This window comes from Streptomyces sp. NPDC058576 (genome assembly GCF_042718715.1).
In the GTDB taxonomy this organism is placed as follows: Bacteria; Actinomycetota; Actinomycetes; order Streptomycetales; family Streptomycetaceae; genus Streptomyces.
This window is the reverse complement of record NZ_JBHXPF010000001.1, coordinates 1-56,538: the sequence shown is the minus strand read 5'-3', so window position 1 is coordinate 56,538 and position 56,538 is coordinate 1. Positions and strand designations below refer to the sequence as shown.

The window sequence follows — 56,538 nt, the reverse complement described above, 5'->3', positions numbered from 1 at the left end:
CGGCCTGCCCGCGCGACGCGGGAACAGGCCAACCTGCTCGGCATCTCCATCGGCGACCTGGTCATCGAGATCGAGCGCACGTACTTCGACCGCGAGGGCCGCCCCGTGGAGACCGCCGACATCGTCGTGCCGGACATCCGCTGGGAGATCGCCTACGAGATCCGCGTCGACCAGCCGGATTCCTGAGGCGGGCGCCGAGAGGGCTGGGCTCCCGCCGGACCTGGCCCTTCGGCCCTCGCTCTCCGCGGAGCGGATCAGGCCGTGATGACCGACGGCCCGGTGAACTCCGATGCCAGCGCGTCCATCAGGACCTCGTCGCAGACCCCGCCGAGCCAATAGCCCGCCTCCCGGAGGGTCCCCGCGGCCCGGAAGCCGGCCTTCTCGTAGGAGCGCACCGCCGCCTTGTTGGGTGCGAGAACCTTGAGCCAGACCATCCGCAGGTTGGTGACGTGGAACGCGTAGTCCAGGGCCAGTCGGGTGGCGCTCGTGCCCACTCCGCGTCCGCGCGCGTCCGGGGCGAGCATCACGACGTACTCCGCCGTGCGTACCGACGAATCGGGTAGCAGCGTGGCCACGCCCGCCGGGACCGGCGTGCCGGTCGCGAGGTCGTACACCGTGAAGCGGATGTTGTCCCCGCGCAGTTGATGGGCCATGCCCTCCGTGCGCGCCTCCAGAGACACCGGCTGCTGGCGCCCGTAGCCGACCAGGAGCGCCGGGTCCTGCTCCCAGCGCCAGTACGTCTCCACCAGGTCCGCCCGGTAGGGGCCCAGCGCGCAGGTGTCGGTGCCGATCCAGAGGACGGGTTCAGGGGTGGTGCTGATGGCGGGCTCCGATGGTCAGCGCTGGGGTGTACGCACGAGTCGAGGGCGGCTCGGCGACCAATCCGCCGTCCACAGTCTGTACCCAAGCGTGCAGCCGGACAGGGTCTGCGGCGATTCCGTGACACCAGACCACGGAAAGCCGTCGGGTCGAGAGCAGGAAGGTGGCAGCAGCTGATTCTTCCAGGCAGGCAGTTCGTACGGGCGCGTGCCACGCGGCACGGCGAACGGCGAGGACGGCCTCCGATGCCTCAGCGGGCGAAGCCGGTCGGCAGGTTGCGGAAGTGGATGCCTGAAGAGCCGTGATGAGCCGGTTCATCGCCCGTCCCTTCCCGCCGACGCGCGTGACGCTCCACGTCGCAGCGAGAGCGACTGCCGCCGTCGCGCTGAAGGGGCCGGTCGCCCGTATGAGCCCGGCAGAATGCTCCGCCCCACCCCAACTTGCCGAGGGAGTTGGGGCCGGGAGCGGAGCGCCCCATGGCGCGGGCTCCCGCGCAGGGGACAGGGCGCCTGTGCGGATCAGGCGTGCTGCGAGTGGCGGCGGCATTGCGGTCAGCCGACCGGATCGGGCGGCCTCCTGCCAGTGAGCCGCACTCTTGGGCAACAGACATTGCACATAGCCGGTCCGGTAGTCGACGAGGACCAGGACGTGAGGGAAGGCGACGGCACGAACATGCCGGGAGGCTTGAGCGAAAGGTGGGATGTCAGGCATGGCTCGGCCCCGCAGGAGAGGAGGAGGTCCAGGCCGGCTCAGGTTCTCGTGCGTGCGCCGCTAGCCAAGCTTCGGATCCGAGGGCCTGTTCGAGAGTGGCCAGAGGCATGGGTACGCCAGCAGCAGCTTGCCCGAGGGACTGCACCAGGCGTGTGGCATCAATCAGCCCCATTTCTGCCAAGCGGCCGTGGGCCAGTCCAAGCAGATCGGGCATGTTCGCACGAAGACCTGCGTAGTGGTCGGCGTCGAAGCTGCCTTTCGTTTGTCGGTTCACGACGGCATGAGGCAAGAGTCCGGTCATCGCGCTACGCAGAAGCGGCTTGTACGAGTGGAGTGGGGGACGCCGATCCAAGGGCGTCCGGAGCACAGCGTTCACAACCAACGGGTCGAGGAAAGGGTTGCAGAGATCGATCCCAGAGGCCGCAGCCAGTTCGACGTCCGCGACAGCGGTGCGCGCGACTTCACGAACCTCGTCCACCAGGGTGCGCACCGAGGCGTCGAGGCCAGGTAGCTGATCCGAGGCCGAGGCGGCTCTATGTGCACTGGCCCTCAGTAGGGCAGCTGCGGACACACCGGCCCACGAGGGATAGGGCAGCAGGGGAAACCAACAGACACTTCCATGGCCGCTGTGCCGTCTGCCGCCGACGGCATCGGCGAGGTCTGCGATGGCACTTGTGCGGGGCGTCTGCGATACGAGGATCGCGTCGCGGAGGAAGGGCAGAGGAGACGCGCGGCGCAATCTGGCCCAGCCGAACCCCTCGCTCACGGCGCGTCGGATGCGGCCGTGGCGGACGAGGTCGGCCAGATGGACGGGGGGCTGGAAGAGCAGGCTGTCGCCACCGTCGCCGGTCATGTGGGTGCGGGTTCCGAACTCCTCCCGCAGCCAGCGGAACTGCCCCGTGAGCCGGGCTTGTGTGATCGTTGAAGGAGCCGGTTCGTCAGTTGCCGGGACGGTCGGCATCGCCGTGTACGGCAGGTGCTTGGCCGACATGGCCAGGAGGCGGTGGTTGATCCGCCCTGAGTACGCAGCGGCTGCCTGCCGCGCGTATCCGAGGTCCGCGCCCGCTGTATCGCCCTCAGGATGGATGGTGACGGCGTTGAGCCGAGTGTTGTACGGCAGAGCGACGGTCGCGAGCGCCGCGATTGAGGTGGAGTCGAGTCCGCCCGAGAGGTCGCAGGAGGCCGTGGGATCTGACATGACTCTTTCGGCTACGGATTCGAAGAGCGCCGTACGCAAACGTTCCGCGGGGGGCAGTGTCTCGCACGGATCCGGTCTCCACACCGCCGTGGTGTGAGGGGCGCTTCCGTCCAGCGGAAGAACGATCCGGCACCCGGGTGGGAGTTGCTCGACGCCGGAGAAGAAGGTTCGTCCCGCGGAGAGTGCGGGGACCGATGGCAGGAAGATCGAGCAGGCGAGCCGTTCGACGTCCACCGTGGCATGAGTGAGCGAGGCCAGTGCACGGGCGGAGCTGCACCACACCCACCCGCCGTCGTGGCGGACGAGGTAGATGGGGCGAGCCGAGGCCGGGTCGGTATGGATCACGACAGCCTCTTCGGATTCTTCGACGACCGTGTAGGTGCCGGGCCACTTCCAGGTGACGTCTTGGGGCAGTGTCGAGCTCAGGTGAGGCAGGTCGGAGCCCTCCGCTCCGCACCGTCCGAGGATGAGCACCTGCCGCTGGCCGTCCGGGCAAGCCACTGAGCGGGCGGGAACGGCACCGAGAGCCCAAGTGTGAAGCCGCGAAGTGAGATGGCGTGAGCCCACAGGCTGGTACCCCGGCCTGGAAGGGCAACCGCTACCACCGAAGATCATGATCAGAGCTCCAGAGTTGAGGGGACTTCTGCTGGGTGCGGACGCCGGGGTCCGCACCCACGGAGCAGGAATCAGCTGTTGTAGGCGCGGCGCTTGTCCTCGCTCTGGCCGCCGCCCTGGCCCTCGGTGAGCACGGTTGCTTCACCGATCTCGATGGGGAGCAGGTCGTTCTCTTCGGTGTTCTCCTCGATCTGAAGCGGGTTCATGACGTCTCTCCTTCTGGTGGGTGATGAGGACTTGATACGGATCGAACACACTGGGCCGGGCCCGGGGTAGGCGGTCCGTCAGAGGCCGCTGACGGCTGTCGGTTCCCCGGACCTCGTACGGAAGGGGAGCCGGAAGGCGTTGAGGAACCGCTGGACGATGGCGCGCGACGGGCCGAGGCGGTCGAAGGATCGCCGCAGGCCCGCCGGCTTTTGGGGCAAGGCCAGCTCTGCCCAGACCCGTTTTCCCCGCACGGTGTTCTCGGCTCCGCAGGCGACCGACAGATGCTCGATGAGCACCATGCCCCGGCCGCTTTCGGAGTCAGGACTCGGGCGGCGGAGCCGGGGCAGAGCCCGGGAGCTGTCGTGGACTTCGAGTAGGAGCCTGCTCCTGCGGATGTCCGCGCGCACGGTCACGTTGAGCATGTCGCCGGCTCCGTGGGAGACGGCATTGGTGACCAGTTCCGAGACCACGGTGGTCATGGCCATGTGGCTGTCCTCGTCCTCGGGCAGGCGCCACCTGCTGACGAGTTCGACCAGCCGCCGACGACTGATCGCCGCCGAAGCGGGGGCGCGGACCAAGAGGAAGCTTTCGCTGCTCACATGCCTCACAGAAAACCCTTCGTCTGAACGTGCGACCTGGACTCGAATGGGATGCCCGTCCTTGGGAAAGGCTTGTTCCATCCGGTCGCTACGCCTGCTGGTGTTTACTCAACTCCGTTACTGGCTGCCGGTCGTGGGCCATCCGGTGGTGCAAATTTCTGCCGGGGGGCCGCTTTGGGGGGCCAGAATTCGACGGCGAATTTCCAGAGGTTTGGGGGACGGGCATGATGGAACCGGAAGGCATCGGGGCACTGCTGAGGGGAAGCCGCGAAGCGGCTGGTCTGACGCGTGAAGAACAAGCGTCGGTGTTACAGGCCGCTCAGGGCGGAAAGTGGTTCGACCCGGAGAACCTGAAGCGCTGGGAGACCGAACGGCGCCTGCCCACGCCGATGTGGCATGCGCTGCTGGCCGAGTGCTACGGCAGGTCCACGGAGGAAATCGGTCGCGCTGTCGTGGCCAGCCGACGTCATCGAAGGCTCCACCGGCTGATTGATCAAGAAAAGAGGGAGGAGGGCTCGGCAGTGGACCGACGGAAGTTCCTCGGGGTGGCAGCGGCGGCTACGGGAATGACGGGGGTGCCGGACATCGCGGAGGCGCGGCATGGCATCAATGCGGGCCTGTCCGCCCCGGACGGCAGTGATCTCGCCTATCTGAACGGGGCATTCGAACGTCATCGCGGTGGATATCGAGGGCGTCCACCCCATGAAGTGCTGGACCAGATGAAAGTCGATCTAGACCTGCTGCGGGAGCTTCTCGGTCGCCCTCACCCGGCTGCGGTGCGCAAAGACCTGGCGCGCACGGCAGCGGGCATCACCGGGTTGGTGGCTGTCATCCAGCATGATCGAGGCGAGCAACGGGACGCGGTCGGCTGGTTCGCCACGGCTGAAAAGGCCGCTCGCGAATCCGGCGATCGGCACATGCTCGCCTGGGTGCTCAGTCGGCACGCGATGGTGCCGCTGAACTACGGAGCCCCGAATGCCGCCGCAGCGATGGCCATGCGAGCCCGAGCCGAAGCCGGCCGCTCGCCGAGTGCTGCCGCCGCCCTGGCCGCAGCCGTGACCGCGCGGTCACTCGCCTGCGTCGGAGACCGGGAGGGAGCGCTGCGGGCGGTCGGTGACGCCCGCGCCACCGCCGCGCAACTCGATTCGGCACAGGAGGCCGATACCTGGTTCGGCTACCCGCCGCAGAAGCACCACGTACACCTCTCCCAGGCGTTCACGCTCATGGGGCAGACCCGTGAGGCGTATGCCGAGCAGGAGTCCGCACTCGCTCTCACCAAGGCCCCGTCCGTCATGACCCGCGCGCTGGTCGCCGTCGACCGTGCCGTCTGTGTCCGGGCGGACGGCGATCCGACTGCCGCTGCGGATCTCGCCGTCGATGTCTGGCGTCAGCTTCCGCCCGCCTACCGGGACGGCTTGGTTCGCTCCCGGGTCGAGTCGTTGTGCCAGTCGCTTCCCGGGCGTACGGGGAGCACCCTGCGCGAGGCGCTGGCCGGCCGCTGAAGCACCAAGGGGAAGATTGGAGCCCCCCCTCACACGAACCCCCGCCCCATCTCGTCCAGGATCTCGTCGATCACCGCCGCCGGCTCCCGGGCCAGGTCCTCCTCGATCCACATGCGCATCGCGATCCGGAGCGAGGCGAGGAAGCCCGCCGCCAGGACGATCGGGCGGACCGGGGCCGAGGACGGGCCCGGGCGGGCGGCGACCGCTTCGGCCAGGTCGCGTTCCAGGGCCGCGTGGTTGGCCAACTGACGTGCCAGCAGCGAGGGGTGGCGCATCGCCAGGCGCGTGCGCACCGCCCACTCGCGCTCCGGGGGCGCCACCCGGTCCGCGAACTGGGCCACCGCCGCGCGCAGCGCCGGCCAGGCGGGTTCGTCGGCGGGGCGGTCCCGCACCGTGCGGACCAGGGCCCTGATCTGCTGCTCCTCGCCGTAGAGGAGGGCGTCTTCCTTGTTGGTGAAGTAGTTGGAGAACGTTCTGCGGGAGATCCCCGCCGCGTCCGCCACCGCCTCGACCGTCACCTGGTCGAAGCCGTGCTCCACCGTCAGGCGCAGGGTCGCTTCGTGCACGGCCTGCCGGGTGGCTTCCTTCTTGCGTTCCCGGAGTCCCGGTCCCGCGGTGCTGCTGTCCATGGGGGCATTATCCCCCGGGTCCGAGATTCTTGCGCAGTGGGCAAAATTGCGCAGTGTGCATGTATGGTGAAGTCTTCTCCCTCCCGTACGGGCTCGCGCACGGATGCCCGGTGCCGACGCCTCGTACGGGCCTCTCGTACGAACTTTCCGGAGGTTGCGCGTGAGCGCAGCAGCAGACACCGCCGCCGCCCCGGCCGGGGCCCCCGCCACCCCACCCATGGACCACCGTCACGTCCTGCGCGCCCTGAGCGGGCTGCTCATCGTCCTGTTCGTGGCGATGATCAGCAGTACCGTGGTCTCGGTCGCGCTCCCGCAGATCATCGGGTCCCTCGACGGCACGCAGTCGCAGTACACCTGGGTCGTCACCTCGACCCTGCTCGCCTCCACGGCCTCCACCCCGATCTGGGGCAAGCTCGCCGACCTGTTCAGCAAGAAGCTGCTGCTCCAGATAGCCATCGGGCTCTTCGTCGTCTCGTCGGTCGCCTGCGGGTTCGCCCAGTCCACCGAGCAGCTGATCGCCTTCCGCGCCGTGCAGGGACTCGGCATGGGCGCGCTCCAGGTGCTCGTGCAGGTGATCATCGCCGCGATGATCAGCCCGAAGGAGCGCGGCCGCTACAACGGTTACCTCGGCGGCGTCATGGCCGTCGCCACCGTCGGCGGGCCGCTGCTCGGCGGGTTCATCACCGACACCTCCTGGCTCGGCTGGCGCTGGTGCTTCTTCATCGCCGTGCCCTTCACGCTCCTCGCCTCCGTGATGCTCGCCCGCACCCTGCACCTCGCCGAGGTCCGTCGGCCCGACACCAAGGTCGACTACCTCGGCGCCTCGCTGATCGCCGCCGGGGTCAGCCTGCTGCTCCTCTGGGTCACCTTCGTCGGCGACGACTTCGACTGGATCTCCTGGCAGTCCGGCCTCATGGTCGGCGGAAGCGTGATCGTCCTCGGGGCAGCCGTTCTCGTCGAGGCCCGGGTCAAGGAGCCCGTCGTTCCCCTCCACGTCGTCCGCCGCCGCGACCCCGCCCTCGCCATCGTCGCCAGCCTCGCCGTCGGCATGGCCATGTTCGGCGGCGCGGTCTTCCTCGGCCAGTACTTCCAGATCGGCCGCGGGTACTCGCCGACCGAGGCGGGGCTCCTCACCATCCCGCTGATGGCGGGCGTCCTCGTCTCCTCCACCGTCGCCGGCCGCCTCGTGTCCAGGACCGGCAAGGTCAAGCCGTTCATCGTCGCCGGTGTGGTCGTCCTCGCCCTCGGATTCCTCGGGCTGTCCTTCGTCGATCACGAGACCTCGCTCGTGCTGGTGTCGCTGGGGATGCTCGGTGTGGGCGTCGGGGTCGGCATGTCGATGCAGAATCTGGTGCTCGTCCTCCAGAACACCGTCCCGCTCAGCGAGATCGGCGCGGCCAGCGGGGCGATCACCTTCTTCCGCTCCCTCGGCGGGACCATGGGCGTCTCCGTCCTCGGCGCGGTCCTCGCCCACCAGGTGTCCACGAAGATCACGGACGGGCTGACGAAGCTCGGCATCGACCCGGCCGCGTCCGGTTCCAGCGGCTCCACCCTCAACGTCGCCGCCATGCCGCCCCAGGTCCAGGACGTCGTCCGGGCCGCGTACGGGGACGCCACCGGCCACATCTTCCTCATCTCGGCCTGCATCGCCGTGATCGGAGTGATCGCCTCGCTGTTCCTGACGCCCACCAAGCTGCGGGACAGCGTGGATCTGTAGCGCGGACGACCTGCGGACCGAACAGCCCGCTTCCGCGCCCAGCACGGGCGTGGAAGCGGGCTGTTGTACTGTTACGACCCCCGTACGCCACGGGGGCCGACGAGATCGACCGAGGAGGTGGGACCCATTACCGCTGGATCAGGCTGGGTGCTCACCCCGCGCGATCACGTCGTACGACCGGCAGCAGTGACGGCAGCAACAGCAGCCGACCGGACGGACTAGGACGATCGCCGAGCGCCCATCGGTTTTCCCGAAAGGCTTCGCTCGTATGCCGGTTCACTCCTTCCGTTCCGTTTCTTCCGCTTCCGCCTCCGCTTCTTCTTCCTCATTCTTCGCCGACACCGTCGTCGCCCTCCGCCGCGCCGGCTGCGTCTTCGCCGAGGACGAGGCCCGCCTCCTCCACCAGGCCGCCGCGTCCCCCGGCGAACTGTCCTCCCTCGTCGAGCGCCGCGCCGCCGGGCTGCCGCTCGAACACGTCCTGGGCTGGGCGGATTTCCACGGTCGCCGCTTCGCCGTGGACACCGGCGTCTTCGTGCCCCGCCGCCGTACGGAGTTCCTGGTGGCGCAGGCCGCCGCCCTCGCGCCACGCCGGGCCGTCGTCGTCGACCTCTGCTGCGGTTCCGGCGCGCTCGGCGTCGCCCTCGCCGCCGCGGCGGAGGCGGCCGAACTGCACGCCTGCGACGTCGAACCCGCCGCCGTGCGCTGCGCCCGGCGCAATGTCGGCGATCTGGGGCGGGTCTACGAGGGAGATCTCTTCGGTCCCCTTCCCGTCGGCCTGCGCGGTCGGGTCGACGTGCTGCTGGCCAACGTCCCGTACGTCCCCACCGAGGATGTCGAGCTGCTGCCCGCCGAGGCCCGCATCCACGAACCCCGCGTCGCCCTGGACGGCGGAGGCGACGGGCTCGACGTCATGCGCCGCGTCGCCGCCGAAGCCCCGCGGTGGCTCGCGCCCGGCGGCAGCCTGCTCGTGGAGGCGAGCGAGCGCCAGCGGGACACGGCGGTCGAGGTCCTGCGCGCCGCCGGGCTGCTCCCCCGGGTCCTGGTCTGCGAGGAGCTGTACGCCACGGTCCTCGTCGGGACCGCGAAGGCCGGCGCCGGACGCGTGAGGGCCGCTGCCGCCGGAACGGGCGAAACCGTCGTCGCGACCGCGACCGCCGCCGCCGCGAATGCACCGGTACAGGACTAGGCTCGAAGAGCTGTGACGCGGCGACGTGGCCGTGCCGTGGCGAGGCAACGTACGCAGTTCGGTTCGGCTGGCAGGAGAGCACGGGATGACGACCGCGCCGGGGCGCAGAAGCAGTACGTTCACCAGGCTGCTGCGGCACGGATTCACCGACCCGTCCGCCGCCGAGCAGCTCCTCGACCTGGACGCGCTGGCCTCCGTACGGTCGGATCCGGTCCTCCTGGAGGCGCTCGGGGCCACCGCCGACCCGGATCTGGCCCTGCGCGGGCTGGTCCGGATCGTGGAGGCGGGGGAGGAGAGCGAGCGGCAGGTGCTGCTCGACACCCTCGTCACCGCCAAGCCCCTGCGCGACCGGCTCCTCGGGGTCCTCGGCGCGTCGGAGGCGCTCGGCGACCATCTGGCCCGGCACCCGCGCGACTGGCAGGCGCTCGTCACGTACGAGGCGATCGACCTGCACCCCGGCGTCGCCGAGTTCGAGCGCGGGCTCGCCGACGCCGTCGACCCGGACTCGCTGCGGGTCGCCTACCGCCGGTGCCTGCTCACCCTCGCCGCCCGGGACGTGTGCGGGACGACCGATCTCGCCCAGACCGCCGCCGAACTGGCCGACCTCGCCACCGCCACCCTCCGCGCCGCTCTCGCCATCGCCCGCACGGCGGCCCCCGAGGACGCCGCGCAGTGCCGGCTCGCCGTCGTCGCGATGGGCAAGTGCGGCGGGCGGGAGCTGAACTACGTCTCCGACGTCGACGTGATCTTCGTCGGGGAGGCGCGCGAGGGGGTCGACGAGACCAAGGCCATGCAGGCCGCCACCCGGCTGGCCGCCCACATGATGCGGATCTGCTCCGAGACCACCGTCGAGGGCACCATCTGGGAGGTCGACGCCAACCTCCGCCCCGAGGGCCGCAACGGGCCGCTGGTCCGCACCCTCAGCTCGCACCTCGCCTACTACCAGCGCTGGGCCAAGACCTGGGAGTTCCAGGCCCTGTTGAAGGCCCGCGCGGTGGCCGGCGACCCCGAGCTGGGCGCGGAGTACGTCGATGCGGTGTCGCCGCTCGTCTGGGGAGCCGCCGACCGGGAGAACTTCGTCCCCGACGTGCAGAAGATGCGCCGCCGGGTCGTCGACAACATCCCCGCCGACCGCATCGAACGGGAGCTGAAGCTCGGCCCCGGCGGCCTGCGGGACGTCGAATTCGCCGTCCAGCTGCTCCAGTTGGTGCACGGGCGCAGTGACGCCTCGCTGCACAGCGGCTCCACCCTGGAGGCGCTGCGGGCGCTCGCCGAGGGCGGGTACGTGGGACGTGCGGACGCCGCCCAGCTCGATGAGGCGTACCGCTTCCTGCGCGCCATGGAGCACCGCATCCAGCTCTACCGGCTCCGCCGCACCCACCTGGTCCCCGCGGACGAGGCGGACCTGCGGCGGCTCGGCCGGTCGCTCGGGATGCGCACCGATCCGGTGGCGGAGCTGAACAAGGCCTGGCGACGGCACGCCTCCGTGGTACGGCGGCTGCACGAGAAGATCTTCTACCGGCCGCTCCTGGACGCCGTCGCCCAGCTGGCTCCCGGCGAGTCCCGGCTCAGCGCGAAGGCCGCCGCGATCCGCCTGGAGGCCCTCGGGTACGCCGATCCGTCCGCCGCCCTGCGGCACCTGGAGGCCCTCTCCTCCGGGGTGACCCGCAAGGCCGCCATCCAGCGCACCCTGCTGCCGGTGCTCCTCGGCTGGTTCGCGGACTCCGCCGACCCGGACGCCGGGCTCCTCGGCTTCCGCAAGGTGTCCGACGCGCTCGGGAAGACCCCGTGGTATCTGCGGCTCCTGCGCGACGAGGGCGCCGCAGCGGAGAACCTCGCCCGGGTCCTGTCCGCCGGCCGCCTCGCCCCGGACCTGCTGATGCGGGCCCCGGAGGCAGTGGCGATCCTCGGCGACCCGGAGGGGCTCACACCCCGCAGCCGGGGCCACCTGGAGCAGGAGGTGCTGGCCGCGGTGGGGCGGGCCGGGGACGCGGAGTCGGCCGTCGCCGTGGTGCGCGGGGTGCGTCGCCGGGAGCTGTTCCGTACGACGGCCGCCGACCTCATCGGCTCGTACGGGACCGAGGACAGCCCCGCCGAGCAGGATCACGGGGCCCTCGTCGACCGGGTCGGCTCGGCCGTCACCGACCTCAACGCCGCCACGATCGCGGGGGCGCTGCGGGCCGCCGTCCGCGAGCGGTGGGGCGACACCCTGCCGACCCGGTTCGCCGTGATCGGCATGGGCCGCTTCGGCGGGCACGAGCTGAGTTACGGCTCCGACGCCGACGTCCTCTTCGTCCACCGGCCACGCGAGGGCGTGAGCGACGAGGAGGCGGGGCGGGCGGCCAACGCGGTCGTCTCCGAGATGCGACGACTGCTCCAGCTGCCCACCGCCGACCCGCCGTTGCTCATCGACGCCGATCTGCGCCCCGAGGGCAAGACCGGGCCGATGGTCCGCACGCTGAAGTCGTACGAGGCCTACTACCGGCGCTGGGCGCTGGTCTGGGAGAGCCAGGCCCTGCTGCGGGCCGAACACATGGCGGGCGACGAGGAGTTGGGGCGTGATTTCGTCGAGCTGGTCGATCCGTTGCGGTATCCGATGGAAGGGCTCGGCGAGGACGCCGTACGCGAGATCCGCCGGCTCAAGGCGCGGATGGAGTCCGAACGGATGCCGCGCGGCGCGGACCCCACGCTCCACGCGAAGCTGGGGCGGGGCGGGCTGAGCGACGTCGAGTGGACCGTGCAGCTGATGCAGATGCAGCACGGGTGGGCGGAGCCGGGCCTGCGCACGACGCGTACGCGCGAGGCGCTGGCCGCCGCGTGCGCGGCGGAGCTGATCCCGGCGGAGGACGCGCAGACGCTGGACGAGGCGTGGGTGCTGGCGGCGCGGGTGCGCAACGCGGTGATGCTGGTGCGGGGGCGGCCGGGCGACACGTTCCCGTCCGATCCGCGGGAGCTGGCGGCGGTGGGACGGTATCTGGGCTACGAGCCGGGGCATGTCGGGGACATGTTGGACGACTACCGGCGGATCACGCGCAGGGCTCGGGCGGTGGTGGAGGAGCGGTTCTACGGGGCGGCGACCTAGCGAGGAAGGGCCGGCGGCCGGGCCAGGAGCGAAGTGCCCCCGCACGCGCCGGTCCGCACCCGGCTGAGGGAACCGTGGCGCGCGGGCCCACCGCCTCCTGCGGCGTCGGCGTGGTCTCCCGCGGGTGGTTCGCCCGCTCGCCCATGAACGTGCCGTACTCGTACTCCGCCGCCTCGGAGTCGGTCCCGCCGTCCGACAGCTCCTCGGCGCGTCGGGGAAGTCCCGCTCGTCGATGTCGATGTCGATGTCGATGGGCGTGGCGCGCGGGCTGCCCGCGCGCTGCACGGTGGGTTGCTCGGCCGACCCGGAGCGACCCGGGCGAGCCCGCCGCGGAGCGACCCGGGCGAGACCGCCAGGCGCTACGCCCGTCGCGCCCCGGCCGTCTCCGGCTCGGGCTTCGACCCTGCCTCCGGCTCCGGCTCCGAGGACGGGCGTGGCAGGCGGGCGGCGCGCAGTCCGGTCAGCCGGCCCTTCCTCGCCCCGGGCACCCACCTCGGCAAGCGGTGCGGCAGCGAGCCGTACCAGACGCGGGACACCGCGTAACCGAACGCGAGGCAGGCCATGCCGCCCACCGCGTCCAGCCAGAAGTGGTTGGCGGTGGCCACGATGACGACCAGGGTGAGCGTCGGGTAGAGCAGGCCCAGGATGCGGGCCCAGGGCACCGAGGCCAGGGCGAAGATCGTCAGGCCGCACCAGAGGGACCAGCCGATGTGCATCGACGGCATCGCCGCGTACTGGTTCGACATGTTCTTGAAGTTGCCCGACGCCATCGAGCCCCACGTCTCGTGGACGAGCACCGTGTCGATGAAGTTCGCCCCGTTCATCAGACGGGGCGGCGCCAGGGGGTAGAGGTAGTAGCCGAGCAGGGCCACACCCGTCGTCGCGAAGAGGACCAGCCGGGTCGCCGCGTAACGGCCCGGGTGGCGGCGGAACAGCCAGACGAGGACGCCGATGGTCACGACGAAGTGCAACGTCGCGTAGTAGTAGTTCATCGACACGATCAGCCATGTCACGGAATTGACCGCGTGATTGACCGTTTCCTCGAAGGCGAGGCCCAGGGACTTCTCCGCCGACCAGATCCAGTCGGCGTTGCTCAGCGCCGCCGCCTTCTGCTCCGGGACCGCATTGCGCACAAGCGAATACAGCCAGTAACTGACCGCGATGAGCAGGATCTCGAACCAGAGCCGGGGGCGGCCGGGCGTCCGCAGCGAGCGGAGCCGGGCCCGCCAACCGCTCTTCCCGGAGGCCGGGGAAGCAGTCGCCGGGGAAGTGGTGGACGACGCGGCGGCGGTCTCGGAGGCCGCCTCGGCCGCGATGGGTGAAGAACCGGCCGTCGACCGGCCTTCCTGTGCTGTCACCTGTGTTTCACCCATAGGCAGAGAGTCTTCCATAGAGATTCCTCTGCCCCCGATCATCCTCCGGTCGGGTTCCGGTCGCACGTCCTGCGCCTCAAGGACGAGAAGGGGACCCTGAGCCGCCTGCGGGTCCGGCGGCCGTCGAGCCGCGAACCACCAGCTCGGGCATGAAGACGAACTCACTGTGCGGGGCCGGGGTTCCGCCGATCTCCTCCAGGAGCGTGCGGACGGCGGCCTGGCCCATCGCCGTCACCGGCTGCCGGATCGTCGTCAGCGGCGGGTCCGTGAACGCTATGAGCGGCGAGTCGTCGTAGCCCACGACCGACAGGTCGCGCGGCACGTCCTTGGAGAGCCTGCGGGCCGCCCGGATCGCCCCGAGTGCCATCATGTCGCTCGCGCACACCACCGCCGTGCAGCCGCGCTCCATCAGCGCGGAGGCGGCGGCCTGACCGCCCTCCAAGGTGTACAGAGAGTGCTGGATCAACTCCTCCGCCTCGTCCGGGGCGAGACCCAGCTGCTCCCGCATCGTCGCGTGGAAGCCCTCGATCTTGCGGAGCACCGGCACGAAGCGCTTGGGGCCGACCGCCAGGCCGATCCGGGTGTGGCCGAGCGCCGCCAGGTGCGTCACCGCGAGCCGCATCGCCGCCCGGTCGTCCGGGGAGATGAACGGCGCCTGCACCTTCGCGGAGAAGCCGTTCACCAGGACGAAGGGGACACCCTGGCCGCGCAGTTGTTCGTAGCGCTGCATGTCGGCCGAGGTGTCCGCGTGCAGCCCGGAGACGAAGATGATGCCCGAGACGCCCCGGTCCACCAGCATTTCGGTGAGTTCGTCCTCGGTGGAGCCGCCGGGGGTCTGGGTCGCCAGTACCGGGGTGTATCCCTGCCGGGTCAGCGCCTGGCCGATGACCTGTGCCAGCGCCGGGAAGATCGGGTTCTCCAGCTCCGGGGTGATCAGGCCGACCAGCCCCGCGCTGCGCCTGCGCAGCCGCACCGGCCGTTCGTAGCCGAGGACGTCGAGCGCCGCGAGGACGGATTCGCGGGTGGTCGCCGCGACTCCGGGCTTGCCGTTCAGGACTCGGCTGACCGTCGCTTCGCTGACCCCCGCCTGAGTTGCGATATCGGCAAGCCGTGCGGTCATGGGATGGGACTGTACCGGGCCCGTGTCGGATTGCCCACCGTGCGTGGGGTGGTGCGGGGGAGCCCTTCTGCATGCTTTCCGGCAACGTCTTGCAAGGACTTGCGGACCCGGTTCGCGTACGGGGGTCGGATCGTCGCATTGCGGGTCCGCCCTGTCCCGCCTGCCCCTGCCAGGGATCCACGACTGTCGTCAAGGGGCTTGACGGCAACCTTGAGGACACGCGAATGTAACGATCACCAGGGCTTGCAGAAATCTTCCGCAAGGTCTTTCGGTCGTCTTTCATCCTTGTTACGTTCACGTCGACCCGGCGCCGCGACGGAGCGGTACGGCAGTTGAAGGAGTTCAGATGCGACGTGGCATAACGGCCACCGCCCTGGTCGCGGCCCTGGCGCTCGCGGCGACCGCCTGCGGCAGCGACGACGAGACCGGCAGCAAGAGCTCGGGCGAGCTCTCCGGCACCGTGACCTGGTGGGACACCTCCAGTGTCGGCAGCGAGGACAAGGTCTTCAAGAAGCTGGCCGAAGGCTTCGAGAAGAAGCACCCGAAGGTCGACGTCAAGTACGTCAACGTGCCCTTCGGCGAGGCGCAGAACAAGTTCAAGAACGCCGCCCAGGCCGGCGACGGTGCGCCCGACGTGATCCGCTCCGAGGTCGCGTGGACGCCGGACTTCGCCAACCTCGGCTACCTGGCCCCGCTGGACGGCACCGCCGCCCTGAAGAACCAGGACGACTTCCTCAAGCAGGCCGTCGCGTCCACCAAGTACGAGGACAAGACCTACGCCGTCCCGCAGGTCATCGACTCCATGGGCGTCTTCTACAACAAGAAGCTGTTCAAGGAGGCCGGTGTCGAGGCGCCCGCGAACCTGGACGACCTCAAGACCGTCGCCAAGAAGATCAAGGACAAGACCGGCAAGACCGGCCTCTACCTCCGCGGCGACGACCCGTACTACTTCCTCTCCTTCCTGTACGGCGAGGGCGGCGACATGGTCGACGCCGGCGCCAAGACCGTCACCGTGGACAAGCCCGAGGGCGTCAAGGCGTTCAAGGCGGTCAAGGCCCTGGTCGACGACGGCACCGCGAAGACGGATGCCTCGGACGGCTGGGAGAACATGATGCAGTCGTTCAAGAACGGCGACGTCGCGATGATGATCAACGGCCCCTGGGCCGTCGCCGACACCCTGACCGGCAAAGAGTTCACCGACAAGGACAACCTGGGCGTCGCCCCGGTCCCGGCCGGCTCCGCCGCCCAGGGCGCCCCGCAGGGCGGCCACAACCTCGCCGTCTACGCGGGCTCCAAGAACCTCGACGCCTCCTACGCCTTCGTCGAGTACATGACGTCCGTGGACAGCCAGGCCACCGCCGCCGGCGAGCTGAACCTGCTGCCGACCCGCACCTCCGCGTACGCCAAGAAGGAAGCGGTCGACAGCGAGATCGTCGGCTTCTTCAAGCCGGTCGTCGAGACCGCCGTCGAGCGCCCCTGGATCCCGGAGGGCGGCAGCCTCTTCGAGCCCCTGCGTGTCGAGTACACCAAGGTCCTCACCGGCCAGACCACGCCGGAGAAGGCCGCCAAGGCCACCGGTGACTCCTACCGCAAGCTCCTCGAGGGCTGGAAGTAACAGGAAGGTTGGCCGACTGATGGCTGTCCACACCAGCCAGTCGGTGGTGAAGGCCGCGGGCGAGCACACCGCCCGCGGCCGGAGCCGCGGTACTGGCACCCCACCGCCGACCCCCGGCCGTCTGAGGCGGGCCCTGTCGGTCCACTGGTACGCCTGGACCATGGTCGCCCCGGTCGTCGTCGTGATCGGCGTGATCATCGGCTATCCGCTGGTCCGCGGCATCTACCTCTCGATGACCGACGCCGACGAGCGGAACGTCGCCCGCTCCATCGGGGTCAACGAGATCCCCGCCACCTACGAGTTCGTCGGCGCGGACAACTACGTCGACGCGCTGACCGGCTCGCAGTTCCTCGGCACGCTGGGCTGGACGCTGGTGTGGACCGTCTCCTGCGTGAGCATCACGTTCGTCCTCGGCATGTCCCTGGCGAACATCCTCAACCGCCGCATCGCCGGCCGCTCCGCCTACCGCATGGCCCTCATCCTGCCCTGGGCCATCCCCGGCTTCGTCTCCGTCTTCGCCTGGCGCTTCCTCTACAACGAGGAGCGCGGTCTGCTCAACAAAGTCCTCGGCGGTGCGGGCATCGACGCCGTCCCGTGGCTGAACGACCCGACCTGGGCCAAGTTCGCGGTCATCGCCGTCAACGTCTGGCTCGGCATCCCGTTCATGATGGTCGCCCTCCTCGGCGGGCTCCAGTCCATCCCCTCCGAGCAGTACGAGGCGGCCGAGATGGACGGCGCGACCGCCTGGCAGCGCTTCCGCCACATCACGCTGCCCGGACTGCGCCCGGTCTCCACCACGGTGGTCCTGCTCTCCACCATCTGGACCTTCAACATGTTCCCGGTGATCTTCCTGCTGACCCGCGGCGGACCCGGTGAGGCGACCCAGATCCTGGTGACCCAGGCGTACAAGTTCTCCTTCGAGATCAGCCCGCGCGACTACGCGCAGTCCTCCACCTGGGGCGTGCTGATCCTCGTACTCCTGATGCTCTTCGCCGTGGTCTACCGGCGAGTCCTGCGCTCCCAGGGAGACAACTGGTGACCACCGCGACCGACACCCCCGCCCGGCACGGAGCCGTACGCAAGGTCCGGCTGCGCGGCGAGCGCTCCCCGCTCGCCTCCGTGGCCCTTCACTTCACCCTGATCGTCGCCTCGGTGATCGCGGTCTTCCCGGTGCTGTGGGTCCTGCTGACCTCGCTCAAGCCCGCGAAGTACGCGACCACCACGGACTTCTTCCGCGAGACGACGTTCGTCAACTACACGAACCTGATCCGCGACACCGAGTTCCTCAACTGGTTCGCCAACTCCGTCATCATCTCCGCACTCTCCACGGTGATCGGCGTCTTCGTCGCCGCCACCACCGGATACGCGGTCAGCCGCTTCCGCTTCCCGGGCAAGCGCGGGCTGATGTGGACGCTGCTGATCACCCAGATGTTCCCGGTCGCCGTCCTCATCGTGCCGATCTACAACATCATGTCGACCCTGGGGCTGCTCAACCAGCCCACCGGACTCGTCATCACCTACCTCACCATCTCGGTGCCGTTCTGCGCCTGGATGATGAAGGGCTTCTTCGACACCATCCCGCGCGAGATCGACGAGTCGGGCGAGGTCGACGGCCTCACCCCGTTCGGCACCTTCTTCCGCCTCATCCTGCCGCTGGCCAAGCCGGGCCTCGCGGTCACCGCGTTCTACTCCTTCATCACCGCCTGGGGCGAAGTGGCCTACGCCTCCGCCTTCCTGGTCGGCGACGAGAACCTCACGCTGGCCGGCGGACTCCAGAAGTTCGTCAACCAGTACGGAGCCCAGTGGGGCCCGATGACCGCCGCCTCCGTCCTCATCGCCATCCCGGCCGCCCTGGTCTTCCTCTTCGCCCAGAAGCACCTGGTCACCGGAATGTCCGCCGGAGCCGTCAAGGGCTGACACCGCAGGACACCAGCACCCGCCCGCACCACCGCACCCGTCACGGCGGCGCCGGAAACCCCGACCCGGTCACCGGCGCCGCTCCCCACCCAGACACCCCAGGGACGACATGACCCAGCACCTCGCTGCCCCCTCCACCGGCACGTCCGACGACGCCCCGGGCCACCGCACCGGCTGGTGGCAGGACGCGGTGATCTACCAGGTCTATCCGCGGAGCTTCGCCGACGGCGACGGCGACGGCATGGGCGACCTCCCCGGCGTCACCGCCCGCCTGCCCCACCTCAAGGACCTGGGCGTCGACGCGGTCTGGCTCTCCCCCTTCTACGCCTCCCCGCAGGCCGACGCGGGCTACGACGTCGCCGACTACCGGGCCATCGACCCGATGTTCGGCAACCTGCTGGACGCCGACGCGCTGATCCGCGAGGCGCACGGCCTGGGCCTGCGCGTCATCGTCGACCTGGTCCCCAACCACTCATCCGACCAGCACGAGTGGTTCAAGCGCGCCCTGGCCGAAGGCCCCGGCTCCGCCCTGCGCGAGCGCTACCACTTCCTCCCGGGCAAGGGCGCCGACGGCCAACTCCCGCCCAACGACTGGGAGTCCATCTTCGGCGGCCCCGCCTGGACCCGTACGGTCGACCCGGACGGCACCCCCGGCGACTGGTACCTCCACCTCTTCGCCCCCGAGCAGCCCGACTTCAACTGGGAGCACCCGGCGGTCGCCGACGAGTTCCGCTCCATCCTGCGCTTCTGGCTCGACATGGGCGTCGACGGCTTCCGCGTCGACGTCGCCCACGGCCTCGTCAAGGCCGAGGGCCTGCCCGACCTCGGCGCCCACGACCAGCTCAAGCTGCTCGGCAACGACGTCATGCCCTTCTTCGACCAGGACGGCGTGCACGCGATCTACCGCAGCTGGCGCACCATCCTCGACGAGTACCCGGGCGAGAGGATCGCGGTGGCCGAGGCGTGGACCCCGACCGTCGAGCGCACCGCCAACTACGTGCGCCCCGACGAGATGCACCAGGCGTTCAACTTCCAGTACCTCTCCACCGCCTGGGACGCCGCCGAACTGCGCAAAGTCATCGACTCCTCGCTCGACGCCATGCGCCCGGTCGGCGCCCCCACCACCTGGGTGCTCTCCAACCACGACGTCACCCGGCACACCACCCGGTTCGCCAACCCGGCGGGCCTCGGCACCCAGATCCGTACCCCCGGCGACCGCGAGCTGGGCCTGCGCCGCGCCCGCGCCGCCACCCTCCTGATGCTCGCCCTGCCCGGCTCCGCTTACGTCTACCAGGGCGAGGAGCTCGGCCTGCCCGACGTCACCGACCTGCCCGACGAGGCCCGCCAGGACCCGTCGTTCTTCCGCGCCGAGGGCCAGGACGGCTTCCGCGACGGCTGCCGCGTCCCGATCCCGTGGACCCGCGAGGGCACGTCGTACGGCTTCGGCGACGGCGGCAGCTGGCTCCCGCAGCCCGCCGGCTGGGGCGAGCTGTCCGTCGAGGCGCAGACCGGCGTGGAGGGCTCCACCCTGGAGCTGTACCGGGCCGCCATCGCCGCCCGCCGGGACCACCCGGGCCTCGGCGCGGGCACGGACGTCGAGTGGCTGGACGGTCCCGAAGGCGTCCTCGTCTTCGCCCGCCCCGGCTTCGTCTGCACCGTCAACACCACCGGCGCCCCGGTGCGCATCGCCGCCCGCGGCCGGGCGCTGCTCGCCAGCTCCCCGGTCACCGTGGACGGCGCCGAGGCCGAGCTGCCCGCCGACACCACGGTGTGGTGGACGGTGTGACACTGCCCGCACCCAGGACCACGGCAGCGCCCCGCCTCTCCGACATCGCCGGACAGGCGGCGGTCAGCGAGGCGACGGTCAGCCGGGTCCTGAACGGGAAGCAGGGCGTCGCGGACTCCACGCGTCAGCGGGTGCTCGCGGCGCTCGACATCCTGGGCTACGAACGCCCCGTACGGCTGCGGCAGCGCAGCGCCGGACTGATCGGCCTGGTGACGCCCGAACTCACCAACCCGATCTTCCCGGCGTTCGCGCAGTCCGTCGAACAGGTGCTGGCCGGGCACGGCTACACGCCCGTGCTCTGCACCCAACTCCCGGGCGGGGCGACCGAGGACGAACTCGTCGAGCAGCTCGTGGAGCGCGGCGTCGGCGGCATCGTCTTCCTGTCCGGGCTGCACGCGGACACCTCCGCCGACCCCGGCCGGTACGCCGCGCTCACCGAGCGCGGGGTGCCGTTCGTCCTGATCAACGGCTACAACGAGCGCATCAGCGCCCCGTTCGTCTCGCCCGATGACAACGCTGCCGTGACGATGGCCCTCCAGCACCTCGCCGACCTCGGCCACCGACGGATCGGCCTGGCCATCGGCCCGCAGCGCTACGTCCCCTCGCGCCGCAAGCGCGAGGGGTTCGTGGAGGCGGCGGTGTCCCTGCTCGGCATGGACCGCTCCGAGGCCGAACTGCTCGTCTGCTCCACCCTGTTCAGCGTGGAGGGCGGCCAGGTCGCGGCGGGCGCCCTGCTGGACGCGGGCTGCACGGGCATCGTCTGCGGCAGCGACCTGATGGCGCTGGGCGTGGTGCGTGCCGCCCGGGGGAGGGGCCTGGAGGTCCCGCGCGACGTCTCGGTCGTCGGCTTCGACGACTCGCAGCTCATCGCGTTCACCGACCCGCCGCTGACCACGGTGCGCCAGCCCGTCCACGCGATGGCGGCGGCAGCGGTGGGCGCGCTCCTGGAGGAGATCGGCGGGAGTCCGGTGCAGCGCACCGAGTACGTCTTCCAGCCGGAGCTGGTGGTGCGGGGCTCGACGGCGGCGGTCCGCAACGGCTGACCGCCAGGGCGTGAGCGGACACGTACAGGAGAGGCACCAGGAGTCGGCCCAGGAAGGGCCGGCGGGGAGTTGTGGCGACTCCGGGTGCTTCTCTCTGTCGTGACCGGCCCGGCCGGCCGGGCGCGTGGGGTCCGACGCCGTGAGGCGGTACCGGAACCCTCGGCCGACCGGACCGGAGTCGGATGAAACGTAACAGGCCCGCAATATCTTGCGAAAGACCTTGCAGGAAGAAAACCGCTTCGTTTCGTGGATGTGAGCGGGGGGTGTCCAAAGGGTTGACCGGTGACGGGAGGGCTCGTACGGTCTGCTCCGCGGCAAGGTTTGCATTCTTGCAGCAAGAACCTTCAGGAGCCTTGAGGGCACGGCGCGTTGCCGGACGAGGCTGCACCGTCACCCGCTTTTCCCCCACCCGCAGGAGGAAAGACATGGCACGCAGGCCCCTGTCTGCCGCGCTCGCCCTCGTGGCCGGCGCCGCCGCCCTCGTCGTCCCCACCGGATTCGGCGCCGCGTCCCCCGCGCAGGCCGCCGCTCCGGGCGACAAGGACGTCACCGCCGTGATGTTCGAGTGGAAGTTCGCCTCCATAGCCAAGGCCTGCACGGACACCCTCGGTCCGGCGGGCTACGGCTATGTCCAGGTCTCGCCGCCCCAGGAGCACATCCAGGGCGGCCAGTGGTGGACCTCCTACCAGCCCGTCAGCTATAAGATCGCCGGCCGGCTCGGTGACCGGGCCGCCTTCTCCGCCATGGTCAACACCTGCCACTCGGCGGGCGTGAAGGTCGTCGCGGACTCCGTCATCAACCACATGTCGGCGGGCAGCGGCACCGGCACCGGCGGCTCCGCGTACAGCAAGTACGACTACCCGGGCCTCTACTCCGGCAACGACCTCGACGACTGCCGGGCCCAGATCACCAACTACAACGACCGCGGCAACGTCCAGAACTGCGAACTGGTCGGCCTCGCCGACCTGGACACCGGCGAGGACTACGTACGCGGCAGGATCGCCGGGTACCTCAACGACCTGCTCTCGCTCGGCGTCGACGGCTTCCGGATCGACGCGGCCAAGCACATGCCCGCCGCCGACCTGGCCAACATCAAGTCCCGGCTGACAAACCCGAACGTCTACTGGAAGCACGAGGCGATCTTCGGGGCGGGCGAGGCCGTCTCGCCCTCCGAATACCTCGGCTCCGGCGACGTCCAGGAGTTCCGGTACGGGCGGAGCCTCAAGCAGGTCTTCCTCAACGAGAACCTCGCCCACCTGAAGAACTTCGGCGCGGGCTGGGGCTTCATGGAGTCCGGCAAGTCCGGCGTCTTCGTCGACAACCACGACACCGAGCGCAACGGCGAGACCCTCAACTACAAGTCCGGCTCCGCCTACACGCTCGCCGGCGTCTTCATGCTGGCCTACCCCTACGGCTCCCCGGACGTCCACTCCGGCTACGAGTTCAGCGACCACGACGCCGGACCGCCGAACGGCGGCCAGGTCAACGCCTGCTACAGCGACGGCTGGAAGTGCCAGCACGCCTGGCGCGAGATCTCCTCCATGGTCGGCTTCCGCAACGCCGCACGCGGTCAGGCCGTCACCGACTGGTGGGACAACGGCGGCGACCAGATCGCCTTCGGACGGGGGACCAAGGCGTACGTCGCCATCAACCACGAGGGCTCCGCGCTGAACCGGACCTTCCAGACCTCGCTGCCGGCCGGCGACTACTGCGACGTCCAGTCCGGCAAGGGCGTCACCGTCAACGGCTCCGGCCAGTTCACCGCCACCGTCCCGGCCGGCACCGCCGTCGCCCTGCACGCAGGCGCCCGTACGTGTTCCGGGGGCGGCGGCACGAACCCCGACCCGGGCCCCGGCAACGGCTCATCCGGCGCGTCCTTCGGCGTCAACGCCACCACCCAGCCCGGTCAGAACATCCACGTCACCGGCGACCAGGCCACCCTCGGCAACTGGAACCCGGCGAGCGCGCCCAAGCTCGACCCGGCCGCGTACCCCGTGTGGAAGCTGGACGTGGCCCTGCCCGCCGGGACCGCGTTCGCCTACAAGTACGTCCGCAAGGACGCGGCCGGCAACGTCACCTGGGAGAGCGGCGCCAACCGCACCGCCACCGTCCCGGCCTCCGGGAAGGTCACGCTCACCGCCGACGTCTGGCGCGGCTGACCCGTACCCCCTCCAGCGGGCCGGTGGCAGCGCCACCGGCCCGCAGCCCACCCTCCTGACACCAGCCGAGGAGCACCCTCCGTGTCCCGAACCACCCTCAGGCGAGGGGCGGTGGCCGCCCTGTGCGCGGTGCTGCTGCCCGTCGTCCCGGCGGCCACCGCCGCCGCGTCACCCCGGCCGCCGGCCCCGCCCTCGGACGCCGAGCTGGCCCGTGAGCCGGCCCGGCACGACCTCACGCGTGAGCAGTTCTACTTCGTGCTGCCCGACCGCTTCGCCAACGGCGACACCTCCAACGACCGGGGCGGGCTGACCGGTTCACGCCTCGACCACGGCCACGACCCCACCGACAAGGGGTTCTACCAGGGCGGCGACCTCAAGGGCCTGACGTCGAAGCTCGACTACATCAAGGGCCTCGGCACCACCGCCATCTGGATGGCCCCGATCTTCAAGAACCGGCCGGTCCAGGGCGCCGGCAAGGACGCCTCGGCCGGCTACCACGGCTACTGGATCACCGACTTCACCCAGGTCGACCCGCACTTCGGCACCAACGCCGACCTGGAGAAGCTGATCGACAAGGCCCACGCCAAGGGCATGAAGGTCTTCTTCGACGTCATCACCAACCACACCGCCGACACCGTCGACTACGCGGAGAAGGCCTACGGCTACAAGCCCAAGGGAGCCTTCCCCTACCTCGACGAGGACGGCCGCCCCTTCGACGACCGCCAGGGGGTCAAGAAGGTCGACGAGGACTCCTTCCCGTACACCCCGGTGAAGACCCCGAACACCGGCAAGAAGGTCCCCTCCTGGCTCAACGACCCGACCATGTACCACAATCGGGGCGACTCGACGTGGGCCGGCGAGTCCAACGAGTACGGTGACTTCGCGGGCCTCGACGACCTGTGGACCGAGCGTCCCGAGGTCGTGAAGGGTATGGAGAAGATCTACCAGAAGTGGGTCCGCGACTTCGACATCGACGGCTTCCGCATCGACACCGTCAAACACGTCGACCTGGACTTCTGGACCCAGTGGGCCACCGCGCTCGACGACTACGCGGCGAAGCGCGGCCGGGACGACTTCTTCATGTTCGGCGAGGTCTACTCCGCCGACACCGAGGTCACCTCGCCGTACGTCACCCGGGGCCGCCTGGACTCCACGCTGGACTTCCCGTTCCAGGACGCCGCCCGGCAGTTCGCCTCCCAGGGCGCGCCCGCCGACAAGCTCGCCTCGGTGTACGGGAACGACTACCGCTACACCACCGAAAAGGCCAACGCCTACGAGCAGGTCACCTTCCTCGGCAACCACGACATGGGCCGCATCGGGACCTTCCTCAAGCAGGACAACCCGAAGGCCGACGACGCGGAGCTGCTGAAGCGGGCCCGGCTGGCCAACGAGCTGATGTTCCTGGGCCGGGGCAACCCGGTGATCTACTACGGCGACGAGCAGGGCTTCACCGGCGCGGGCGGCGACAAGGACTCCCGCCAGACCCTCTTCGCCTCGAAGACCGCCGACTACCTCGACGACGACCAGCTCGGCACCGACCGCACGCACGCCTCGGACGCGTACGACACGAAGCACCCGGTCTACCGCTCCATCGCCGCGCTCTCGAAGCTCACCGAGGCGCACCCGGCGCTGCGCGACGGCACGCAGACCGAGCGGCTCGCGGAGGGCTCGGTGTACGCCACCTCGCGCATCGACGCCGAGCGTCGTGACGAGTACCTCGTCGCCTCCAACAACGGCACGAGCCCGAAGAAGGTCCAGCTCGCCACCGAGTCGGCCGACATGAACTTCCGCACGCTGTACGGCCGTTCCGGTGCTGTCCGCAGCGGCAAGGACAAGAAGGTCACCGTCACCGTGCCCGCCCTCTCCAGCGTCGTGCTGAAGGCGGACCGGACCGTGGGCGCTCCCGCCGCCAAGCCCGCGATCTCGCTGAAGGCCCCGGCCGCCGGCGCGACCGGCACCGTCGAGATCACCGCCGACGTGGACGGCGGCCGGCTCAACCGGGTCGTCTTCGCCGCGCAGGCCGGTAACGGGAAGTGGCGGACGCTCGGCACCGCCGACCACGCCCCGTACAAGGTCACCCAGTATCTCGACGAGACGGTGAAGGCGGGGACGCCGCTGCGCTACAAGGCCGTCGTCGTCGACCGGTCCGGCCGCACCTCCCGTGCGCTCGCCTCGACCACCGCCGGCCAGACCCCGCCGCCCGGGAAGCCCGTCGCCGTCGAGCGCGACCGGGCCGTCGTCCACTACCAGCGCCCCGACGGCGAGTACGAGGGCTGGCAGCTGAAGTCCGGTGAGAAGACCGCCGAGTTCATCGGGCGGGACGCCTACGGTGCGTTCGCCTGGATCGACCTGGAGAAGGGCGCGACCTCGGTCCCGTACACCGTCGAGAAGAACGGCACGGCGGACGGACCGGAGCGGACCATCGACCTCGGCGCGACCGGTCAGGTCTGGATCGAGCAGGGCAAGGACGAGCAGACGGCCGTAGCCCCCGAGACCCCGCCGCAGGACACCACGAAGGCCGTCCTCAACTACCACCGCGCGGACGGCGACTACGAGGGCTGGGGCCTGCACACCTGGGCGGGGGCCAAGGAGCCCACCGACTGGTCCAAGCCGCTGATGCCGGTGAAGAAGGACGCCTACGGGGTCACCTTCGAGGTGCCGCTCGTGGAGGGGGCCACCAGCCTGAGCTACATCCTGCACAAGGGCGACGAGAAGGACCTCCCCAGCGACCAGTCCCTCGACCTCGCCACCTACGGCCACGAGGTCTGGATGCTCGGCGGCAAGCCCGGCTACCTCCTCCCGCAGACCGGCGGCGGGGCTGCCCCCGACCTGTCCAAGGCCGAGGCGCAGTGGATCGACGCGAACACCGTCGTCTGGAAGGTGAAGACCACCGACGCAACCAGCCAGCAGCTCGTGTACGCCGAGAAGGGCGGCATCTCCGTCGTCGACGGGGCGCTCTCCGACGAGGGCCGGTGGCTGCGGCTCGCCCCGGGCGCGCTGAGCGACGCCCAGAAGGCGAAGTTCCCGCACCTGAAGGACTATCCGGCCTTCACCGTCGACGCCCGCGACCGCGACCGCGTCCGGGAATCCCTGCGCGGCCAGCTCGTCGCCACCCAGCGCGCCGCCAACGGGGCCCTGCTCGCCGCCACCGGCGTACAGACGGCGGGCATCCTGGACGACCTGTACGGGAAGAAGGCGGCCTCCGCGTCGCTCGGCCCGGTGTTCCGCGGCGGCACGCCCACGCTCTCCGTCTGGGCCCCCACCGCCCGGACCGTGTCGCTCGAACTCGACGGCCGTACCGTCCCGATGAGGCGCGACGACCGCACCGGCGTCTGGTCCGTCACCGGCAAGAAGAGCTGGCAGGGCAAGCCCTACCGGTACGCCGTGACCGTCTGGGCCCCCACCGTCCAGAAGCTGGTCACCAACAAGGTCACCGACCCCTACTCCACCGCCCTGACCGCCGACTCCGCCCGCAGCCTCGTCGTCGACCTCACCGACCCGGCCCTCGCGCCGCGCGGCTGGTCCGGCCTGAAGAAGCCCGCCGCCATCCCGCTGCGGGACGCCCAGATCCAGGAGCTGCACGTCCGGGACTTCTCCGTCACGGACCGCACGGCGAAGCACCCGGGTGAGTACCGGGCCTTCACCGACACCCGCTCGAAGGGCATGAAGCACCTCAAGAAGCTCGCCGACTCCGGCACGAGCCATGTCCACCTGCTGCCCGTCTTCGACATCGGGACCATCCCGGAGAAGAAGAAGGACCAGGCGACACCCGACTGCGACCTGTCCGCCCACGCCCCCGACTCCGAGAAGCAGCAGGAGTGCGTGAGCAAGGCGGCGGCCAAGGACGGATTCAACTGGGGCTACGACCCGCTGCACTACACCGTCCCCGAGGGCTCCTACGCCTCCGACCCGGACGGCACCCGGCGCACGGTCGAGTTCCGGCAGATGGTGCAGGGGCTCAACGGGTCCGGTCTGCGCACGGTCATGGACGTCGTCTACAACCACACCGTCGCCTCCGGGCAGGACGACAAGTCGGTCCTCGACCGCATCGTGCCCGGCTACTACCAGCGGCTCCTGGAGGACGGCAGCGTCGCCACCTCCACCTGCTGCGCCAACACTGCGCCCGAGAACACCATGATGGGCAAGCTCGTCGTCGACTCCGTCGTCACCTGGGCGAAGGAGTACAAGGTCGACGGCTTCCGCTTCGACCTGATGGGCCACCACCCCAAGGACAACATCCTCGCGGTCCGCAAGGCGCTGGACTCCCTCACGCTCGCCGAGGACGGCGTCGACGGGAAGAAGATCATCCTGTACGGGGAGGGCTGGAACTTCGGCGAGATCGCCGACGACGCCCGTTTCGTCCAGGCCACCCAGAAGAACATGGCCGGCACCGGCATCGCGACCTTCTCCGACCGGGCCCGCGACGCCGTGCGCGGCGGCGGCCCCTTCGACGAGGACCCCGGCGTCCAGGGCTTCGCCTCCGGCCTCTACACCGACCCCAACTCCTCGCCGGCCAACGGCACCCGTGCCGAGCAGAAGGCCCGGTTGCTGCACTACCAGGACCTGATCAAGGTCGGCCTCACCGGCAACCTCGCGGACTACACCTTCACCGACTCCTCCGGGCGCACGGTCAAGGGCGCGGACGTCGACTACAACGGGGCGCCCGCCGGATACGCGGCCGCACCCGGCGACGCGCTGGCCTACTCCGACGCCCACGACAACGAGACCCTCTTCGACGCCCTCGCCTTCAAGCTCCCGGCCGACGCCACGGCCGCCGAGCGGGCCAGGGCCCAGGTGGTGGCGATGGCCGCCTCCGTCCTCTCCCAGGGGCCCTCGCTCTCCCAGGCGGGCACCGACCTGCTGCGCTCCAAGTCCCTGGACCGCAACTCCTACGACAGCGGCGACTGGTTCAACGCCCTGCACTGGGACTGCCGCGACGGCAACGGCTTCGGCCGGGGACTCCCGCCCGCCGCCGACAACCAGGACAAGTGGTCGTACGCGAAGCCGCTGCTGGCCGCCACCGGCGCCATCGCCCCGAAGTGCGACCGGATCGACGGGGCTTCGGCCGCCTATCGCGACCTGCTCACCATCCGCTCCACCGAGAAGGAGTTCTCCCTGCGCACCGCGGGGCAGGTGCAGTCGGCCCTGTCCTTCCCGCTCTCCGGTGAGGACGAGACGCCCGGCGTGATCACCATGCGCCTCGGCAAGCTCGTCGTCGTCATCAACGCCGCCCCGGACACCGCCGAACAGCGGCTCGCCGCACCGGCCGGCAGGACGTACGCCCTGCACCCGGTCCAGGCCAAGGGTGCGGATCTTACGGTCAAACGAGCCAGGTACGACGGGAAATCGGCCACTTTCACCGTCCCGGGACGCACGACGGCCGTCTTCACTCTGCGCTGACCTCCAGCGGCACTACGGTGACGGCAGACGTCGGCAACGGAGCCGCGACAGCCGTCCCGGTCCACCGAACCGGTCCCGCTCTCCCCGACGGGGGAGGCGGGGCCGGCCCGGGCGGGCGGTTCGCCGGCGCACCCTGCCCCAGCGTGCGGACGGTGATGATGACCAAGGTGGGATACCTTCCCGAGGAGACGACCAGCTTCGTCGGGAGGCGGGCCGAACTGGCCCGGCTGCACACCGCGTTGACCACCCGGCGGATGACCACCCTGATCGGCCCCGGCGGCGTCGGCAAGACCCGGCTCGCGCTCCGGGCCGCCCGCGCCGCCGCCGACCATTACGCGGACGGCGCCTGGTGGGCCGACCTCTCCCCGCTCTACGACGACGGGCTGCTGCTCCCCACCGTCTCGGACGCGGTCGGGCTCGCCGACCACACCCTGCGGATGCCCGTCGAGGCGCTCTGCGAATGGCTCGGCGACAAGCACCTCCTGCTGGTCCTCGACTCCGCCGAACACCTCCGCGCCCCCTGCTCCCATCTGCTGGCCGAGATCCTCACCACCTCGACACGCCTGACCGTCCTGGTCACCAGCAGGCAGCCGCTCGGCACCCGCGGCGAGCACATCGTCGAGGTGCCGCCGCTCCCGGTCGACGGCGCGCCCGACGCCCTCCAGCTCTTCGCCGACCGGCTGCGCGCCGCCGACCCCCGGGCCGGCCTCGACGCCCCCGGCGACGAGGCGGCCGCCGCCGAGATCTGCCGCCGCCTCGAAGGCATCCCGCTCGCCATCGAACTGGCCGCCGCGGGCATCGGCCGGCACAGCGTGGCCCAGCTCGCCACCAGGATCGGCACCCGCTTCGACGCCCCGGGCCTCACCGTCGGAACGCCCGGCGCGTACGGGTCCTCCGGCGCGGCCGGGCTCCCGGGCGTCCTCGGGGCGTCCGCGGCCCCCGGCACCTCCCGCCTGGACCTCCTCGCCGACGCGACGGCGTGGCCCCGCCGCCACCGCACCCTGCGCACCGCCATCGGCTGGTCCCACGAGCTGTGCACCCCGCTGGAACGCCTCCTGTGGGCCCGGCTCACCCCGCTGCGGACCGACTTCGACGCGGAGGTCGCCCGCGAGGTCTGCACCGGGGGCCCGCTCACCGCCGACGAGGTCGACCGGGCGCTCCAGGGCCTGGTCGCCCAGTCCGTCGTCCAGCGCGACGGCGACCGCTACCGGATGCTCGACACCCTGCGCGAGTACGGCCGGATGTGGCTCACCGAGCTGGGCGAGGCCCGCGCCGCCGCCGACCGGCACGCGAGCAGCTTCCTCGGCCTCGCCCGCCGCGCCCACGACGGCTGGACCGGTCCTGACCAGGTGTCCTGGTACCACAAGGTGTCCGATGCCCACCTCGACCTGTGCGCCGCCCTGGAGCACCTGCTCGCCCACGATGTCGGCGGGGCCCAGGAGATGGCGGGCCGGGTCGGCTTCTTCTGGGCCTGCTGCGGCCACCTCTCCGAAGCCCGGAACTACGCCCAGCGGGCCCTGGACGCGGGCCACGTCGACGGACCCCACCGGACCAGGCTGCACTGGGTCCTCGGCGTCGCGGCCCTGCTCCAGAGCGACTTCGCCACCGCCGAGAAGTACGGGGCGCTCTGCACGGCCACCGCCCTCTACGACCAGGACGACGAGGGCATGCTCGGCGCGGTCTACCTCTCCGGCCTCACCCAGCTGATGACCGGGGAGCCCGCGGCCGCCCTGGAGGCGGCCGGGCGCGTCCTGCGGATGACCGAGAGCGTGCCCGCGGACTCCGCCCACCGGCTGCGCTGCCGCCTCATCGTCGTCTTCGCGCTCACCGCGCTCGGCCGCCTCACCGAGTCCGAGGCGGCGGCCACCGAGCTGCGCCGGGCCTGCGAACGCGGCGGCGAATACTGGACCCGCTCCTACGCCGACTACCAGCTCGCCCTGATCGCCCTGCTCCAGGGCCGCCCGGCGGCCTCCGCCACGCACGCCCGGTCGATGCTCGCGGGCAAGCACCGGCTCCGCGACAGCTTCGGCATCGCGCTGGGCCTGGACATCCTGGCCGCGGCCATCGCCGCCCAGGGCGCGGGCGCCCAGGCCGCCCGGGTCTACGGCACCGGGCACGCGTACTGGCGCATGGTCGGCCACCCCCAGCGCGGCACCCCCGAGCTGGGGCCGGTCCGCGACACCTGCGAACTCCAGGCGCGGGCGGCCGTCGGCGACGAGGCCTATCAGCGCGCCTTCGAGCGTGGCCAGTCGGACAACGCGGAAGTCGGCCTCGCCGCCGCACTGCGTACCGAACTCCAGCTCTGACCCGGGCGGGAGGGGCCGCCGTGGGGTGTGCGCATGCGCCGGTGGCATCCCCGGACTACCCGCACCCGGGTCATGTGGGTAAGGTTAGGCATACCTAAGTAACCGCTTGGGTTCCGCTGACCCTCCCTGGAGACCTCGGATGCGTCTTTCCCGCCCCCGCGCCACGCAGCCGACCCGCGCCGAGCGCGTCCGGTCGATCCTGACCGTCGCCCACTCCATGACCGTGGTCAGCGACGGCCTGCACACCGAAGTCCGCCGCCTCGACGGCACGGGCGCGATGGGCCACATCCACCTCCACGCCCCGAACGACGGCGACCACGCCCCCAGCGCCGAACGCGTCCCGGCCCGCCTGGAGTTCACGGACATCGCCCCCACCCCCGTACGCGACCGGCTGCGCGCCCGCGTCACGGTCACCGGGCTGCTGGCCGCCCCGTACAGCACCGACACCGAGCAGAGCACCTGCATGGAGTTCGGGCAGGCCGTCCTGGAGGACGCCGAGGGGCGCACCTTCATCACGCTGGAGGAGCTGGAGGAGGCGGAGACCGACCCGATCGCCGCGTGCGAGGCGGGCATGCTCACCCACCTGGTGGACGACCACGCCGAACTCGTGCCCCTGCTCCTGCGCCTCGTCCACCCCCGCCCGGAGCGCGGCATGACCCGGGCCGTGCCGCTGGCGATGGACCGCTTCGGGGTGACTCTGCGGCTCGAATACCCGAGCGCCCACGAGGATGTACGGCTGCCGTTCCCCCGCGCGGTCACCGAGATCGACCAGGCGGGCCCGCAGATCCACGCCCTGCTGGCCGCCGCCCGCCGGGTCTCCCACCGCAACGGGCTGCCCGCCTGAGTCCTACTGCTCCGGCAGGCGCTGCGCGGGCACGCCCGGCGCATCCGGGGCGAACGCGGAGAGCCGGGCCAGCAGCTCCCCGAACGGGCCGTCCGCCGGCTCCTGGGACAGCACCCGCAGCACGATGCCCGCCATCTCCTGGTCGTACGCGGCGCTGACGGCGGCGAGCGCCGCGAAGTCGTGCACCAGCTGCTTCTCCAGCTCGGCGCGCGGGATGCGCCGCCCGTCCAGCCAGATCAGCGCCGTCGACTCGGCGAGCGAGACCCAGGAGCGGACCACCAGCTCCAGCCGGGCGGGCGGTTCACTCACCCCGAGGTGCGTGATGATCTGCTCGTACGCGGCCTGCCGCACCCCGTCGATCATGGCGTTCGCCGTCGAGGAACCGACGGCGGGCCCGCCGCGCATCAGCGCCGAGAAGCCGGGGCCGTGCTCGTCGACGAAGTCGAAGAACCGCCCCATCACCCGCAGCAGCCGCGCCCCCAGAGGCCCCTCCAGGGGCTCCAGGAAGCGGGCCGCCAGCTCGTCGGCGGCCCGCCGCAGCGCCGCCTCGTACAGGCTCTGCTTGCCGGGGAAGTAGTGGTACACCAGTGGACGGGAGATCCCCGCGGCGGCGGCGATCTCGTCGATCGACACGTCCTCGGGCGAGCGGCGGCTGAACAAGTCCAGCGCGACGCCGATCAGTTGCTGTCTGCGCTCGTCGACGCCCATCCTGCGCCGCACCCCGGTCGTCATGCCAACAGCCTATCCGGGGGCGGACGCACAGGACCTAGAGGTCCAGGACGAGACGTTCGCCCCGGCACCGCGAGACGCAGATCAGCATCGAGTCGCCCCGCTCGTCGTCGGTGAGCAGTTCGTCCCGGTGGTCGATCTCGCCCGCCAGGACCCGCTGCTGGCAGGTCCCGCAGAACCCCTGCTCGCAGGAGTACGCCACATGGGGCAGCTCGGCGCGGACGGCGGCCAGCACCGACTGCCCGGCCGCGACCGGCACGGTACGCCCGCTGCGCCGCAACTCCAGCTCGAACGGCCCGGAACCGGAACCCGCCGCGTCCCCCGAAGCGGCCGAGAACCGCTCCAGGTGCAGGGGGTGTCCGGCCGGGAGCGCGGCGGCGACGGCGTCCATCAGCGGCTCGGGGCCGCAGCAGTAGACCGCCGACCCCGGGGCGAGACCGCCCAGCGCCGCCGCGATGTCCGGGTGACCCGCCTCGTCCTGGGCGACGACCGTGACCCGGTCCCCGTCCGCGCCGAGCTTCTCGATCTCCTCCAGGAACGGCATCGACGCCCGCGACCGGCCCCCGTAGACCAGCCGCCAGTCGGCCCCCGACGCGGCCAGCGACCGCAGCATCGGCAGGACGGGGGTGATCCCGATGCCGCCGACGACGAAGACGTAACCCGGTGCCTCGGTCAGCGGGAAGCGGTTGCGCGGCCCGCGCACCTCGACCTCCAGGCCCTCCTGGAGCTGCTCGTGCACCTCCCGCGAACCGCCCCGGCCGTCCTCCACCAGCCGGGTCGCCACCGTGTAGGCCCCGGTGTCCTCCGGGTCGCCGCACAGCGAGTACTGCCGCACCAGGCCGGACGGCAGCACCAGGTCCAGATGGGCCCCGGGCTCCCAGCCCGGCAGGCCGGCGCCCTCCAGCCGGAGTTGCACGACCCCGTCGGCGACCACGGTCCGCCCGGTGATCAGCAGCTTGCGGACCGCCGTCGCGCGCCGCTTCGAGTGGCCCGATACCGGCTCGGGCAGGGCGGGCAGCGGCCACAGCGGGGACCGGGCGATCCGGCGTTTCAGGGCGCGCCGGGTGAGCAGGGCGGCGCCGGAGACCAGCACGACGGTACGGAGACGGGGCAGGGCCATGGGTCAGGCACCCTTCGCTGTCTCGGCCTCGGCGGCGAGGGCGGCGGGGGAGCGGGTCAGATAGTCGACGGCCTGGGCCGTACTGCCCTCCTGCGAAGGGTGGTAGGACCGGCTGAGATAGCTCGGGACGGACCGCAGGATCGATCCCGTGCTCGGCAGCGTGCCCTGCTTCCCGCTCGCGTGGAACGCCTTGAAGGAGGCCTTGCCGTCCAGCAGCGTGGGGTCGTTCTCCATGAAGAAGCGGGTGCCGCGCTGCCACAGGAACACCAGCGCGGAGAACGCCGCCGCCCAGGTGCGCACGCGCCGCCGGTAGCCGCCGTCCACATGCAGGAAGACGTCGAAGGCCACCGACCGGTGCTCCACCTCCTCCGCCCCGTGCCAGCGCAGCAGGTCGAGCATGGTCGGGTCCGCGCCCCGCCGGTCCAGCGCCTCGGCGTTGAGGATCCAGTCGCCGAGGAACGCGGTGTAGTGCTCGATGGCGGCGATCGTCGCCACCCGCTCCATCAGCCACCACTTCGACGCGCGCCCCGGCGGCAGGGTCCGGTCCCCGAGCAGCTTCTCGAAGAACCAGTCGACCTGCGCGGTGTACGGGGTCGGGTCGAGCCCCAACTCCCGCAGATGCGGCAGCACATCGTCGTGCGCCTGCGAGTGCACGGCCTCCTGCCCGATGAACCCGATGACGTCCTCGCGGAGTTGGTCGTCGTGGATGTACGGGAGGACCTGCCGGTACACGTGGATGAACCAGCGCTCTCCGGCCGGGAGCAGCAGATGGAGCACGTTGATGGTGTGCGTGGTGAACGGGTCGCCCGGCACCCAGTGCAGGGGGGTCTTGTCCCAGGCGAAGGACACCTTGCGGGCCTTGAGGGGCGTCCGCTCCGACGCGACCGCCGCTGGCTGCGTGTTAGACATGGTGTCAATGTACTGACGGGTATGCGGGCGGGCCAGAGGCGTGCGGAGATTTTCCGTGCGGCTCCGCGATGCCCCGCGCGATGATTGTCTGTATGACGAAACCTGTGCAGGCCCGCTCGTTCGACGCGATCGCCGCCGCTTACGACGCGCACCGTCCCTCGTACCCGCCCGCCCTGTTCGACGCCGTCGAGGAGCTGGCCGGAGTCCCGCTCGCGGGTGCCCGCGTCGCGGACGTCGGCGCGGGCACCGGGCTCGGCACCGCCCGGCTGTACGAGCGCGGGGCCCGGATCACGGCGGTGGAGCCGGGCGACGGGATGGCCGAGCAGTTCCGCCGGAGCCTGCCGGACGTTCCCCTGGTCCGGGGCGACGGGAACAACCTGCCGCTGCGGACCGGGTCGATGGACCTGATCACGTACGCCCAGGCATGGCACTGGACCGACCCGGCCCGCTCGATCCCCGAGGCCCGCCGGGTGCTGCGGCCGGGCGGGGCGCTCGCCCTGTGGTGGAACGACGGCGACCCGGCCGTGGAATGGCTGGTGGAGCAGGAGAACCGGATGCGGGTCTTCTTCGGGGTGGAGATCCCCGCCGTCCCGTCCCACCGGGCCCGCTTCCGGGCCGCGCTGCCCGACGGGCTCGACTTCCGCACCCGGCAGGTGGCGTGGAGCCGCCGCGTACCGATCGACGCCCATATCGCCAACCTGGCCACCCACTCCGACTTCCTGATCGGCGACCCGGCCGAGGTCCGCGCCTACTTCGACCGCGAACGGGCCGTGCTGAGCGCCCTGTTCCCGGACGGAGAGGTCGAGGAGGCCTATCTCGTGAGTCTTGCCGTAGCCCACCCGTGAGCCCGAATCCGGGTGCAGGATGGGCCGATGGTGACAGAACCGGAATGGCGAGACGCACGGCGCGGCGGGGCAACTGCGGTGCTCCTGGCGGGATTTCTGCTCCTGGCCGGGTGCAGTACGGAACCGGCCGACGACGGCAGGGGGCAGCAGCCGCCCACGCCGAAGCCGGCCGCGACGGGCACGCTGGAGCAGCTGGCGAAGAAGGCCGGCTGCGACCCGAACGTGCAGACCGACGCGGCCGAGCTCCGACAGGCGAACTGCAGGACGGATGAGGGTCGTTACGTACTGACCACCTTCGCCACCGACCGCGGGCAGCGGGAATGGATCAACGAGGCCAAGGACTACGGCGGCTCGTACCTCGTCGGACGGCAGTGGGTGGCCGTCGGCGAACCGGACGTGGTCGCGGCGCTGCGCGGCCGGCTCGGGGGGACGGTGGAGACCGCCTCGCCTCACCACTCGGGGGACAGTGGCGGAGGGGGGAGCGAGGACGGGCACTCCGGTCACCACAAGAGCTGACCGCGCAGGTTCACGGGGGCCGCACGCGCCGCGTCAGCGGCAGCGGCGGCCGTCGTTGATGCACCGCACCATCTTGTTCATCAGCCGTTCGTCGAAGACGTTGATGAAGTCACCGTGATCGGTGATCGGCTTGTGCAACTGCTCGGGGAACGAGTCCACGGCGAAGCCGGGCCCCGGCGGAACGTCGTAGACGATGCGCTGCACCAGTTGGGGCACCGCCCGGAACCCGTTCGGGCACCGCCCGTCGTCCTGGGCGAACGCCACATGGGTGCGGTGGTTGGCGCTGTCGGCGTTCTGCCCGTCCCAGCAGTTCTGGAAGGCGAACGTGCGCACCACCTGACTGCCCTCGGGGCAGATCGGGTACTTGTCCGTCAACTGGCGGTCCTCGAATCCGGTGCAGCTCCACGAGGCGTTGGCATTGGCGTCACCGTTGGTGAACGCCTTCGCGTCCCCCGTGATGATCCGCAGGAAGCGTGGCATCGCGGTGACCCTGCTGACGGGCGAGCCGACGAACTTCAGCGTCACCTGGGAGGGGGTCTGGATCTCGCCGATGTTCTGGTCCCGGCCGCCGCCGTCGGCGTCCACGTCGTCCTCGTCCTGCCCGTTCTGCAGGCGCAGGACCGGCCAGTAGTAGGTCGACCGGTCGCCCTGGTTGCGGCAGGTGGTCGCGCCGTTCGCCAGATCGTCGTCGCTCGCGAAGGCGTCGTTGGCCTGGTTGCCGATGTAATCGTGCATATGGTGCGCGCCGTTGCTCACGCCGGGCGCGACGATGACGTTGTCCGGGTTGAACTTCCCGTTCTCATTACGGCCGCAGTCGGTGGTGAAGGTGCCCCGGGACGCGCCGCGGCGCTGGCGGGGCCGGTCGACGCCTGGCTGGACGGACTGGATATCGACGAAATCGGCGGGCTCGGGCCCGTTGCCGCCCTGGCCCTGCCCGGGATCCTCTCCCTGGCCCGGGTCCTGCCCGGGATCCTGGCCCTGGCCCTCGTTCTGGCCCTGCCCTTCGTTCTGGCCCTGGTCCTGGCCCTGGCCGTCGTCCTGACCGCCGTCACCGCCGCCGCCGTTACCGCTATCGCCTTCGCCGTTGCCGTTTCCGGGGCTGCTGTCGTCGGCGCGCAGGCTGCACCCGGCGAGGCTCTCCAGCCCCGCCGGCCGCTCGCCCACGCGCCCGATCGCGATGCCGATCCGGTCGAGGCTGGCCGTCCGCTTGCTGCGCAACGGGCCGAGCACGGCGTTCTCCGCCAGCCCGGGATCCTGGGCTATCTGCTCCTTCCGGTCCGCGAACTGCTGGTAGGCGTCGGTGATCTGGGAATCCATCGCCGCGAGTTCGCGGTCGACCTCCCCGCGTGCCTGATCCGGCACCTCGGGCAGCCCGTTGACGGCTTCGGGACAGTCGATGGTGGACAGCCGGCTGCCGGCGTTCTGCGTCCGGGTGGGCGGAGAACCGGACGGTCCTTCTCCCGCGGAGGCGTAGACATTGACCGCGACCAGCCCACCTCCCCCCAGGATCAGGGCTGCGGAGGCGGCGATGGCCCGGTTGGCCAGCGTGGAACGTTTCTTGCGCGATGTGCGTCGCATGGGACTCCTCTGCTTCGAGGGAGAAGCGTGACGTCCCATACGGGCGGGGTGCCCGGCCCGTTCAGCTCCCCGGTCGATTCGTGGGAAGCTCCAGCCGGAAGGCGGCGCGAAGGCCCGCCTCTCAGGCGAAGGCGGCCAAGGGGGCGTCCACCGGTGCTCCGGTGAGCCGGTTGGCCAGGGTCGACAGCGTGTACGCGCCGATGCCCAGGACCACTTCGAGGGCGTTTTGCTCGGTGTAGCCGTACGCCAGGAAGTCCCGCAGGACCGCGTCCTCCACCGCGCCCGCCGAGGCAAGCACCTCCAGGGTGAACCGCCGTAGGGCCTCCAGTCGTTCGTCCGGCAGCGGGGGTTCCGTGCGGTCGCGCAGGGCGGCGATCAGCGCCGGGTCGGCCCCCAGGGCGGTCAGCTTCGCGGTGTGCATCGCGACGCAGACATGGCAGTCGTTGCGGGTGGCCACCGTCATGATCAGGACCTCGCGGGAGAGCGGGTCCAGCGTGCAGGCCTCGAAGACCGCACTGATCTTCAGGAAGCCGTCCACCGCGTGGGGCGAGGCGGCGAGCCGGGCGACTGCGGCGGGCAGGTGGCCCAGCCGCTCCGTCACCGCCTCCATGGCGCGCCGGGATGCGGGCGGAGCGGTCTCAGGGGTGAGATCGGCAAAGGGCATGGCAAACCTCTCACAGCGATAGGATCGACAACATGGTTGACGAAAAAAAGGTAAACCAGGTTGTCGAGTCCCGCAACGGCTTTGAGCTGCCGCTGCTCCTCTTCGCCGGCTTCCGCTCGATCATCGACGCCCTGCACCGGGACCTGGCCGAGCACGGGCACCCCGAGACCCGCCCCGCGTACGGCTTCGCCCTCCAGGCGGTGGGGCGCGACGGCGCGGCCATCGGCGAGATCGGGCGACGCCTCGGGGTCTCCAAGCAGGCCGCGGGGAAGACCGTGGAGAAGCTGGAGGCCCTCGGTTACGTGGAGCGCGCCCCGGACCCCGCCGACGGCCGGCGCACCCTGATCCGCCTCACCCCGCACGGCGTCGACCTGCTGGCCCGGTCCGCCGAGGGCTTCGACCGGCTGCGGGCGGAATGGGCCCGGACGCTAGGCGAGGAGCGGCTGACCGCCCTGGAGCGGGACCTGCGCACAATGGCCCCGGGCGGCGCGTTCCGGCTGGACGCGGCGGGGTGGTTCACCGGCTGAGCGAAGCCGGAGGCCCCGGCCGTACAAGACGGTCGGCGGCCCCGGCCGCGTACAGGACGGTCGGAGGCCCCGGCCGCGGACCAAGACTCAGCCGTGGTCCAGATAGGCCAGCACCGCCAGCACCCGGCGGTTGTCGTCGTCCGACGGTGGCAGGTCGAGCTTCCCGAAGATGTTCGACGTGTGCTTGGCCACCGCCCGCTCCGTGATCACCAGCTGCGCGGCGATGGCGGCGTTCGAGCGGCCCTGGGCCACCAGCTCCATCACCTCCCGCTCGCGCGGCGTGAGTCCGCCCATCGGCTTGTCCTGCGAACGGCGCGACAGCAGCTGCGAGATGACCTGGGGGTCCATCGCCGTGCCGCCTGCCGCCACCCGCCGTACCGCGTCGATGAACTGGTCCGCGTCGAAGACCCGGTCCTTCAGCAGATAGCCGATACCGCCGTTGCCGTCCGCGAGCAACTCCCGCGCGTACAGCTGCTCCACGTGCTGCGAGAGCACCAGCACCGGAAGCCCCGGCCGGGCCCGGCGGGCGGCCAGGGCACACTGGAGGCCCTCGTCCGTGTGGGACGGCGGGAGCCGGACGTCGACGACGGCGACGTCCGGCTCCAACTCCGCGAGTGCTTTGGTCAGTTCGGGCCCGGTCTCCACAGCCGCGGCGATCTCGAAGTCGTACGCCTCCAGCATGCGCACCAGGCCGTCGCGCAACAGGAAGAGATCTTCGGCTAGGACAACTCGCAAGGAATCTCCATGGTCACCATGGTGGGACCGCCCGCGGGGCTGCTGACGGCCAGTACGCCGTCGAATGTACCCAGTCGCCGTTCGATTCCGCTCAGCCCGGACCCCGATCCGATGACCGCGCCGCCCCTGCCGTCGTCCGTCACGGAGATCCGGAGCATCCCCTCCGCGTGGTGCAGGTCCACGTAGATCCGCGTCGCCTCCGCGTGCTTCACCGTGTTCGTCAGGGCCTCGCTCACCGCGAAGTACGCCGCCGACTCCACCGGGGCCTCCGCCCGCCCCGGCAGCTCCACCGTCACCTCGGAGGCGACCGGCAGCCGCAGGGCCAGCGCCTTGACCGCGTCGCCGAGGCCCCGCTCCGCGAGGACCGGCGGATGGATGCCGCGGACCAGGTCGCGCAGTTCGGTCAGCGCCTCCGCCGACGACTCCCGGGCCATCGCCAGCATCTTCTTCGCCTGCGCCGGGTCCTTCTCGATCAGCGCCTCGATCGTGCCCAGATTCATGCCCATCGCGACCAGCCGGGCCTGCGCCCCGTCGTGCAGGTCCCGCTCGATGCGGCGCAGCTCGGAGGCGGCGGTGTCCACGGCCTCGTGCCGGGTTTCGGTCAGCCGCTCGACGCGCTGGGCCAGCTCCTGGTCCTGGGTGGGCGCCAGCACCTTGCGGGCGAGCACGAAGTGCAGGCGCAGCAGCGGCCTGCTCGCCCACAGCCCAATGTGGAAGAGCACGATGCCCAGGGCCAGGGCCGCGAGGGCCGTCGCCTGGCTGTCCACCGGGACGAACCCGTACCAGTACGGATTGTCCCGGAACACCCGCCACAGGCCCGCCGCCAGGACCAGCCCCTCCACCGGGTAGATCATCAGGGCCGCCGCCAGGATCGCGACGAACGTGCCCGCCGTCATGTCGACCAGCAGCCACTGCAGGTCCCGCCAGGTCGCCGGGTCCTTCAGCATCAACGAGGTCCGCTCCACCTGACCGGTGACGCCCGGCCGCAGGTCCTTGGGGAAGGGCCGGTACGGGACCGGTATCCGCACGTCCGACCAGGTGACCGCCCACAGCCGGCGCTGGTTGGCGTGCTTGCGGACAGCCTCCAGCACCACCGGGGTGGTGAACACCCCGATGCCCAGCAGGATGAAGGAGATCGAGACCACCGCGAGCACGAACAGGGTGATGGACACCGCCAGTCCGACCACGGACAGGAACAGCCCCCGCCCCGCCGCCACCATCGACGGCCGCAGCCGCCCCGAGAACACCTTCATCGCGATCCTTCTCCCCTCACCGGAGCCGGGCCGATCCCCGGTCCGGATGCCAGTCTCGCCCGGGCCGGCCCCGCCGCGTCAGCCGGTCCGCCACCCGGAGGGGGTGTACCTGGCACCACCCCCGCGTCCGCCCCCTACCCCTCCGCGACCGGGGGCTTCGACGGCTGGGGCGGACCGGCCCCGATTCCTAGATTCGAAGCGTCCCGATCCACTTACCTGACGCTTACCTCCGGGGGAGAGACCACATGAGGCGCAACCTCGCCGCACGCATCGGCGTGTGGAGCACACACCACCGCAAGACGGCCGTTCTCGGCTGGCTGCTCTTCGTCGTCCTCGCCACGGGCATCGGCGGGGCCACCGGCATGGTCGAGATGACCAACGCGGAGAACGGCGCGGGCGAGTCCGCCCGCGCCGAGCAGATCCTCCTGGACGCCGGACTCGACAAGCCCGCGGGCGAACTGGTCATGGTCTCCGCCCCCGCCGCCGGAGACTGGAAGCCGGCCGCCGACGCCCTCGCCACCGCCGTACGGGAGACCGGCGAGACGCGGAACATCGCCCCGCCCGTCGCCTCGAAGGACGGCAGGGACGGTCTGGTCGCCTTCGAGATGAAGGGCGACGCCGCCACCTCGCCCGACCGGATCCAGCCCGTCCTGGACGCGGTCGCCGCCGTGGGGGACGACCACCCGGCCGTCGAGATCCACCAGTTCGGCGAGGCCAGCGCGGGCAAGTGGCTCGGCGACCTGCTGGCCGAGGACTTCAAGAAGGCCGAGTTCACCGCCGTACCGCTGGCCCTCGGCATCCTCGTCGTCGCCTTCGGCGCGATCGTCGCCGCCCTGCTCCCGGTCGGGCTCGCCCTCACCGCGTGCATGGCCGCCTTCGGCCTCCTGTCGATCGCCAGCCACCAACTGCACCTGTTCCAGACGACGTACTCGGTGATGTTCCTGATGGGCTTCGCCGTCGGCGTCGACTACTGCCTCTTCTACCTGCGCCGCGAACGCGACGAGCGCGCCGCCGGACGCGACGCCGAGACCGCCCTGCGCATCGCGGCGGCCACCAGCGGCCGGGCCGTCCTCGTCTCCGGCCTCACCGTGATGGTCGCCATGGGCGGCATGTTCCTCTCCGGGCTCCTGCTGTTCAAGGGCTTCGCGCTCGCCACGATCATCGTCGTGTTCATCGCCATGCTCGGCTCGGTCACCGTCCTGCCCGCCCTGCTCTCCTGGCTCGGCGACCGCATCGACGCCGGCCGCATCCCGCTGCTGAACCGCCGTGCCAACCACGGCCACTCGGGCAGCGGCCGCATCACCGGCCGGCTGCTGGGCCCCGTCCTCGCCCGGCCCCGCACCTTCGCCGTCGCCGCCGTCGTGCTGCTGCTCGCCCTCGCCGCGCCCGCCCTCGGCATGAAGACCGAGTCCCTGGGCCTGGAGAAGCAGTTCGGCTCCGACGCGCAGCTCTCGATCGCCCACAGCCGGATCACCGACAGCTTCCCCGGCGGCCCCGCCCCGGCCCTCGTCGTCGTCACCGCGCCCGACATCACGGCCCCGGAGGTCGGCAAGGCCCTCGACGGCTTCGAGGACGTCACCGTGCACCGGGACAAGAACGTCGCCGAGATCGAGATCCCGCTCCCGGGCGGCGAGGCCGACCTCACCGAACTGCGCGAGAGGAGCCTGCCCGCCGCGTTCGACGGCACCGGTGCGCAGACCCACGTCACGGGGGAGACCGCCGGATCGGTCGACTTCAACGACCAACTGCGGCGCGGCATCGTCCCGGTCTTCGCCTTCATCACAGCGGTCACGTTCCTGCTGATGCTGTTCTGCTTCCGCAGTCACGTCATCGCCGTGACGTCCATCGTCCTCAACCTGCTCTCCGTGGCCGCCTCCTACGGCGTGATGACCGCCGTCTTCCAGCACGGCTGGGGGGCGTCGCTCATCGGTTCGGAGGGGGTCGGCGCGATCGAGGCTTGGATGCCGCTGTTCGTCCTCGTCGTCCTGTTCGGCCTCTCCATGGACTACCACGTCTTCGTCGTCTCCCGGATCCGCGAGGCGCGCGGCGGCGGCCTGGACAACCGGTCCGCCATCGAGACCGGTATCCGCCGCACGGCCGGGGCGGTAACGGGGGCGGCGGCCATCATGGTCGCGGTGTTCGCGGTGTTCGGGACGCTTTCCATGCAGGACATGCAGCAGATGGGCGTCGGCCTCGCCGTCGCCGTGCTGCTGGACGCCACCGTCGTACGGATGGTGCTGCTGCCCTCCGTGATGCTGCTGCTGGGCGAGCGCAACTGGCGTACCCCGCGCGGTCTTTCGAGGCTGCCGAGCCTGGAGGGCGACGAACCGGCCGAGCCCGAGCGCGACACCGTACGGGCCTGAGACGCCCGAGCGGCCCCGGACCACGGTGAGGAGGAACCGTGGTCCGGGGCCGCCGGACGCGCGCTGTGCCGAACCGGCCGGTCAGGGCGTGTACTTGTACCCGACCCGCCGGACCGTCTGGATCGAACGCCGGTACTCCGCACCGAGCTTGCGGCGTAGCCGGGCGACATGGACGTCGACGGTGCGCCCGTCGCCGACATGCCCGTAGCCCCACACCGTCGTCACCAACTGGTCGCGGGTGTGCACCCGGTGCGGGTGCGCCACCAGATGGGCCAGCAGCTCGAACTCCAGGTACGTGAGGTCGAGGGCGACACCGTCGACCGAGGCGGTACGCCGGGTGGCGTCGATCCGGACCGGGCCGGCGTGCGGTGCCCCCCCGTCGGCGGGTGCCTCGGGCGCCGTCCGCTGGGGCGACGGCGAGCCGCCCGGCCGGAGCGGGGAGGCGGCGGCCCCGGCGAGTGCGGGCTGCTGGTCGGCCGGCACGAGCACCAGGTAGCCGATCATCGGCGGCTGGCCGGGCAGGGTGGGCAGAGTGTGCGGCGGAGCCGGCAGCCAGGTGGCCCCGGGCGGGAGGAAGCCCACCACATCGGCCGGGGCCGCGACCTCGTCGCGGTCGACCGCGCGCAGCCGGTGCCGGTTCGGGTGGGCGGGCAGGGAGCGGGCGGGGGGATGGGCCGCAGCGGGCGCCGGGGACGCCGCGGTGGCGGCGGACGCGGCGGAGAAGGTACGAGTGTTCGCCATGAGGGTCAGCTCTTTCGCGCGAGGAGTCGTCAGGGACGGACTTGCGTCGTACGCGCGGACCGAAGGCCGGGGTGAGCGGCTTTAGTGGGCCTGCGCGTTCCACGCGCGGCAACACACCCGGTCGAAATCATGGTGCTGACGGGAAGGCCAGAACGGTTCGAGGTCGCTGCGACCCGACGCGATGTACTGGAAGCTGGCCATGCGGTCCATTGAAGCAGACATTGCGGCCATGCATCAGACTCCTCTCACCCGTCGATACGGACGCTTCGCGTTACGTTCCTCACGCCCGGGCCGCCGCGCCCACGCTGGAGGGGCCCACCGGTGCTCCGGCGGGCCCCTCCTGCGTACGCGGCGTCGGGATCAGACCTGGTCGGCCTTCTCCAGCGCGGTGCAGCAGGTGTCGACGATCAGCCGCGTGACGACGTACGGGTCGACGTTGGCGTTCGGGCGGCGGTCCTCGATGTAGCCCTTCCGGTCCTGCTCGACCTGCCAGGGGATACGGACCGAAGCGCCGCGGTCGGAGACGCCGTAGCTGTACTCGTTCCACGGGGCGGTCTCGTGCAGGCCGGTGAGCCGGTCGTCGATGCCCGCGCCGTAGTTCTTGACGTGGTCCAGCGGCTTGGAGCCCTCGCCCAGCGACTCGCACGCGGTGATGATCGCGTCGTAGCCCTCGCGCATCGCCTTGGTCGAGAAGTTGGTGTGCGCGCCCGCGCCGTTCCAGTCGCCCTTGACCGGCTTCGGGTCCAGCGTCGCGGAGACGTCGAAGTCCTCGGCGGTGCGGTAGAGCAGCCAACGGGCCACCCACAGCTGGTCGGAGACCTCCAGCGGGGAGAGCGGGCCCACCTGGAACTCCCACTGGCCGGGCATGACCTCGGCGTTGATGCCGGAGATCCCGAGCCCTGCCGCCAGGCAGTTGTCGAGGTGCTTCTCCACGATCTCGCGGCCGAAGATCTCGTCCGCGCCGACACCGCAGTAGTAGCCGCCCTGCGCGGCCGGGAAGCCGCCCTCGGGGAAGCCGAGCGGCCGGTGGCCGTCGAAGAAGGTGTACTCCTGCTCGATGCCGAAGACCGGGGCCTGGCCCGCGAACTGCTCGGCGACCGGACGGAGCGCGGCACGGGTGTTGGACTCGTGCGGCGTCATGTCGATGTCGAAGACCTCGCACAGGACGAGGACGTCCTCACCGCCGCGGATCGGGTCCGGACAGGTGAAGACGGGCTTCAGTACCCGGTCGGACGCGTGGCCCTCGGCCTGGTTGGTGCTGGAGCCGTCGAATCCCCAGATCGGCAGATCCGCCACGTCCCCCGACGGCGCGCCGTCCATGATCTTCGTCTTGGAGCGCAGCTTGGCGGTCGGCTCGGTGCCGTCGATCCAGATGTACTCAGCCTTGAACGTCACGGACGCCATCCTTTGCGGGTGCAGCGGTCTATGCAGCGCAGCTTGGCAAGAGGCGATTTCCCGTCCGTTGCCCGGATGTGAACCCCGTGTTACCGAGGTTTCCTGCGGTTTTCCGGGCGACCCGGGGGCCTCCACGACGCTCCGAGGCCCCCTCGCAGCAGGCTCGACGACTGCTCGGAGCCCGCTCAGAGACTGCTCTTGAGCAGCGCCGAGAACCCCGCCGCCCGCATCCGGCGCACCAGCTCCTGACGGCTCGACCCCAGCGCGGCGGCCGCCCGGTCCAGCTCCCAGCCGGCCCCGGCCACGGTCCGCAGCAGATGGCCCCGGCGGATCTGGGCATCGGACAGCCGGAACGTCTTGAGGTAGGCGACCCGCCCCTTGTGGTCGGTGATCGTCTCCCCGATGTGCTGCCCGCCCGAGTCCCGGACGAACGGCGGCAGGAAGCGCCACAGGGTGAAGGACTTCATCCGGTACACCCGGTCGAACGCGTACGAGGTGTCCAGCAGCTCCCGCGCGAACACGGTGCCGTGCGCCTCGGCCCACGCCCGCTCCTGCGCCCGTGCGGCCGCCCGCAGCTCGCCGAGATCCCGGAGGTGCTCCCCGCCCCCGATCCGCACCGGGGCCTCGGCCACCGGAGCCCCGTACAGCGCGTACTGGTGCACCAGCTCCCCGTAGAGGTCCTCCACCAGCGAGGCGTGCAGGAGACGGTAGTCGTCCGGGTGCGGGACGACGAAGGCGGCGGCGAGCGCGTCGGAGACGTACACCATCACCCCGCACTGGCCCGGGTGGATCTCGAAGATCCGCAGCGCTTCCCCGAGCCCGCGCACCGACCGCCCGAGATACGCGTCCTCGGCGCGCGGCGAGAGCCCGTCGCGCAGCGCCGTGCGCGACCACTCCTCCCAGGCGGTCGACGGACCGCCGAAATGCAGCGCGAGATACCCCTCCAACGCCAGGTGCAGCGGCAGGAACCGCAGCCGGTCACCGGGCCGCCGCTTGGCCATCCGATGGTGCGGAAGCGGCGGCAGCGGAATGGCCCGGGGCGCGCCGCCCCCACCGAACTGGGTCCCGTACGCGGCCGACCGCCAGCCGCCCGCCTCCGGGCCCCGGCCGTCCTGGCCCGACCAGTCGGCGACCAGGCCGTGCGGAATGTACGAGAGATAGCGCTCCCGGGGCCCGAGCTCGACGATCCCCGCGCCGAGGCCCTCGTACACCTCGCGGTGCAGCCGCAGCCCCTCCACCGGCGCCGCACGGAGCAGCGGAACGAGCCGGACCCCGCCCCACACCTGCGCGGGCCCGGCGGTGAGCCCGGACAGCTCCAGCCGGTTCACGGCGTCACGTCCTCTCCGGGCACCCGCGCGGAGCGGGCGGCCCTCGGCGCCGACTCCGGCCCGTTCACGGAACCACCCCTTCCCCCACCCTCTCCGGTGAACCGGGCCACCTGCCGGTCCAGATACGCGTACAGCTCCTCCGGCCCGGTGCGCCCCTCCGCGAACCGGGCGATCTCCACCAGCGCGGGCAGATCCTCCGCATCCCGGATCCCGGCCGTCGCCACCCCCGCCGCCAGCCGCCGCACATCGAAACCGTCCGCGTCGTATACGGGGTTGACGTGCACCACGGCCGTCCGCCCCGCCGGATCCAGCCGACGCCGCCACACCCGCAGCACCTCGCCCGCCAGGCCCGCCGGGGCGTTGTCCCAGCCGTCCGAGACGATCACCAGCCGGTCCGGGACCGCGCCGTCCGCACCCGGCTCCAGCGCGTCCAGGATCCGCATGCCCAGCGGGGTCGGCCCCCACGGGCGTACGAGCAGCGCGTCGTGCGCGCCCGAGGTCCACAGCCCCCGGTACGCGCCCGGCGCGGCGAGCGCCTCCAGCAGGTGGTGGCAGGCCAGTGCCACGGCGAGCGGCCGCCGCCGCTTCTGCCCCGAACCGGACGAGGAGAAGCTGTCGTCCAGCACCGCGTGCACCCGCCCCCAGCTCCCCGCGTGTCCGCCCGCCGCCCGCCGGGCCGCCGCGCGCAGGGCGCCGGTCAGCTCGGCCCGCCGCTCACCGCGCTGCTCGAAGCCGAGCGACAGCACGTACAGCGCGAGCCGGGTCAGCGGCATCACGGTCAGATCGACGTCCGGCCGCCGGTCGCGCACCACCCGCTGCTCCTGGGTCCGCAGCCGCTCCAGCCGGGTCATCCGCGGGGCGGCCCGCTTCAGGAACACCTCGCGCTTCATCCCGTGCTTGGCGGCGAACCCCTCCGCGACGGTGAACGGCAGCTCGGCCACCGCCCCCTGCTCGTAGTGGGCGCGCCGCCAGGCGTCGAGCAGCCCGTGCTCGTACCGGGGCAGCCGGCCGGGCCGGAACAGGAACGCCCCGACCTCGGCGAGCGGCCGGACCCCCTCGGGACAGGGCAGATGGACATGCCGGGCCACGGTCTTCAGCCCGGCCCGGTACTTCACCGCGTCATGACCCAGATCCGGCCGGGCCGCCAGCCACTCCCGCATGATCGCCCGGGTCCGCCGGTTGTTGACCTTGGCGCGGCGCAGCTCGCCGAAGAGCCGGTAGACGCGCGGCGGCGGCAGCAGCGCCAGCCGGGCGGCGACGAGCCGGCCCTCGGTGCGCCGCTCCTCGGCGCTCGCCTCGCCCGCCGACTCCAGCAGCCGCCGCACGATGAGGGCCGCGTTGTGGTGGTTGATGTCCAGGGCGAGCGAAGCCGCGTACACCCGGCGGTAGTTGATCCGTACGTACGTGTGCAGGAAGTCCAGGGACAGCTGCTGGTCAGCGGCGCCCGAGCGGAACTCGCGCTGTCCGGTCGCGGTGATCGCGGCGTTCACGAAGAGGAGGACGTCCTCGGCGGCGACGAGGTCGGCGGTGGTGCCGGCGGCGGTGTCGGTGTCGGACGTTCGGGCGGTCTCGGGCGCGCTCATGGACTTCCCCCCGGTGGAGACAGAGACGCCGGCCGGGGAATGGAGGCGCGAACAACGAAATCATCGCTTCATAGGCACGTCTCGGGAGTCGCGCCGGAGTCCCGCGGCCGGCTCCGGAAACGTAACGGGACGAGGTCGCTTCCCGCCACCGCATTCGGGCCCGGTGACTTCCGGCGCCGGACCGGGCGGGAAACCCCCGGCCCCCTGCCCGACCGGCCGCCGCGCCCGGCACACTGGCACGCATGACGACTGCGGACACCACTCCTCCTCTGCGTATCGGCCTCCTCGGCACCGGCCCCTGGGCCCGCAACACCCAGGCCCCCGCGCTCGCCGCCCACCCCGCTGTCGAGCTGAGCGGAGTGTGGGGCCGCAGGGCCGAGCCGGCGGAGGCCCTCGCCGCCGCCCACGGGACCCGGGCGTACACCGGCGAGGACGGCATCGACGCGCTCCTTCAGGCGAGCGACGCGGTGGCCTTCGCGCTGCCGCCGGACGTCCAGGCCCCGCTCGCGGTCCGGGCGGCGGAGGCGGGCTGCCACCTGCTGATGGACAAGCCGGTCGCCACGACGGTGGCGGGGGCCCGTGCGGTGGCCGAGGCCGCGGAGAAGTCAGGGGTGGCCTCGGTCGTCTTCTGCACGCTGCGCTTCGCGCCCGAGACCTCCGCGTGGATCGCCGAACAGGCCGCGGTGGAGGGCTGGTTCACCGCCCGCGCCCAGTGGCTCGGCTCGCTCTACGCGCCCGGTTCCACCAGCGAGTACGCGGACTCCCCGTGGCGGCGCGAGAAGGGCGGCCTGTGGGACGTCGGCCCGCACGCGCTCTCCGTGCTGATCCCGGTCCTGGGCGACGTCGAGCACCTGACCGCCGCCCGGGGACCGGCCGACACCACGCACCTGATCCTGCGCCACACCTCCGGCGCGTCCAGCACGGTCACCCTCGGGCTGAGCGCCCCGCCCGGCGCGGCGGGCGTCGAGATCGAGTTCCGGGGCGAGCACGGTACGGCGTCGATCCCGGGCTGGGACGGCGCGGAGACAGCGTTCCGGGGTGCGGTGGACGCCCTGGCCGAAGCGGTACGCACGGGGGTGCCGCATGCCTGCGACGCGCGCTTCGGCCTCCACCTCACGGAGCTGCTGGTGGCGGCGGAGACGCAGGCGCGGGCGTAGGCGCAGGCGGGCTGACCGGCGGGATCGAGCGGCACAGGCCTCGCGGCTCCCATCGGCTCTTCCCGGCGGTTGGGTCCGGCAGAGGCCTGGCGGCTTCCGTCGGTTTTCCCCGGCGGCAGGGCCCGGCACAGGCCTCGCGGTTTCCCGCCGCCTCACCCCGGAGGCAGAGCCCGGCACAGGCCTCGCGGCTTCTGTCGGCTCTACCTTGCGGCAGGGCCCGGCACAGGCCTCGCGGCTCCCACCCGCCTCACCCCGGCGGCAGAGCACGGCAGAGGGCGTCCAACGCCTCCGGGTAGCCGGCCTCGGTGGGCGTCGCGTACCCCACGACCAGCCCGTCCCGGTGGGGGACTTCTGCGGCATCGGTGGTGCCGGTGGCGCCGGCCGGACGCACGCCACCGGCGCCACTCGCGCCACCGGCATGGCGGGCATCCGCCGCCCCCGGGTGCAGATAGTCGGCGAGGCCCTCCACCGCCAGCCCCTGCCAGGTCGCCGCCCGGACCACCGAACGCTCGGTGCCGGGCGGCAGTTCCACCACCGCGTGCAGCCCGGCCGCGATCCCGGTGACCCGGACGTGCGGGGCCCGCCGCTCCAGCGCGGCCACCAACTGGTCCCGGCGGCGGCGGTGGCGCTGCCGCATCCGGCGTACCTGCCGGTCGTACGCGCCCGACTCGACGAAGTCCGCGAGCGTCAACTGCTCGGTGGCGCTGGAGAACTGCTCCCGCTCGCCCTTCGCCGCGACGACCGGGGCGACGAGCCGCTGGGGCAGCACCATCCACCCGATCCGCAGGGTGGGGGAGAGGCTCTTGCTCACCGACCCCACCAGCGCCACATGCTCGGGATCAAGCCCTTGAACAGCGCCCACGGGCTGCCGGTCGTAGCGGAACTCCCCGTCGTAGTCGTCCTCGACGACGAGGCCGCCGGTGGCCCGGGCCCAGTCGACGACGGCCGCCCGCCGCGCGGGGTGCAGCGGGCCGCCGGTGGGGAACTGGTGCGCGGGCGTGAGGAGTACGGCACGGTCGCGGCGGGTGAGCCCGTCGACCCGGGCGCCGTCCGCGTCCACGCCGAGCGGCCGGGTGCCGACCCCGTGGGAGGCGAGCAGCTCGCGGTGGAAGGGCAGCCCGTACTCCTCCGCCGCCCACGGTCCGCCCACCACCTCAGCGAGCAGCCGCAGCCCGTGCGCGGCGCCCGAGCAGAGCACGATGCGCTCCGGCGCGGCCCGCACCCCGCGCACCCGGGCCAGATAGCCGGCCAGGGCCCGCCGCAGCTCGGGCCGCCCGTGCGGATCACCGGGCCCGAACGCGTCGTCGGGGGCGGCGGCCAGCGCCCGCCGCGCCGAGGCCAGCCAGGCGGTGCGCGGGAACACCGAGGGGTCCGGCTGCCCCTGGACCAGGTCATGGACCGGGCGGGCGGCGCGCTCCGGGGTGCGCGGCCGGTGCACGGGGGTGACCGGGACGGCCCGCTCGGCGACCCGCGTTCCCGAGCCCTGGCGGGCGGCGAGCCACCCTTCCGCGACCAGCTCCGCGTACGCGTCGGCGACGGTGTTGCGGGCGAGGCCCAGATCGGCGGCGAGGGAACGGTAGGGCGGCAGCCGGGTGCCGGGGGCGAGCCGCCCGCTGCGCACGGCCTCGCGCAGCGCGTCCATCAGCAGGGCCCGGCGGTTGCCGGTGCCGGAGAGCTCCAGGGGCAGATCGCTGCCCAGGATCTCCGCGGAATTGACCCATGAATTCATCACAGAAATGCACCCCGTACCCAGTCGCCTGTCGCCCTAGATTCGTACCCATGACGACGACGGAGATCAAGACGAACGACCGCACCACCATCCCGGCCACCACCGTCCGGAGCAACCGGGCGACGGCCCGGCTGGACTTCGCGAAGGCGGCCCCGAAGGCGTTCCGCGCCGTGATCGGTCTCGACGCGGCGGCCCGCGCGGGCCTGGACCCCACCCTGGTCGAGCTGGTCCAGATCCGCGCCTCGCACCTGAACCGGTGCGCTTACTGCCTGCACATGCACACCACGGACGCGCGCAAGGCGGGCGAGAGCGAGGAACGCCTGCACATGGTCGCGGTGTGGCAGGAGGCGGAACACTTCTTCACGCCGGCGGAACAGGCAGCCCTGGCCCTGACGGACGCGGTCACCCGGATCGGTGACGCCGGGATGCCGGACGAGGTCTACGACCGGGCGGCGGCCCACTTCCCCGAGGAGGAGCTGGCCCACCTCCTGGCCCTGATCTTCACGATCAACACGTGGAACCGCATAGCCCTGTCCACGGCCAAGCGCGCGGGCACGGACGAACGCTGAGCCTGTACGCACCCACCCCGGGGGCTCACCTCAACCGGGCCGGAGCTCCAGCGGGGACTGCCCGGCCGCGGGATCAGGCACCACGCCCCAGCGCGTCCCGTACCGCTTCCTCGCTCCGGGCCACCACGGCGCTGCCGTCCTCGGCCGTGATGATCGGCCGCTGGATCAGCTTCGGGTGCTCGGACAGCGCCGCGATCCACCGCTCCCGGGAACCGGCGTCCCGCGGCCACTCCTTGAGCCCCAGCTCCTTCGCCACCGCCTCCTGCGTCCGCGTGATGTCCCACGGCTCCAGACCGAGCCGGTCCAGCACCGCCCGGATCTCCTCGGGCGACGGCACGTCCTCCAGGTAGCGGCGGACGGTGTAATCGGCCCCTTCGGCGTCCAGCAGGGTCACCGCGCTGCGGCACTTGGAACAGGCGGGATTGATCCAGATCTCCATGGGGCCAAGGGTACGGGAGGGGTTGCCGAAATAGCCTCTGGCCAGGGGCGATTGTCAGTGGGGGGCAGTAAAATGGAGGCAGTTCGCGAGGGTTCCACCACGCTGCCAGGAGGATGCCGATGGCCGTTGCCGCAGTCACGACCGAGCCGCTCGACCGACAGCTCCCGATGCCCTTCCACCCACCGCTTCCCACCCCGCTGCCGAAGAAGCGACTGCCCGCGGGCCGCCCCCGCGAGTGGTACGTCTCCCACAACCGCCGGCTCAAGGCCATGCGCCTGGCCATCGCCCTGCTCGACAGCGGGGTCTACCAGCCCTCCAGCGCCGGCAACCACCGGATACGGATCACCGCCGAGCGCCTGGGGATCCACCCGCCGTCCGACACCACCTGCCGCATGGTCCGCGCCCTGATCCGCTACGGCCGCTGACCTCGACGCACCGCACCGCACTCCACCGCGCCGCTGCCCCCGGACCGTCGACCGAGAGGTCCGGGGGCAGCGGGCTGCCCGGCTCCGCCCGTACGGGAAACAGGGGAAAGGGCGTCACCATGGCTGCTGATCTGTGGACCTCGGGCATATCGCTCATCGGTGTCGCGCTGGGCGGCGGCCTGACGGCTTTCGCTCAGCGCGGCACCCGGCGCTCGGCGGAGCGCGTTGACGACGGGTAGGATCCGAGCCCCATGAAGGCACTCATCTCGGTCGACATGGAAGGCATCTCGGGGATCGTCCACTCCTCCGAGACGAACCCCGAGCGCTACGACTACCAGCGCGGCCGGGAGTTGATGACGGCCGAGGCGAACGCGGTGATCGCGGGCGTCCTGGACGCCGAGCCGACGGCCGAGGTGCGGGTGGCCGACGCGCACGGCACGTTCCGCAACCTGCTGCCGGAACGACTCGACCGCCGCGCCCGCCTGGTCCGGGGCAAACCGCGTGCGCTGAACATGCTCGCCGGGCTCGACGCGGAGACCGACGCGGCGCTGTTCGTCGGCTACCACGTCCGCGCGGGGGAGGGCCCGGGGGTGCTGGCGCACACCATGAACGGCGAGATCCTGGACGTACGGGTGGCCGGCCGCTCCCTGGGCGAGATCGGGCTCAACGCCGCCATGGCCGGCCACCTCGGCGTACCGGTCGTCCTGCTCAGCGGCGACGACGCGGCCTGTGCCGAGGCTGCCGACCTGATCCCCGGAGCGGTCACCGTCCCGGTCAAGGAAGCTCTGGGCATGGCGGCCGCGGTGACCCTGCACCCGGAGGAGGCCCGGGACCGGCTGCGCCGGGCGGCGGCGGACGCGGTGTCCCGCCGCGAGGAGATCCGGCCCCTGGCTCTCGTGGGGCCGCTGGACGTGGAGGTCGACCTCGCGAGCCCGCACACCGTCGACCTGGCGACGCTCGTACCAGACGTCTCCCGTACGGCGGGGGCCCGTACGGTCACCTTCACTGCAGCCGACTACGCGACCGCCTACCGCCTGATCCTGCTGCTCGCGCAGCTGGCCACGATCAAGCCCGCCTGAAGGCATCCCGCCCGCCTCGGCCGGACAGCCCTCAGGACGTGCCGACGTCGAGTGCCGTCCCGTACAGCCGGGACACCTTCAGCCGGACGACCACCCGCCGCTCGGCCACCAACTCTTCCAGGAACGCGTTCTCGTCCGCGGGCCGCGCGGCCGCCGGGACCATGTCCAGCAGCTCCCGACCGGTCGCGTCGCCCGGGACGCTCGTGATCTCGGAGATCTCGGCCTCGCCCTCGGCCACGGCGAAGGACCACACGTCACCGCCCGGAACATGCAGGGCGGCGCGCGGGTCGCGCCGCAGCTGCTTGACCTTGACGCGGTCGGCGGTGCTGGAGAACCGCAGGACGCGTGCCGCGGCGTCCCAGTGGTAGACCATGGTGGTCAGGTGCGGATGGCCACTGCGTTTGTTGGTGGCGAGGGTGCCGAACTGCTGAGTGCTCAGCAGTTCGGACAGCTCGTCCTCGGACAGGGTGCGGGGTGCCGGGCCTTGACTCATACCGATCCCAACTCCCCGTCCACCACCGCTATTCCGCGCTGTCCGGACCGGAGAACATGGCGACCCGGCCCGCTCCGAATCCGGCGAACAGGTCGCCGAACACGGCCGTGCCGACCGGCCCCCTCCACCTCACCGCCTGCCCGGACGTGGCGCACGACGGTCCGAAAACGCCTCGAACGCCGCCCGGGTTGCCTCTACGATCACCGGGTGACGACCCAGGTGATCGTGGTGAACGGCGGCTCCAGCTCCGGCAAGTCCGGCATCGTCCGCTGCCTCCAGGCGGAGCTGCCCGACCCGTGGCTCGCCGCCGCGATCGACGCGTCCGTCGACTCGCTGCCCGCGTCCCTGCGCACGACGGGCGCGGCCCACATAGCCTGACCGACCGACCTTCCCCGACACACCCGGCTGGAGCGAGATGACCGACCTGTGGACCGGCGAGAGAGTACGCCTGCGAGGCATCGAACCCCAGGACTGGGAGGGCTTCCGCGCCCTGGCCCTGCACACCGTGGACGCCCGCAACGCCGACGTGGTCGAACCGCCGCGCTCGGAAGAGAGCTTCCGCGCCTGGACCACCGAACGCGCAGCCCGCACCCCGAACCCGTCCTCGTACCAACTGGTCATCGAGACCCGCTTCGAGCACGCCTTCGTCGGCGCGGTGTCGGTGGGCGAGACGGACGCCCGCGCGGGCCGCTTCCGTACGGGCATAGAGGTCACGCGCGAACACCGCCGCCAGGGCTACGCGGCCGAGGCCACCGAACTGGTCCTCACCTACATGTTCGCCGAACAGCGCTGCCACAAGTGCGAGGTGGAGGTCTACGCCTTCAACGACGCCTCCCTGGCCCTCTACCGCACACTCGGCTTCGTGGAGGAGGGCCGCCTGCGCCAGCACGAGTTCTTCGCAGGCGCCCACCACGACGTGGTCCTGCTGGGCATCACGGCGGACGAGTACTGGGCGGGGCGGGCACGGCCCTCGCTGCGGTGAACGGGGCCTGTCCAGGACAACGCCTACGCCGGGGTCCACAGCCGGCGCATGTGGTCATCGAGGACGTGAAGTGATCCTCACCGAGCCGCTGCCCGACCGCGTCCCGGGGTCGGCCGGGTGCGGGTCACCGATGGCTACGGAAGTAGGCGCGGAGCGCGTCGTGACAGCCCTCCCCGGTGTCGACCCGGCTTCGCGAGAAGGCCAGCACTCCCTCTTCCTCGCCGCGCTGTCCGGCCCTGGCCAGCTGCGTGTCGATGTCCGCGATGAACTTGCGGCACTCGGCGCTGACAGGTTTCTCGGGCGGCGGGCCCGGAGCCGAGGAGTTCTCCAGCTGAGCGGTGGCGACGAGGCCGGCCGCGCACAGCGCTGCCCACGCGGCAACCCACGTGCGGCGGTTCATCCGTATCGGCTTGGGCATCCGGGCATCCTACGAGCGCTCCGGCGGGCTGTCTCCGCGATCGAGGCTTCTTCATCGGCGCGTGCGACGACAGAGCCGGTCGGCATCGCAGGTGGGGAGAGTCTCACGCGGCGAGGGTCGCCACCTCCAGAAGGAGGTGGCGACCCTCGGCGTGGGGCGAGGTGTTCGGGAAGGCGCTGAACGCGATCGTGGGTTGCTTCGCCCGGCGTGAGGCGCGGGCGACGACGGCCGAGACGGTCGCTATGCCATTCTTCCGACAGAGCAGTACGAGGGTGCCTGCGGCAGAGGTCGATCAGGTTGCCGCGTAGAAGGATCCCGTGCAGTTGGTCGGGCGTGCTTCCTTGCCCCAGTCTCCGTGGCACGGCTGAATGAGAATGGCCTTGCCTTCGGGGAGGTCCTTGTTCTTGTACCTGACCGTGCCCTTCCCGGACGCGTTGTAAATATATCCGTACCTGATCGTGTAGCCGTTCGGCTCTCTCACGCTCCACTGCACGACGCCGGAATGTCCGTCAGCGTTCGTGTCCTTGACCCTGAACCAGTCACCGTCTTCGCTGAAGCAGACTTCGGCCCAAGCGTTGTCGGTGCACTTCCAAGGCGTGCTGGTGGAGCTCGACGTCGCGGATGCGAGGTCCCGCTCCTGGGTCAGGGCGGTGGCCTGTGTGATGCTGAAAAGGGTTGCGGCGGCGGTGGCGGCTGCCGTTATCAGAATGCGCCTTTTCGTTTTCAATTTCATCCCCTTGTGGAATTGTGGGTGATTCTTCACCGCGTCACCCATGAACTGCGTAACGCTAACACGACAGTTGTAGTTTTTGATCACCGCTGATCGCGACGGCTCGGCGGGTGGTGACAGTACGAGGGCCCGCAGGAGCCGGATGAGGTCGGGGCAGCTCAGCGGGACGAGTGCGGGCGCTCCTCGATCCGCCATCTGCGGCAGATCACTGGCCCCGTCGAGGAGTTGACAGGTGGCGGCGATGCCCCCGGTGCAGCCGAGCCCCGGTCCCGCAGCCGGACGACGGAGCAGCGCCCATCGCGGTGTGACGCGCAGCAGAAAAGGCCGTCGGCCGTACCCCGGGAGGGGGACGGCCGACGGCCCACAGACGGCTCACGGGAGAGGAGGGGAGCCCCACGGACCA

Annotated in this window: 47 protein-coding genes and 1 pseudogene (1 of these 48 only partly in view); 24 read left to right on the top strand and 24 right to left on the bottom strand. The window is 71.3% G+C overall.

The window, feature by feature from the left end; all coding sequences use genetic code 11:
- On the top strand, positions 1 to 186 hold the final stretch of the coding sequence (locus ACFWRV_RS00240; protein ID WP_384326285.1) for a GntR family transcriptional regulator. 579 nt of this gene lie to the left of the window's left edge; 186 of the gene's 765 nt are visible here — the last part of the coding sequence; its start codon lies beyond the left edge, outside the window; the stop codon is at positions 184 to 186.
- 68 nt (positions 187 to 254) lie between these two features.
- Here the strand turns inward: ACFWRV_RS00240 and ACFWRV_RS00235 are convergent, their stop codons facing one another.
- The 5 genes from ACFWRV_RS00235 to ACFWRV_RS00215 all read right to left on the bottom strand — a co-directional run bounded on the left by ACFWRV_RS00235 (position 255) and on the right by ACFWRV_RS00215 (position 4,149).
- On the bottom strand, positions 255 to 770 hold the full coding sequence (locus ACFWRV_RS00235; RefSeq protein ID WP_384326677.1) for a GNAT family N-acetyltransferase: 516 nt from the start codon (positions 768 to 770) through the stop codon (positions 255 to 257).
- 34 nt (positions 771 to 804) lie between these two features.
- Positions 805 to 1,365, bottom strand: a complete 561-nt coding sequence (locus ACFWRV_RS00230) for a lasso peptide biosynthesis B2 protein (RefSeq protein WP_384326675.1) — start codon at positions 1,363 to 1,365, stop codon at positions 805 to 807.
- 157 nt (positions 1,366 to 1,522) lie between these two features.
- The gene (locus ACFWRV_RS00225; protein ID WP_384326283.1) at positions 1,523 to 3,343 is read right to left on the bottom strand and encodes an albusnodin/ikarugamycin family macrolactam cyclase; all 1,821 of its coding nucleotides are present in this window, start codon (positions 3,341 to 3,343) and stop codon (positions 1,523 to 1,525) included.
- A gap of 71 nt (positions 3,344 to 3,414) precedes the next feature.
- Positions 3,415 to 3,549, bottom strand: coding sequence for an albusnodin family lasso peptide (locus ACFWRV_RS00220; RefSeq protein ID WP_384326281.1), 135 nt, complete (start codon positions 3,547 to 3,549; stop codon positions 3,415 to 3,417).
- Positions 3,550 to 3,627: 78 nt separating this feature from the next.
- Complete coding sequence (locus tag ACFWRV_RS00215) at positions 3,628 to 4,149, bottom strand: ATP-binding protein (protein ID WP_384326279.1); 522 nt, start codon at positions 4,147 to 4,149, stop codon at positions 3,628 to 3,630.
- 224 nt (positions 4,150 to 4,373) lie between these two features.
- Here ACFWRV_RS00215 and ACFWRV_RS00210 point away from each other — a divergent pair, with 224 nt between their 5' ends.
- Positions 4,374 to 5,651, top strand: coding sequence for a helix-turn-helix domain-containing protein (locus ACFWRV_RS00210; protein ID WP_384326277.1), 1,278 nt, complete (start codon positions 4,374 to 4,376; stop codon positions 5,649 to 5,651).
- 29 nt (positions 5,652 to 5,680) lie between these two features.
- Here ACFWRV_RS00210 and ACFWRV_RS00205 read toward each other — a convergent pair whose 3' ends face one another.
- The gene (locus ACFWRV_RS00205) at positions 5,681 to 6,280 is read right to left on the bottom strand and encodes a TetR family transcriptional regulator (RefSeq protein ID WP_384326275.1); all 600 of its coding nucleotides are present in this window, start codon (positions 6,278 to 6,280) and stop codon (positions 5,681 to 5,683) included.
- 217 nt (positions 6,281 to 6,497) lie between these two features.
- Between ACFWRV_RS00205 and ACFWRV_RS00200 the strand changes: the two genes are divergently transcribed.
- The 3 genes from ACFWRV_RS00200 to ACFWRV_RS00190 all read left to right on the top strand — a co-directional run bounded on the left by ACFWRV_RS00200 (position 6,498) and on the right by ACFWRV_RS00190 (position 12,265).
- Complete coding sequence (locus tag ACFWRV_RS00200; protein ID WP_384326673.1) at positions 6,498 to 7,997, top strand: MDR family MFS transporter; 1,500 nt, start codon at positions 6,498 to 6,500, stop codon at positions 7,995 to 7,997.
- Between the two features lie 268 nt (positions 7,998 to 8,265).
- The gene (locus ACFWRV_RS00195; protein ID WP_384326274.1) at positions 8,266 to 9,183 is read left to right on the top strand and encodes a putative protein N(5)-glutamine methyltransferase; all 918 of its coding nucleotides are present in this window, start codon (positions 8,266 to 8,268) and stop codon (positions 9,181 to 9,183) included.
- Positions 9,184 to 9,268: 85 nt separating this feature from the next.
- Positions 9,269 to 12,265 carry a bifunctional [glutamine synthetase] adenylyltransferase/[glutamine synthetase]-adenylyl-L-tyrosine phosphorylase gene (locus ACFWRV_RS00190; RefSeq protein ID WP_384326272.1) on the top strand — a complete coding sequence of 999 codons (2,997 nt, stop codon included), beginning with the start codon at positions 9,269 to 9,271 and terminating at the stop codon, positions 12,263 to 12,265.
- A 359-nt stretch (positions 12,266 to 12,624) separates the two neighbouring features.
- Here ACFWRV_RS00190 and ACFWRV_RS00185 read toward each other — a convergent pair whose 3' ends face one another.
- Both ACFWRV_RS00185 and ACFWRV_RS00180 read right to left on the bottom strand, forming a co-directional pair.
- Positions 12,625 to 13,656, bottom strand: coding sequence for a phosphatase PAP2 family protein (locus ACFWRV_RS00185; protein WP_384326271.1), 1,032 nt, complete (start codon positions 13,654 to 13,656; stop codon positions 12,625 to 12,627).
- Positions 13,657 to 13,714: 58 nt separating this feature from the next.
- The gene (locus tag ACFWRV_RS00180) at positions 13,715 to 14,758 is read right to left on the bottom strand and encodes a LacI family DNA-binding transcriptional regulator (protein WP_384326269.1); all 1,044 of its coding nucleotides are present in this window, start codon (positions 14,756 to 14,758) and stop codon (positions 13,715 to 13,717) included.
- Positions 14,759 to 15,104: 346 nt separating this feature from the next.
- Between ACFWRV_RS00180 and ACFWRV_RS00175 the strand changes: the two genes are divergently transcribed.
- From ACFWRV_RS00175 to ACFWRV_RS00135, 9 genes are all read left to right on the top strand, one after another.
- Positions 15,105 to 16,373, top strand: coding sequence for an extracellular solute-binding protein (locus tag ACFWRV_RS00175; RefSeq protein ID WP_384326267.1), 1,269 nt, complete (start codon positions 15,105 to 15,107; stop codon positions 16,371 to 16,373).
- A gap of 19 nt (positions 16,374 to 16,392) precedes the next feature.
- Entirely contained in the window at positions 16,393 to 17,412 is a 1,020-nt protein-coding gene (locus tag ACFWRV_RS00170) for a carbohydrate ABC transporter permease (protein WP_384326265.1), read from the top strand.
- Entirely contained in the window at positions 17,409 to 18,290 is an 882-nt protein-coding gene (locus ACFWRV_RS00165; protein ID WP_384326263.1) for a sugar ABC transporter permease, read from the top strand. The genes ACFWRV_RS00170 and ACFWRV_RS00165 overlap by 4 nt, the downstream gene beginning before the upstream one ends.
- A 109-nt stretch (positions 18,291 to 18,399) precedes the next feature.
- The gene (locus ACFWRV_RS00160; protein WP_384326261.1) at positions 18,400 to 20,076 is read left to right on the top strand and encodes a glycoside hydrolase family 13 protein; all 1,677 of its coding nucleotides are present in this window, start codon (positions 18,400 to 18,402) and stop codon (positions 20,074 to 20,076) included.
- The gene (locus ACFWRV_RS00155; RefSeq protein ID WP_384326259.1) at positions 20,061 to 21,119 is read left to right on the top strand and encodes a LacI family DNA-binding transcriptional regulator; all 1,059 of its coding nucleotides are present in this window, start codon (positions 20,061 to 20,063) and stop codon (positions 21,117 to 21,119) included. The genes ACFWRV_RS00160 and ACFWRV_RS00155 overlap by 16 nt, the downstream gene beginning before the upstream one ends.
- 425 nt (positions 21,120 to 21,544) lie before the next feature.
- Positions 21,545 to 23,278, top strand: a complete 1,734-nt coding sequence (locus ACFWRV_RS00150; protein ID WP_384326257.1) for a carbohydrate-binding module family 20 domain-containing protein — start codon at positions 21,545 to 21,547, stop codon at positions 23,276 to 23,278.
- Positions 23,279 to 23,359: 81 nt separating this feature from the next.
- On the top strand, positions 23,360 to 28,678 hold the full coding sequence (gene pulA / locus ACFWRV_RS00145; protein ID WP_384326255.1) for a pullulanase-type alpha-1,6-glucosidase: 5,319 nt from the start codon (positions 23,360 to 23,362) through the stop codon (positions 28,676 to 28,678).
- Positions 28,679 to 28,833: 155 nt separating this feature from the next.
- A complete protein-coding gene (locus ACFWRV_RS00140) occupies positions 28,834 to 30,984 on the top strand; it encodes an ATP-binding protein (RefSeq protein ID WP_384326671.1) in 2,151 nt (716 codons plus the stop codon).
- Between the two features lie 139 nt (positions 30,985 to 31,123).
- Entirely contained in the window at positions 31,124 to 31,828 is a 705-nt protein-coding gene (locus ACFWRV_RS00135; protein ID WP_384326253.1) for a DUF2470 domain-containing protein, read from the top strand.
- 3 nt (positions 31,829 to 31,831) lie between these two features.
- On the opposite strand, the gene ACFWRV_RS00130 is transcribed toward ACFWRV_RS00135, so the two are convergent.
- The 3 genes from ACFWRV_RS00130 to ACFWRV_RS00120 are packed head-to-tail and all read right to left on the bottom strand — an operon-like array spanning position 31,832 to position 34,586.
- Positions 31,832 to 32,560 (bottom strand): TetR/AcrR family transcriptional regulator, encoded by a 729-nt coding sequence (locus tag ACFWRV_RS00130; RefSeq protein WP_384326252.1) that lies wholly within the window; start codon positions 32,558 to 32,560, stop codon positions 31,832 to 31,834.
- Positions 32,561 to 32,594: 34 nt separating this feature from the next.
- A complete protein-coding gene (locus tag ACFWRV_RS00125; protein ID WP_384326250.1) occupies positions 32,595 to 33,677 on the bottom strand; it encodes a PDR/VanB family oxidoreductase in 1,083 nt (360 codons plus the stop codon).
- A 3-nt stretch (positions 33,678 to 33,680) separates the two neighbouring features.
- A complete protein-coding gene (locus tag ACFWRV_RS00120) occupies positions 33,681 to 34,586 on the bottom strand; it encodes a metal-dependent hydrolase (RefSeq protein WP_384326248.1) in 906 nt (301 codons plus the stop codon).
- 92 nt (positions 34,587 to 34,678) lie between these two features.
- Here ACFWRV_RS00120 and ACFWRV_RS00115 point away from each other — a divergent pair, with 92 nt between their 5' ends.
- Positions 34,679 to 35,431, top strand: coding sequence for a class I SAM-dependent methyltransferase (locus tag ACFWRV_RS00115; RefSeq protein ID WP_384326246.1), 753 nt, complete (start codon positions 34,679 to 34,681; stop codon positions 35,429 to 35,431).
- Between the two features lie 27 nt (positions 35,432 to 35,458).
- Entirely contained in the window at positions 35,459 to 35,947 is a 489-nt protein-coding gene (locus ACFWRV_RS00110) for a hypothetical protein (protein WP_384326244.1), read from the top strand.
- Positions 35,948 to 35,980: 33 nt separating this feature from the next.
- On the opposite strand, the gene ACFWRV_RS00105 is transcribed toward ACFWRV_RS00110, so the two are convergent.
- Positions 35,981 to 37,525, bottom strand: coding sequence for a DUF1996 domain-containing protein (locus ACFWRV_RS00105; RefSeq protein WP_384326243.1), 1,545 nt, complete (start codon positions 37,523 to 37,525; stop codon positions 35,981 to 35,983).
- Between the two features lie 121 nt (positions 37,526 to 37,646).
- Positions 37,647 to 38,189: a carboxymuconolactone decarboxylase family protein gene (locus ACFWRV_RS00100; protein WP_384326241.1), complete on the bottom strand. Its 543-nt coding sequence runs from the start codon at positions 38,187 to 38,189 to the stop codon at positions 37,647 to 37,649.
- Between the two features lie 32 nt (positions 38,190 to 38,221).
- Between ACFWRV_RS00100 and ACFWRV_RS00095 the strand changes: the two genes are divergently transcribed.
- On the top strand, positions 38,222 to 38,716 hold the full coding sequence (locus tag ACFWRV_RS00095; protein WP_384326239.1) for a MarR family winged helix-turn-helix transcriptional regulator: 495 nt from the start codon (positions 38,222 to 38,224) through the stop codon (positions 38,714 to 38,716).
- An 87-nt stretch (positions 38,717 to 38,803) separates the two neighbouring features.
- Here ACFWRV_RS00095 and ACFWRV_RS00090 read toward each other — a convergent pair whose 3' ends face one another.
- On the bottom strand, positions 38,804 to 39,451 hold the full coding sequence (locus ACFWRV_RS00090) for a response regulator transcription factor (protein ID WP_030806149.1): 648 nt from the start codon (positions 39,449 to 39,451) through the stop codon (positions 38,804 to 38,806).
- Positions 39,436 to 40,704, bottom strand: coding sequence for a sensor histidine kinase (locus ACFWRV_RS00085; RefSeq protein ID WP_384326236.1), 1,269 nt, complete (start codon positions 40,702 to 40,704; stop codon positions 39,436 to 39,438). Before ACFWRV_RS00085 ends, ACFWRV_RS00090 begins: the two co-directional genes overlap by 16 nt.
- A 245-nt stretch (positions 40,705 to 40,949) precedes the next feature.
- On the opposite strand from ACFWRV_RS00085, the gene ACFWRV_RS00080 reads away from it, so the two are divergent.
- A complete protein-coding gene (locus ACFWRV_RS00080; protein WP_384326235.1) occupies positions 40,950 to 43,067 on the top strand; it encodes an MMPL family transporter in 2,118 nt (705 codons plus the stop codon).
- Between the two features lie 81 nt (positions 43,068 to 43,148).
- On the opposite strand, the gene ACFWRV_RS00075 is transcribed toward ACFWRV_RS00080, so the two are convergent.
- From ACFWRV_RS00075 to ACFWRV_RS00060, 4 genes are all read right to left on the bottom strand, one after another.
- A complete protein-coding gene (locus ACFWRV_RS00075) occupies positions 43,149 to 43,808 on the bottom strand; it encodes a winged helix-turn-helix domain-containing protein (protein ID WP_384326233.1) in 660 nt (219 codons plus the stop codon).
- 360 nt (positions 43,809 to 44,168) lie between these two features.
- Entirely contained in the window at positions 44,169 to 45,203 is a 1,035-nt protein-coding gene (glnII, locus tag ACFWRV_RS00070; RefSeq protein ID WP_384326231.1) for a glutamine synthetase, read from the bottom strand.
- Positions 45,204 to 45,388: 185 nt separating this feature from the next.
- A complete protein-coding gene (locus ACFWRV_RS00065) occupies positions 45,389 to 46,531 on the bottom strand; it encodes a hypothetical protein (protein WP_384326229.1) in 1,143 nt (380 codons plus the stop codon).
- Positions 46,528 to 48,114: a hypothetical protein gene (locus ACFWRV_RS00060; protein ID WP_384326227.1), complete on the bottom strand. Its 1,587-nt coding sequence runs from the start codon at positions 48,112 to 48,114 to the stop codon at positions 46,528 to 46,530. Before ACFWRV_RS00060 ends, ACFWRV_RS00065 begins: the two co-directional genes overlap by 4 nt.
- A gap of 242 nt (positions 48,115 to 48,356) precedes the next feature.
- Here ACFWRV_RS00060 and ACFWRV_RS00055 point away from each other — a divergent pair, with 242 nt between their 5' ends.
- Entirely contained in the window at positions 48,357 to 49,271 is a 915-nt protein-coding gene (locus ACFWRV_RS00055; RefSeq protein WP_384326225.1) for a Gfo/Idh/MocA family protein, read from the top strand.
- Positions 49,272 to 49,518: 247 nt separating this feature from the next.
- Here the strand turns inward: ACFWRV_RS00055 and ACFWRV_RS00050 are convergent, their stop codons facing one another.
- Positions 49,519 to 51,000 carry a PLP-dependent aminotransferase family protein gene (locus ACFWRV_RS00050; RefSeq protein ID WP_384326223.1) on the bottom strand — a complete coding sequence of 494 codons (1,482 nt, stop codon included), beginning with the start codon at positions 50,998 to 51,000 and terminating at the stop codon, positions 49,519 to 49,521.
- 50 nt (positions 51,001 to 51,050) lie between these two features.
- On the opposite strand from ACFWRV_RS00050, the gene ACFWRV_RS00045 reads away from it, so the two are divergent.
- Positions 51,051 to 51,569 carry a carboxymuconolactone decarboxylase family protein gene (locus ACFWRV_RS00045; protein WP_384326222.1) on the top strand — a complete coding sequence of 173 codons (519 nt, stop codon included), beginning with the start codon at positions 51,051 to 51,053 and terminating at the stop codon, positions 51,567 to 51,569.
- 73 nt (positions 51,570 to 51,642) lie between these two features.
- Here the strand turns inward: ACFWRV_RS00045 and ACFWRV_RS00040 are convergent, their stop codons facing one another.
- Entirely contained in the window at positions 51,643 to 52,008 is a 366-nt protein-coding gene (locus tag ACFWRV_RS00040) for an arsenate reductase family protein (RefSeq protein WP_384326220.1), read from the bottom strand.
- Positions 52,009 to 52,127: 119 nt separating this feature from the next.
- On the opposite strand from ACFWRV_RS00040, the gene ACFWRV_RS00035 reads away from it, so the two are divergent.
- Complete coding sequence (locus ACFWRV_RS00035) at positions 52,128 to 52,433, top strand: hypothetical protein (RefSeq protein WP_384326218.1); 306 nt, start codon at positions 52,128 to 52,130, stop codon at positions 52,431 to 52,433.
- Between the two features lie 251 nt (positions 52,434 to 52,684).
- Positions 52,685 to 53,512 (top strand): M55 family metallopeptidase, encoded by an 828-nt coding sequence (locus ACFWRV_RS00030; RefSeq protein ID WP_384326216.1) that lies wholly within the window; start codon positions 52,685 to 52,687, stop codon positions 53,510 to 53,512.
- A gap of 31 nt (positions 53,513 to 53,543) precedes the next feature.
- Here the strand turns inward: ACFWRV_RS00030 and ACFWRV_RS00025 are convergent, their stop codons facing one another.
- Entirely contained in the window at positions 53,544 to 54,005 is a 462-nt protein-coding gene (locus tag ACFWRV_RS00025) for a pyridoxamine 5'-phosphate oxidase family protein (protein ID WP_384326214.1), read from the bottom strand.
- A 207-nt stretch (positions 54,006 to 54,212) separates the two neighbouring features.
- Here ACFWRV_RS00025 and ACFWRV_RS00020 point away from each other — a divergent pair.
- Positions 54,213 to 54,368: pseudogene (locus tag ACFWRV_RS00020) on the top strand (chloramphenicol phosphotransferase); the annotation flags it as partial.
- A gap of 52 nt (positions 54,369 to 54,420) precedes the next feature.
- Positions 54,421 to 54,987, top strand: a complete 567-nt coding sequence (locus tag ACFWRV_RS00015) for a GNAT family N-acetyltransferase (RefSeq protein ID WP_384326212.1) — start codon at positions 54,421 to 54,423, stop codon at positions 54,985 to 54,987.
- Positions 54,988 to 55,111: 124 nt separating this feature from the next.
- Here the strand turns inward: ACFWRV_RS00015 and ACFWRV_RS00010 are convergent, their stop codons facing one another.
- On the bottom strand, positions 55,112 to 55,405 hold the full coding sequence (locus tag ACFWRV_RS00010; RefSeq protein ID WP_384326210.1) for a hypothetical protein: 294 nt from the start codon (positions 55,403 to 55,405) through the stop codon (positions 55,112 to 55,114).
- 292 nt (positions 55,406 to 55,697) lie between these two features.
- Entirely contained in the window at positions 55,698 to 56,180 is a 483-nt protein-coding gene (locus ACFWRV_RS00005) for a hypothetical protein (protein WP_384326208.1), read from the bottom strand.
- Positions 56,181 to 56,538 lie beyond the last annotated feature (358 nt).

Excerpts from the sequence above, each read along its gene's own strand:
- ACFWRV_RS00150 (WP_384326257.1), top strand. The coding sequence starts at position 21,545 with ATGGCACGCAGGCCCCTGTCTGCCGCGCTCGCCCTCGTGGCCGGCGCC.
- ACFWRV_RS00175 (WP_384326267.1), top strand. The coding sequence starts at position 15,105 with ATGCGACGTGGCATAACGGCCACCGCCCTGGTCGCGGCCCTGGCGCTC.
- ACFWRV_RS00010 (WP_384326210.1), bottom strand. The coding sequence starts at position 55,405 with ATGCCCAAGCCGATACGGATGAACCGCCGCACGTGGGTTGCCGCGTGG.
- ACFWRV_RS00160 (WP_384326261.1), top strand. The coding sequence starts at position 18,400 with ATGACCCAGCACCTCGCTGCCCCCTCCACCGGCACGTCCGACGACGCC.
- ACFWRV_RS00205 (WP_384326275.1), bottom strand. The coding sequence starts at position 6,280 with ATGGACAGCAGCACCGCGGGACCGGGACTCCGGGAACGCAAGAAGGAA.
- ACFWRV_RS00115 (WP_384326246.1), top strand. The coding sequence starts at position 34,679 with ATGACGAAACCTGTGCAGGCCCGCTCGTTCGACGCGATCGCCGCCGCT.
- ACFWRV_RS00105 (WP_384326243.1), bottom strand. The coding sequence starts at position 37,525 with ATGCGACGCACATCGCGCAAGAAACGTTCCACGCTGGCCAACCGGGCC.
- ACFWRV_RS00085 (WP_384326236.1), bottom strand. The coding sequence starts at position 40,704 with ATGAAGGTGTTCTCGGGGCGGCTGCGGCCGTCGATGGTGGCGGCGGGG.
- ACFWRV_RS00220 (WP_384326281.1), bottom strand. The coding sequence starts at position 3,549 with ATGAACCCGCTTCAGATCGAGGAGAACACCGAAGAGAACGACCTGCTC.
- ACFWRV_RS00100 (WP_384326241.1), bottom strand. The coding sequence starts at position 38,189 with ATGCCCTTTGCCGATCTCACCCCTGAGACCGCTCCGCCCGCATCCCGG.
- ACFWRV_RS00130 (WP_384326252.1), bottom strand. The coding sequence starts at position 32,560 with ATGACGACCGGGGTGCGGCGCAGGATGGGCGTCGACGAGCGCAGACAG.
- ACFWRV_RS00140 (WP_384326671.1), top strand. The coding sequence starts at position 28,834 with ATGATGACCAAGGTGGGATACCTTCCCGAGGAGACGACCAGCTTCGTC.
- ACFWRV_RS00190 (WP_384326272.1), top strand. The coding sequence starts at position 9,269 with ATGACGACCGCGCCGGGGCGCAGAAGCAGTACGTTCACCAGGCTGCTG.
- ACFWRV_RS00135 (WP_384326253.1), top strand. The coding sequence starts at position 31,124 with ATGCGTCTTTCCCGCCCCCGCGCCACGCAGCCGACCCGCGCCGAGCGC.
- ACFWRV_RS00225 (WP_384326283.1), bottom strand. The coding sequence starts at position 3,343 with ATGATCTTCGGTGGTAGCGGTTGCCCTTCCAGGCCGGGGTACCAGCCT.
- ACFWRV_RS00055 (WP_384326225.1), top strand. The coding sequence starts at position 48,357 with ATGACGACTGCGGACACCACTCCTCCTCTGCGTATCGGCCTCCTCGGC.
- ACFWRV_RS00035 (WP_384326218.1), top strand. The coding sequence starts at position 52,128 with ATGGCCGTTGCCGCAGTCACGACCGAGCCGCTCGACCGACAGCTCCCG.
- ACFWRV_RS00170 (WP_384326265.1), top strand. The coding sequence starts at position 16,393 with ATGGCTGTCCACACCAGCCAGTCGGTGGTGAAGGCCGCGGGCGAGCAC.
- ACFWRV_RS00195 (WP_384326274.1), top strand. The coding sequence starts at position 8,266 with ATGCCGGTTCACTCCTTCCGTTCCGTTTCTTCCGCTTCCGCCTCCGCT.
- ACFWRV_RS00080 (WP_384326235.1), top strand. The coding sequence starts at position 40,950 with ATGAGGCGCAACCTCGCCGCACGCATCGGCGTGTGGAGCACACACCAC.
- ACFWRV_RS00180 (WP_384326269.1), bottom strand. The coding sequence starts at position 14,758 with ATGACCGCACGGCTTGCCGATATCGCAACTCAGGCGGGGGTCAGCGAA.
- ACFWRV_RS00120 (WP_384326248.1), bottom strand. The coding sequence starts at position 34,586 with ATGTCTAACACGCAGCCAGCGGCGGTCGCGTCGGAGCGGACGCCCCTC.
- ACFWRV_RS00025 (WP_384326214.1), bottom strand. The coding sequence starts at position 54,005 with ATGAGTCAAGGCCCGGCACCCCGCACCCTGTCCGAGGACGAGCTGTCC.
- ACFWRV_RS00125 (WP_384326250.1), bottom strand. The coding sequence starts at position 33,677 with ATGGCCCTGCCCCGTCTCCGTACCGTCGTGCTGGTCTCCGGCGCCGCC.
- ACFWRV_RS00045 (WP_384326222.1), top strand. The coding sequence starts at position 51,051 with ATGACGACGACGGAGATCAAGACGAACGACCGCACCACCATCCCGGCC.
- ACFWRV_RS00030 (WP_384326216.1), top strand. The coding sequence starts at position 52,685 with ATGAAGGCACTCATCTCGGTCGACATGGAAGGCATCTCGGGGATCGTC.
- ACFWRV_RS00005 (WP_384326208.1), bottom strand. The coding sequence starts at position 56,180 with ATGGGTGACGCGGTGAAGAATCACCCACAATTCCACAAGGGGATGAAA.
- ACFWRV_RS00200 (WP_384326673.1), top strand. The coding sequence starts at position 6,498 with ATGGACCACCGTCACGTCCTGCGCGCCCTGAGCGGGCTGCTCATCGTC.
- ACFWRV_RS00050 (WP_384326223.1), bottom strand. The coding sequence starts at position 51,000 with ATGAATTCATGGGTCAATTCCGCGGAGATCCTGGGCAGCGATCTGCCC.
- ACFWRV_RS00060 (WP_384326227.1), bottom strand. The coding sequence starts at position 48,114 with ATGAGCGCGCCCGAGACCGCCCGAACGTCCGACACCGACACCGCCGCC.
- ACFWRV_RS00095 (WP_384326239.1), top strand. The coding sequence starts at position 38,222 with ATGGTTGACGAAAAAAAGGTAAACCAGGTTGTCGAGTCCCGCAACGGC.
- ACFWRV_RS00185 (WP_384326271.1), bottom strand. The coding sequence starts at position 13,656 with ATGGAAGACTCTCTGCCTATGGGTGAAACACAGGTGACAGCACAGGAA.
- ACFWRV_RS00040 (WP_384326220.1), bottom strand. The coding sequence starts at position 52,008 with ATGGAGATCTGGATCAATCCCGCCTGTTCCAAGTGCCGCAGCGCGGTG.
- ACFWRV_RS00015 (WP_384326212.1), top strand. The coding sequence starts at position 54,421 with ATGACCGACCTGTGGACCGGCGAGAGAGTACGCCTGCGAGGCATCGAA.
- ACFWRV_RS00110 (WP_384326244.1), top strand. The coding sequence starts at position 35,459 with ATGGTGACAGAACCGGAATGGCGAGACGCACGGCGCGGCGGGGCAACT.
- ACFWRV_RS00230 (WP_384326675.1), bottom strand. The coding sequence starts at position 1,365 with ATGCCGCCGCCACTCGCAGCACGCCTGATCCGCACAGGCGCCCTGTCC.
- ACFWRV_RS00075 (WP_384326233.1), bottom strand. The coding sequence starts at position 43,808 with ATGGCGAACACTCGTACCTTCTCCGCCGCGTCCGCCGCCACCGCGGCG.
- ACFWRV_RS00210 (WP_384326277.1), top strand. The coding sequence starts at position 4,374 with ATGATGGAACCGGAAGGCATCGGGGCACTGCTGAGGGGAAGCCGCGAA.